At 69.6% G+C, this 54,841-nt stretch carries 54 protein-coding genes and 1 tRNA gene (2 of these 55 only partly in view); 34 read left to right on the plus strand and 21 right to left on the minus strand.

Translation table 11 applies throughout. The annotated features are described in order from the left end of the window. Both G5B46_RS13925 and recO read left to right on the plus strand, forming a co-directional pair. On the plus strand, positions 1–356 hold the 3' portion of the coding sequence (locus G5B46_RS13925; RefSeq protein ID WP_165259509.1) for an arylamine N-acetyltransferase. It extends 523 nt beyond the left edge of the window; the window shows 356 of its 879 coding nt (coding positions 524–879); its start codon lies beyond the left edge, outside the window; it ends in the stop codon at positions 354–356. 16 nt (positions 357–372) lie between these two features. Then, entirely contained in the window at positions 373–1,104 is a 732-nt protein-coding gene (recO, locus tag G5B46_RS13930; protein ID WP_165259511.1) for a DNA repair protein RecO, read from the plus strand. Between the two features lie 18 nt (positions 1,105–1,122). Here the strand turns inward: recO and G5B46_RS13935 are convergent, their stop codons facing one another. Then, positions 1,123–3,957: a TonB-dependent receptor gene (locus G5B46_RS13935; RefSeq protein WP_165259513.1), complete on the minus strand. Its 2,835-nt coding sequence runs from the start codon at positions 3,955–3,957 to the stop codon at positions 1,123–1,125. A 122-nt stretch (positions 3,958–4,079) separates the two neighbouring features. Here G5B46_RS13935 and G5B46_RS13940 point away from each other — a divergent pair, with 122 nt between their 5' ends. The 9 genes from G5B46_RS13940 to G5B46_RS13980 all read left to right on the plus strand — a co-directional run bounded on the left by G5B46_RS13940 (position 4,080) and on the right by G5B46_RS13980 (position 12,617). Beyond that, on the plus strand, positions 4,080–4,745 hold the full coding sequence (locus G5B46_RS13940) for a response regulator transcription factor (protein ID WP_058350497.1): 666 nt from the start codon (positions 4,080–4,082) through the stop codon (positions 4,743–4,745). Next, a complete protein-coding gene (locus tag G5B46_RS13945) occupies positions 4,742–6,166 on the plus strand; it encodes a HAMP domain-containing sensor histidine kinase (protein ID WP_165259515.1) in 1,425 nt (474 codons plus the stop codon). The genes G5B46_RS13940 and G5B46_RS13945 overlap by 4 nt, the downstream gene beginning before the upstream one ends. A gap of 88 nt (positions 6,167–6,254) precedes the next feature. Further along, the gene (locus G5B46_RS13950) at positions 6,255–6,467 is read left to right on the plus strand and encodes a hypothetical protein (protein WP_165259517.1); all 213 of its coding nucleotides are present in this window, start codon (positions 6,255–6,257) and stop codon (positions 6,465–6,467) included. A gap of 77 nt (positions 6,468–6,544) precedes the next feature. Then, entirely contained in the window at positions 6,545–8,824 is a 2,280-nt protein-coding gene (gene parC, locus G5B46_RS13955; RefSeq protein ID WP_165259519.1) for a DNA topoisomerase IV subunit A, read from the plus strand. 69 nt (positions 8,825–8,893) lie between these two features. Then, entirely contained in the window at positions 8,894–10,309 is a 1,416-nt protein-coding gene (locus G5B46_RS13960; protein ID WP_165259521.1) for a serine hydrolase domain-containing protein, read from the plus strand. Between the two features lie 95 nt (positions 10,310–10,404). Then, entirely contained in the window at positions 10,405–10,659 is a 255-nt protein-coding gene (locus G5B46_RS13965) for a DUF3297 family protein (protein WP_165259523.1), read from the plus strand. 31 nt (positions 10,660–10,690) lie between these two features. After that, positions 10,691–10,930: a hypothetical protein gene (locus tag G5B46_RS13970; protein ID WP_058350580.1), complete on the plus strand. Its 240-nt coding sequence runs from the start codon at positions 10,691–10,693 to the stop codon at positions 10,928–10,930. Positions 10,931–11,012: 82 nt separating this feature from the next. Then, a complete protein-coding gene (locus G5B46_RS13975; protein WP_165259525.1) occupies positions 11,013–11,876 on the plus strand; it encodes a hypothetical protein in 864 nt (287 codons plus the stop codon). 213 nt (positions 11,877–12,089) lie between these two features. Beyond that, positions 12,090–12,617 carry a MarR family winged helix-turn-helix transcriptional regulator gene (locus G5B46_RS13980; RefSeq protein WP_165259527.1) on the plus strand — a complete coding sequence of 176 codons (528 nt, stop codon included), beginning with the start codon at positions 12,090–12,092 and terminating at the stop codon, positions 12,615–12,617. Here the strand turns inward: G5B46_RS13980 and G5B46_RS13985 are convergent. From G5B46_RS13985 to G5B46_RS14015, 7 genes are all read right to left on the minus strand, one after another. Beyond that, a complete protein-coding gene (locus G5B46_RS13985) occupies positions 12,569–13,618 on the minus strand; it encodes a P1 family peptidase (RefSeq protein ID WP_165259529.1) in 1,050 nt (349 codons plus the stop codon). The genes G5B46_RS13980 and G5B46_RS13985 overlap by 49 nt on opposite strands. 102 nt (positions 13,619–13,720) lie before the next feature. Next, positions 13,721–14,701, minus strand: coding sequence for a DUF4118 domain-containing protein (locus G5B46_RS13990; protein ID WP_165259531.1), 981 nt, complete (start codon positions 14,699–14,701; stop codon positions 13,721–13,723). 170 nt (positions 14,702–14,871) lie between these two features. Then, on the minus strand, positions 14,872–18,162 hold the full coding sequence (locus G5B46_RS13995) for a TonB-dependent receptor (RefSeq protein WP_165259533.1): 3,291 nt from the start codon (positions 18,160–18,162) through the stop codon (positions 14,872–14,874). A gap of 860 nt (positions 18,163–19,022) precedes the next feature. Next, on the minus strand, positions 19,023–20,027 hold the full coding sequence (locus G5B46_RS14000) for a FecR domain-containing protein (protein WP_165259535.1): 1,005 nt from the start codon (positions 20,025–20,027) through the stop codon (positions 19,023–19,025). After that, positions 19,991–20,584 (minus strand): RNA polymerase sigma factor, encoded by a 594-nt coding sequence (locus G5B46_RS14005; protein WP_165259537.1) that lies wholly within the window; start codon positions 20,582–20,584, stop codon positions 19,991–19,993. The genes G5B46_RS14000 and G5B46_RS14005 overlap by 37 nt, the downstream gene beginning before the upstream one ends. Positions 20,585–20,793: 209 nt before the next feature. After that, positions 20,794–22,239, minus strand: a complete 1,446-nt coding sequence (locus G5B46_RS14010) for a UdgX family uracil-DNA binding protein (protein ID WP_165259539.1) — start codon at positions 22,237–22,239, stop codon at positions 20,794–20,796. Then, positions 22,239–23,459, minus strand: coding sequence for a putative DNA modification/repair radical SAM protein (locus G5B46_RS14015; RefSeq protein WP_165259541.1), 1,221 nt, complete (start codon positions 23,457–23,459; stop codon positions 22,239–22,241). The genes G5B46_RS14010 and G5B46_RS14015 overlap by 1 nt, the downstream gene beginning before the upstream one ends. 112 nt (positions 23,460–23,571) lie before the next feature. Between G5B46_RS14015 and G5B46_RS14020 the strand changes: the two genes are divergently transcribed. Beyond that, positions 23,572–23,862, plus strand: coding sequence for a hypothetical protein (locus G5B46_RS14020; RefSeq protein ID WP_205691680.1), 291 nt, complete (start codon positions 23,572–23,574; stop codon positions 23,860–23,862). On the opposite strand, the gene G5B46_RS14025 is transcribed toward G5B46_RS14020, so the two are convergent. Beyond that, entirely contained in the window at positions 23,859–24,761 is a 903-nt protein-coding gene (locus G5B46_RS14025) for a LysR family transcriptional regulator (protein WP_240903487.1), read from the minus strand. The two genes, G5B46_RS14020 and G5B46_RS14025, sit on opposite strands and share 4 nt — an antisense overlap. A gap of 111 nt (positions 24,762–24,872) precedes the next feature. On the opposite strand from G5B46_RS14025, the gene G5B46_RS14030 reads away from it, so the two are divergent. The 7 genes from G5B46_RS14030 (at position 24,873) to G5B46_RS14055 (ending at position 31,709) form a co-directional block, all read left to right on the plus strand. Continuing rightward, positions 24,873–25,217, plus strand: coding sequence for an antibiotic biosynthesis monooxygenase (locus G5B46_RS14030; protein ID WP_165259543.1), 345 nt, complete (start codon positions 24,873–24,875; stop codon positions 25,215–25,217). Positions 25,218–25,228: 11 nt separating this feature from the next. After that, positions 25,229–26,389 (plus strand): MFS transporter, encoded by a 1,161-nt coding sequence (locus G5B46_RS14035; protein ID WP_165259545.1) that lies wholly within the window; start codon positions 25,229–25,231, stop codon positions 26,387–26,389. A gap of 116 nt (positions 26,390–26,505) precedes the next feature. Next, entirely contained in the window at positions 26,506–27,444 is a 939-nt protein-coding gene (locus G5B46_RS14040) for a DUF808 domain-containing protein (RefSeq protein WP_165259547.1), read from the plus strand. 10 nt (positions 27,445–27,454) lie between these two features. Then, complete coding sequence (locus G5B46_RS14045) at positions 27,455–28,834, plus strand: DUF6880 family protein (RefSeq protein ID WP_165259549.1); 1,380 nt, start codon at positions 27,455–27,457, stop codon at positions 28,832–28,834. Positions 28,835–28,928: 94 nt separating this feature from the next. Then, positions 28,929–30,890: an EAL domain-containing protein gene (locus G5B46_RS14050; protein WP_165259551.1), complete on the plus strand. Its 1,962-nt coding sequence runs from the start codon at positions 28,929–28,931 to the stop codon at positions 30,888–30,890. Positions 30,891–31,084: 194 nt separating this feature from the next. Then, the gene (locus tag G5B46_RS24715) at positions 31,085–31,216 is read left to right on the plus strand and encodes a hypothetical protein (RefSeq protein WP_276611577.1); all 132 of its coding nucleotides are present in this window, start codon (positions 31,085–31,087) and stop codon (positions 31,214–31,216) included. A gap of 136 nt (positions 31,217–31,352) precedes the next feature. After that, on the plus strand, positions 31,353–31,709 hold the full coding sequence (locus G5B46_RS14055) for a hypothetical protein (protein WP_165259553.1): 357 nt from the start codon (positions 31,353–31,355) through the stop codon (positions 31,707–31,709). Positions 31,710–31,737: 28 nt separating this feature from the next. Here G5B46_RS14055 and G5B46_RS14060 read toward each other — a convergent pair. Then, positions 31,738–31,822, minus strand: a tRNA-Leu gene (locus G5B46_RS14060). Between the two features lie 217 nt (positions 31,823–32,039). Next, on the minus strand, positions 32,040–32,948 hold the full coding sequence (locus G5B46_RS14065; RefSeq protein ID WP_165259555.1) for a LysR family transcriptional regulator: 909 nt from the start codon (positions 32,946–32,948) through the stop codon (positions 32,040–32,042). 125 nt (positions 32,949–33,073) lie between these two features. Here G5B46_RS14065 and G5B46_RS14070 point away from each other — a divergent pair, with 125 nt between their 5' ends. The 6 genes from G5B46_RS14070 (at position 33,074) to G5B46_RS14095 (ending at position 37,145) form a co-directional block, all read left to right on the plus strand. After that, the gene (locus G5B46_RS14070) at positions 33,074–33,772 is read left to right on the plus strand and encodes a pirin family protein (RefSeq protein ID WP_165259557.1); all 699 of its coding nucleotides are present in this window, start codon (positions 33,074–33,076) and stop codon (positions 33,770–33,772) included. A gap of 91 nt (positions 33,773–33,863) precedes the next feature. Further along, positions 33,864–34,463 carry an NAD(P)H:quinone oxidoreductase gene (gene wrbA / locus G5B46_RS14075; protein ID WP_109100216.1) on the plus strand — a complete coding sequence of 200 codons (600 nt, stop codon included), beginning with the start codon at positions 33,864–33,866 and terminating at the stop codon, positions 34,461–34,463. Between the two features lie 486 nt (positions 34,464–34,949). Then, a complete protein-coding gene (upp, locus tag G5B46_RS14080) occupies positions 34,950–35,594 on the plus strand; it encodes a uracil phosphoribosyltransferase (RefSeq protein ID WP_165259559.1) in 645 nt (214 codons plus the stop codon). An 87-nt stretch (positions 35,595–35,681) separates the two neighbouring features. Further along, positions 35,682–36,065: a response regulator gene (locus tag G5B46_RS14085; RefSeq protein WP_165259561.1), complete on the plus strand. Its 384-nt coding sequence runs from the start codon at positions 35,682–35,684 to the stop codon at positions 36,063–36,065. Between the two features lie 63 nt (positions 36,066–36,128). After that, on the plus strand, positions 36,129–36,398 hold the full coding sequence (locus G5B46_RS14090) for a hypothetical protein (RefSeq protein ID WP_165259563.1): 270 nt from the start codon (positions 36,129–36,131) through the stop codon (positions 36,396–36,398). Between the two features lie 81 nt (positions 36,399–36,479). Continuing rightward, positions 36,480–37,145 (plus strand): hypothetical protein, encoded by a 666-nt coding sequence (locus G5B46_RS14095; protein ID WP_165259565.1) that lies wholly within the window; start codon positions 36,480–36,482, stop codon positions 37,143–37,145. 68 nt (positions 37,146–37,213) lie between these two features. On the opposite strand, the gene G5B46_RS14100 is transcribed toward G5B46_RS14095, so the two are convergent. Both G5B46_RS14100 and G5B46_RS14105 read right to left on the minus strand, forming a co-directional pair. Then, entirely contained in the window at positions 37,214–38,710 is a 1,497-nt protein-coding gene (locus G5B46_RS14100; protein WP_165259567.1) for a phosphomannomutase/phosphoglucomutase, read from the minus strand. Between the two features lie 123 nt (positions 38,711–38,833). Beyond that, complete coding sequence (locus G5B46_RS14105; protein ID WP_165259569.1) at positions 38,834–39,079, minus strand: hypothetical protein; 246 nt, start codon at positions 39,077–39,079, stop codon at positions 38,834–38,836. Positions 39,080–39,178: 99 nt separating this feature from the next. On the opposite strand from G5B46_RS14105, the gene gpmA reads away from it, so the two are divergent. From gpmA to G5B46_RS14120, 3 genes are all read left to right on the plus strand, one after another. Next, positions 39,179–39,892, plus strand: a complete 714-nt coding sequence (gene gpmA / locus G5B46_RS14110) for a 2,3-diphosphoglycerate-dependent phosphoglycerate mutase (RefSeq protein ID WP_165259571.1) — start codon at positions 39,179–39,181, stop codon at positions 39,890–39,892. 154 nt (positions 39,893–40,046) lie between these two features. Further along, positions 40,047–41,306 carry a pentapeptide repeat-containing protein gene (locus tag G5B46_RS14115; RefSeq protein ID WP_165259573.1) on the plus strand — a complete coding sequence of 420 codons (1,260 nt, stop codon included), beginning with the start codon at positions 40,047–40,049 and terminating at the stop codon, positions 41,304–41,306. Between the two features lie 106 nt (positions 41,307–41,412). Further along, on the plus strand, positions 41,413–42,672 hold the full coding sequence (locus tag G5B46_RS14120) for a pentapeptide repeat-containing protein (RefSeq protein ID WP_165259575.1): 1,260 nt from the start codon (positions 41,413–41,415) through the stop codon (positions 42,670–42,672). 131 nt (positions 42,673–42,803) lie between these two features. Here the strand turns inward: G5B46_RS14120 and G5B46_RS14125 are convergent, their stop codons facing one another. From G5B46_RS14125 to G5B46_RS14145, 5 genes are all read right to left on the minus strand, one after another. After that, positions 42,804–44,318, minus strand: a complete 1,515-nt coding sequence (locus G5B46_RS14125) for a hypothetical protein (protein ID WP_165259577.1) — start codon at positions 44,316–44,318, stop codon at positions 42,804–42,806. A gap of 73 nt (positions 44,319–44,391) precedes the next feature. Continuing rightward, positions 44,392–44,592 (minus strand): hypothetical protein, encoded by a 201-nt coding sequence (locus tag G5B46_RS14130; protein WP_165259579.1) that lies wholly within the window; start codon positions 44,590–44,592, stop codon positions 44,392–44,394. A gap of 92 nt (positions 44,593–44,684) precedes the next feature. Then, the gene (locus G5B46_RS14135; protein ID WP_346764927.1) at positions 44,685–46,277 is read right to left on the minus strand and encodes a HAMP domain-containing sensor histidine kinase; all 1,593 of its coding nucleotides are present in this window, start codon (positions 46,275–46,277) and stop codon (positions 44,685–44,687) included. Next, the gene (locus G5B46_RS14140; RefSeq protein ID WP_165259581.1) at positions 46,274–46,990 is read right to left on the minus strand and encodes a response regulator transcription factor; all 717 of its coding nucleotides are present in this window, start codon (positions 46,988–46,990) and stop codon (positions 46,274–46,276) included. Before G5B46_RS14140 ends, G5B46_RS14135 begins: the two co-directional genes overlap by 4 nt. Before the next feature lie 173 nt (positions 46,991–47,163). After that, a complete protein-coding gene (locus G5B46_RS14145) occupies positions 47,164–47,622 on the minus strand; it encodes an Hsp20 family protein (RefSeq protein ID WP_165259583.1) in 459 nt (152 codons plus the stop codon). Between the two features lie 287 nt (positions 47,623–47,909). Here G5B46_RS14145 and G5B46_RS14150 point away from each other — a divergent pair, with 287 nt between their 5' ends. The 5 genes from G5B46_RS14150 to G5B46_RS14170 all read left to right on the plus strand — a co-directional run bounded on the left by G5B46_RS14150 (position 47,910) and on the right by G5B46_RS14170 (position 51,745). Next, positions 47,910–48,752 (plus strand): class I SAM-dependent methyltransferase, encoded by an 843-nt coding sequence (locus tag G5B46_RS14150; RefSeq protein ID WP_165259585.1) that lies wholly within the window; start codon positions 47,910–47,912, stop codon positions 48,750–48,752. Between the two features lie 64 nt (positions 48,753–48,816). After that, positions 48,817–49,713: a class I SAM-dependent methyltransferase gene (locus G5B46_RS14155; protein ID WP_165259587.1), complete on the plus strand. Its 897-nt coding sequence runs from the start codon at positions 48,817–48,819 to the stop codon at positions 49,711–49,713. Further along, the gene (locus tag G5B46_RS14160; protein ID WP_165259590.1) at positions 49,710–50,378 is read left to right on the plus strand and encodes a DUF2987 domain-containing protein; all 669 of its coding nucleotides are present in this window, start codon (positions 49,710–49,712) and stop codon (positions 50,376–50,378) included. Before G5B46_RS14155 ends, G5B46_RS14160 begins: the two co-directional genes overlap by 4 nt. Before the next feature lie 110 nt (positions 50,379–50,488). Beyond that, on the plus strand, positions 50,489–50,797 hold the full coding sequence (locus G5B46_RS14165) for an SCP2 sterol-binding domain-containing protein (RefSeq protein WP_058347624.1): 309 nt from the start codon (positions 50,489–50,491) through the stop codon (positions 50,795–50,797). A gap of 3 nt (positions 50,798–50,800) precedes the next feature. Next, the gene (locus G5B46_RS14170) at positions 50,801–51,745 is read left to right on the plus strand and encodes an alpha/beta hydrolase (protein WP_165259592.1); all 945 of its coding nucleotides are present in this window, start codon (positions 50,801–50,803) and stop codon (positions 51,743–51,745) included. A gap of 142 nt (positions 51,746–51,887) precedes the next feature. Here G5B46_RS14170 and hisN read toward each other — a convergent pair whose 3' ends face one another. Together hisN and G5B46_RS14180 are read right to left on the minus strand one after the other, a co-directional pair. Continuing rightward, positions 51,888–52,727: a histidinol-phosphatase gene (hisN, locus tag G5B46_RS14175; RefSeq protein ID WP_165259594.1), complete on the minus strand. Its 840-nt coding sequence runs from the start codon at positions 52,725–52,727 to the stop codon at positions 51,888–51,890. A 53-nt stretch (positions 52,728–52,780) separates the two neighbouring features. Then, positions 52,781–53,173: a helix-turn-helix transcriptional regulator gene (locus tag G5B46_RS14180; protein ID WP_058347627.1), complete on the minus strand. Its 393-nt coding sequence runs from the start codon at positions 53,171–53,173 to the stop codon at positions 52,781–52,783. A 163-nt stretch (positions 53,174–53,336) separates the two neighbouring features. Here G5B46_RS14180 and G5B46_RS14185 point away from each other — a divergent pair, with 163 nt between their 5' ends. Next, positions 53,337–54,269: a lysophospholipid acyltransferase family protein gene (locus G5B46_RS14185; protein WP_165259596.1), complete on the plus strand. Its 933-nt coding sequence runs from the start codon at positions 53,337–53,339 to the stop codon at positions 54,267–54,269. Positions 54,270–54,446: 177 nt separating this feature from the next. Here the strand turns inward: G5B46_RS14185 and G5B46_RS14190 are convergent, their stop codons facing one another. After that, a protein-coding gene (locus G5B46_RS14190) for a response regulator (RefSeq protein WP_165259598.1) crosses the window boundary here: on the minus strand, positions 54,447–54,841 show its 3' portion. The gene runs 112 nt beyond the window's last position; 395 of the gene's 507 nt are visible here — the last part of the coding sequence; the start codon falls outside the window, past its right edge; it ends in the stop codon at positions 54,447–54,449.

Genomic DNA, 54,841 nt, shown 5'->3' on the forward strand with positions numbered 1-54,841 from the left:
GGGTTGTCGAACGGCAGGTGCAGGCCGACCTGTCCGGCCGCTGGGCGCCGCTCTACCAGGTGGCCAAGGGCGCCTGGGCGGCGGTCGACTACGAGCAGGCCAACTTCTTCACCTACACCCATCCCAGTTCGCACTTCACCTGGAGCATGACGGTGGGGCGCACGACGCCGACCGACCGTTTCGCGCTGAAGAACAACCGCCTGACCCATCGCGACGCCACCGGCGCGCTGATCGAACAGCGCGACCTGTCGGTCGACGAACTGGAGGCGATCCTGCGCGACGTGATCGGCCTGCCGGTCGAGCCCGAGTGGCGGCCGGTGCTGGAGAAGGTCGTGGCCTGGGGGACCCCCGCCTAGTGGAGCGCTCCCGGTGATGGAATGGGAAGACGACGCCTTCGTGCTGTCGGCGCGGGCGCACGGCGAGACCGGCGCCATCGTCGAACTGCTGACCCAAGACCGCGGCAAGTTCGTCGCCCACGTGGCCGGCGCGGCCTCGCGGCGCATGAAGCCGTTCCTGCAGGCGGGCGCACGGGTGATCGCCCGCTATCGCGCCCGGGTCGCCGACCAGTTGGGCTCGGCCCAGTTGGAGCCGATGGGCGAGGGGCCCTCGTCGCTGTTCGATGATCGCCTGGCGCTGGCTGGCCTGCAGTCGGCCGCCGCCGTCGCCGCCGGCGCCTTGCCCGAGCGCGAGCCGCATCCCGGCGCGTTCCTGGCCCTGGAGACCCTGATCCGGGTGCTGGAGATCCCCGACATCTGGCCGGCGGTCTATGTGCGCTACGAGGCGGGGCTGCTGCAGGACCTGGGCTTTGGCCTGGATCTCTCGAAGTGCGCGGCCACCGGGGATGTCGACGATCTGGTCTATGTCAGCCCGCGCACCGGGCGGGCGGTCAGCCGCAAGGCCGGCGCGCCCTATCACGACAAGCTGCTGCCGCTGCCGCCGTTCCTGCTGTCGTCGCAAGGCGGGCTGTCCGAGGGCGACGTGAAGGCCGGGCTCGACATCACCGGCCACTTCCTGGAGCAGTTCGTGTTCGGCCCGCTGAACCGCCCGCTGCCGCCGGCCCGCATGTGGCTGCTGGACCGGCTGGGCGAGGCGGGGCGGCTGTAGCAGCCGCCCCGGCCAGTCCTAGAAGAACACCTTGCGCACGCTCAGCTTCACGCTGCGGCCGAGCGGATCGAGGTAGTCCTCCTGGTAGGTGATCGGCGTGCCGCCGGCGGCGTTGCGCACCTGCTGCTTCTCGTCGAACAGGTTGGTGACGCCGAAGGTCACCCGCGTGCCGCGCAGCACCGGATACTTGGCCACCAGCTCGCGGCGGGCGCCCAGGTTGGCGAAAAGGCGCAGGTTCACCGTCGTCAGGTCCGAGAACTTCAGCGTGCCGGTCGTGCTGCCCGTCGTGCCGCCGGTCACCTCGGTGGCGCTGCGCCAGTTGGCCGTCAGGCGCATGCCCATGCCGTTCTTGGTCAGGCCCGCCTGGGCCTCGACCTCGTGGCGGGGCGAGCCGCCGCTGTTGCCCAGCGCGTCGCCGTCCAGCAGGTCGAGCGGGGTTCCGCCGTCGGTGATGTAGATTCGGTCGCGCAGGCGAACGGTGTGGAAGAGGCCCAGTTGCAGGCGCGCCGCGCCGAAGCCGGGAGGCGGACCGCCGAAGCCGCCGCCGGGACCACGGCCGCCGAAGCCGCCAGGACCGCCCGGACCACCGAAACCGCCGCCGGGACCGCCCTGGTCGCCGCCCGGACGCGGGCCATCGGACGGCGGCTGAGCGTTGTCGCCCCCGCCGCGCTGCTCGCCGCCCTGGCGCATGGCGCCTTGCAGCAGCTCCATGCCGGGAGGCTGGGCGCCTTCGGCCGTCTGGGTTTGCTGGCCCTGCGTCGCCTGGCCCTGGGGTGTCTGGCCTTGAGCCTGCTGACCGCCGGCCGCCTGGCCGTCCTGGCCGCGGCGACCTTCGCCCCGGCCTTCACCCTGGCCCTGGCGATCACGCCAGCGCTGCATTTCCTCGGGCGTGGGGGTCGGACGCGGCGGCGTCTTGCCGATCTGGCGGTTGAAGTTGAGGCCCCAGCGGATCTGGTCGCTTTCGCGCTTGGCGAAATTCACCGGTCGCGCGTCGATGCGGATCAGGCGGCCGATCGGGTCATCGACCGTCGGGTCCTCGCGGAAGAAGCGGTCGGGGAAGGCCGCCTCGGTGGCCGCCGTGGCGCTGGGGAACGAGGAGATCGGATTGTCGGTGCGCGAGTGGGTGTAGTTGGCGTTGATCGACAGCCCCTCGACGACCGGCGGCTTCAGCGTAACGCCCACCCGCAGGACCTTCTTCTCCTCGGCCTTCAGGTCGGGGTTGCCGCCGCTGAGCCGGACGATCTGGACGCTTTCGCCGCGCACGTAGTCGAACACCTGCACGTCGGGCGTGGTGACCTGCGCGCCGCCCAGCTGCGACATGCTGGGCGCGTTTTCCTGGTTGTTCATCGAGACGATGAAGCTGACCGGCTTGATCGGCGACCAGTTGAGGCCGTAGCCGATCGAGGTCAGCGTCCCGAAGTCCGACAGCTGGTTCACCGACAGGTTCAGGTTGGCCGACAGGTCGCCGGCCTGGGCCAGGAAGTTGTTCTTCCGGCTGGTGATCGGCACGTCGAAACTGACCTGGGCGTTGGCCGTGCCGCGCGACAGGTCGACGCTGCTCTCGGTGGCGCCCGTGGCGGTGTTGCGGCGGGACCAGGAGTCCACCCAGGCGCCTTCGGCTCCCAGCTTGACGGTGGAGGAAATGTCGCCCGCCGGCAGGCGCTTGAGGGCGCCGTTCATCACCAGCTGGGTATTGAGCGTGTCGCTGGTCGAGCTGGCGCGGTCCTTCAGGAAGTCGCCGGTCGGGAGGCCGGCGCGCGGATCGAAGGTGGGATCCAGGTCGTCCAGCCGGTCCTGCAGCTCGTCGACCCGGGGGGCGCGGTCGGTGCTGGTGCGGCTTTCGTCGTGGTCGTAGTTGCCGGTCAGGTTCCAGCGCCAGGACTTCATCGAGCCGTCCAGCGTGAAGCCGCCATGAGCGTTCCAGGACCGGTTCCACTGCTCCATCGCGCCCAGATCCGTCAGGTAGCGATAGACGGCCTCTTCGTCGCCTGACAGCGAGAACGGGCTGGCGGCCGGCACGTCGAATTGTGCGCGAGCCAGGCCCGACAGCGACTGGCTCTGGTCGTAGGACAGGCTGCCGTTGACCGTGGCCGAGATCCCGTTCTCGAGCACGCGGTTGTAGACGGTGTTGAACGACAGGCTGTCGGTGCGCGGACGCAGGGTGCGGAAGGGCGTGACGTCGCCGACATAGTCGCTGCTGGCCGAGCGCGAGGTGATGTCGCGGTCGCTTTCGAGCAGCTTGTCGCTGTGGGCGTATTTGAAGGCGGTGTTCAGGCGGCCCTGGCGGTTGAGGCGCAGGGTGCTGGAATCGAATTGCTCGGTGGTCTGGCCGCCGTCGGTGGGCGCCGCCAGGCTGATCTCGCCGGTGCGGGCGCGGAAGCGCTGGCGCAGCACGACGTTGACCACCTTCTGGTCGGCCGAATAGCCGTACTTCAGCGCCACTTCCTCGGGCAGGACCTCAACGCGCTGGATGGCTTCGGTGGGGATGTCGCGGATCTCGCCCATGCCCGAGATGCGCCGGCCGTTCAGCAGCGTGACGGGGGCCGCGCCGCTGGCGCTGGTCGTCTGCGCCGCGAGCTCCGACAGCAGTTCGGTGACCGAGCTGACGCCGAGCGAGCGCACGTCGGCGGCGCTGAAGGTGGTTTCCGGCTGGATGTCGCCGATGACCGAGCCGTACTGGCGCTGGCCCGTGACGACGATGCCCTCGACCTCGGTGTCGATATCGGCGTCGGACGGGACCTGCTGGGCGGACGGGCGCTGGGTCTGGGCCGGTTGGGCCGTTTCCTGAGCGTACAGCATCGTCGGCGTGACGCAGCCCAGCAGGCCCGCCAGCAGGGCCATCTTCCTCGTCATTTCCTCATCCCCACGGCTCGAACCGAATCCCTCGATTGCAGCCTCTCTAACGCACCCAACCTCGACGTAGCCTGAACGAACTGGTTCAGGTTCGGTTTGGGTTCATCGGCTAAGGATTGCGGATGCGCATCCTGTTGGTCGAAGACGACGCGCCGCTGGCCGAAAGCATCGCCCAGGCCCTGCGCGAAGAGCAGTTCGCGGTGGATATCGCCGCCGACGGAGAGACGGGCGCGCACCTTGGCGCCACCGAGACCTACGCCGCCGCCGTGCTGGACCTGGGCCTGCCCAAGCAGGACGGCCTGTCGGTGCTGCGCGGCTGGCGAGCCCAGAACCGGCCGCTGCCGGTGCTGATCCTGACCGCCCGCTACGGCTGGACCGAGAAAGTCGAGGGCTTCAAGGCCGGCGCCGACGACTATCTGACCAAGCCCTTCCGGGTGGAGGAACTGGTCATGCGCCTGCGGGCGCTGGTGCGCCGCTCCGCCGGGCATCACGGTCCGCGCATCGTCTGCGGCCGCCTGACCTTCGACGCCCAGATGGGCGGGTTCGAGTTCGACGGCATGCCGCTGAAGCTGACCAGCTTCGAGTGGCGGGTGCTGTCGTGCCTGATCCTGCGCAAGGAGGTGGTGGTCGAGCGGATGGACATCCTGGAGCAGGCCTATGAGGGCGACGCAGGCGGGGATTCCAACTCGCTGGAGGTCATCGTCGGCCGGCTGCGGCGCAAGATCGGCCATGAGATGATCGAGACCGTGCGTGGCCGCGGCTATCGCCTGACGGCGGGAGCGGCATGAGCGGTCCTCTGAACTCCATCCGCGCGCGACTGCTGATCAGCGGCGTGCTGTTCACCATCGTGGCCGTGGTGCTGGCGGCCCTGAGCATCCGCCCGACGCTGGACCAGTTCGTTCGCCGCAACGTCGACGCCAGCCTGGAATCGCAGATCTCGGTGCTGGCCCGGGCGGTGAAGTCCGACGGTTCGCTCGACCAGGACCGCATCCAGTCGGTCGGCCCGTTCGTCCGGCGCGGCGCGGGCTGGGCCTGGGTGGTCAAGGGACCGGCGGGCGTGCTGCGCTCGCAGACCGTGGCCGCGGTCGAGCCCCGGCAGGGGGAGGGGCCGCCGCCCTGGCCCCGTCCGGAGCGCGACCGCGACCGTGATCGCATGCCTCAGCGCGAGATGCGTCCCGATAAGCCGCCGACCGCGCCGCTCAAGGAATCCCGTCGTTGGCGCTCGCGCAGCGGCTGGAACGAAAGCTTCTATTTCCGCACCCTGACGATCAGCACCAGCCGCGGGCCGGTCACCGTCACCGCCGGCGCGCCGCGATACATCCGCGACCGCATGCGCGACGAGGGCCTGCGGCCGCTGCTGCTGTCGCTGGGCGTGCTGGGCGTTGGTCTGCTGGCGGCGATGATCGGCCAGCTGGAGCTGGGCCTGCGGCCGCTGCGCAAGCTCGGCGCCTCGCTGGCGGCCGTGCGGGCGGGCGAGCAGCGCCGCATCGAGGGCAAGCAGCCTCGCGAACTCGACCCGGTGGTGGCCGAGCTCAACGCCTTGCTGGACCACAACGAGCAGGCGCTGGCGAAGGCGCGCAGCCATGTCTCGAATCTGGCCCATGGCCTGAAGACGCCGCTGGCCACGCTGGCCGTGCGGCTGGCCGAGCCGGGGCGCGATCCCGACGGCAGCCTGGCCAGCCTGATCGCCCAGATCGACGGGGCCATCGGCCATCACCTGGGCCGCGCCCGCGCCGCCTCGCCGGGGGCGCCGGGGCGTCCGGCCCTGCCGGTCCGCTCGCGCCTGGACGACCTGGTGGCGGCCCTGTCGCGCATCCACGCCGCCGCCGGCGTGCGGGCCGAACTCGACGTGGCCGAAGATCTCTATGTCGCCTGCGATCCGCAGGACTTCGACGAGATGACCGGCAACCTGCTCGACAACGCCTGGAAGTTCGCCGAGCGCACGGTGCGGGTCACCGGCCGCCGCGAGGGCGCGCGGGTGGTGCTCGACATCGACGACGACGGCCCGGGCCTGACCGACGAGGCCGCCGCCGCGGCCCTGGTGCCGGGCAGCCGCCTGGACGAGCGCGGTCAGGGGCACGGCTTTGGCCTGCCGATCGCCCTGGAACTGGCCGAACTGCACGACGGTGCGCTGACGCTGGGGCGGGCCCCGATCGGCGGTTTGCGCGTGACCCTGGCCCTGCCGGCCCGCAGCGCGGCCGAAGCCTGAGCAAACACGGCCGTTCCCAATGCCGTGATCTGTCGGGCAGGCGACCAACGGCGCCGCTCGGCGTGATAGGGTCGCGGCGAGGGCTGTGATGAAAACCTACACGTTCGTCTGCTTGGCCGGTAACCAGGTCGCCACCGCAGTCGATATCCAGGACCTGGCCGACAACGCCTACCGGCGTCATGCCTTGTCGCTGCTGCGTGATCACGCCAGCGCCGAGACGATCGAGGTGTGGCGCGACGAGGCGGTGATCGACCTCGTGGAGCGGGCAGGGGCCGTTCTGGGGGCGCCCGCGGCCGGATAAGCCGCAAAAACCCCGCCGCCGCCTCGAATCGAGCGCCGCATATCTGCTAGGCTGGCGGGCCGAAACGAATCTGACTGATGAACAAGCCCGTCCTTCCTCCCCCCGGCGGTCCCGGCGACGGCGACCGCATCCTCGAAGAGCCGCTGACCGAAGCGCTGTCCAAGCGCTATCTGGCCTATGCGCTGTCGACCATCGGCTCGCGGGCGCTGCCCGACGTCCGCGACGGCATGAAGCCGGTGCACCGTCGCGTGCTCTACGCCATGAGCAACATGCGCCTGAACCCCGAGGCCGCCGCGCGCAAGTGCGCCAAGGTGGTCGGCGAGGTGATGGGTAACTTCCACCCGCACGGCGACCAGTCGATCTACGACGCCCTGGTGCGCCTGGCCCAGGACTTCTCTCAGCGCATCCCGCTGGTCGAGGGGCAGGGCAACTTCGGCAACATCGACGGCGATAACGCCGCGGCCATGCGTTACACCGAATGCAAGATGACGGAGGCGGCGACGCTTCTGCTCGACGGCATCGACGAGGACGCGGTCGATTTCCGGCCCACCTATGACGGCCAGGACGAGGAGCCGGTGGTCCTGCCGTCGGGCTTCCCGAACCTGCTGGCCAACGGTTCGGCCGGCATCGCCGTGGGCATGGCGACCTCGATCCCGCCGCACAACCCGGCCGAACTGATCGACGCCTGCCTGCTGCTGCTGTCCAACCCCGAGGCGACGACCGCCGATATCCTCGAACGCGTGCCGGGGCCGGACTTCCCGACCGGCGGCGTCATCGTCGAGCCGGCCGCCTCCCTGCTGGAAACCTACGAGACCGGCCGCGGCGGCATCCGCACCCGCGCCAAGTGGGAGCGCGAGGAGACCGGCCGCGGCACCTATCAGATCGTCGTCACCGAGATCCCGTATCAGGTGAAGAAGTCGGATCTGGTCGAGCAGCTGGCCGACCTGATCGAGAGCAAGAAGGCCGCCCTGCTGGGCGACGTCCGTGACGAGAGCGCCGAGGACATCCGCCTGGTGCTCGAGCCGAAGTCCAAGAACGTCGAGCCTGAAGTGCTTATGGAGAGCCTGTTCAAGCTCTCGGCGCTGGAGAGCCGCTTCTCGGTCAACATCAACGTGCTGGACGCGCGCGGCACCCCCGGGGTGATGGGCATCAAGTCGGCGCTGATGGCGTTCCTGGCCCACCGCCGCGAGGTGCTGACCCGTCGGGCTCGCCACCGCCTGGCCAAGATCGAAGCCCGCCTGCACATCCTGGACGGCCTGCTGATCGCCTACCTCAATCTGGACGAGGTGATCCGCATCGTCCGCTACGAGGACAAGCCGAAGGAAAAGCTGATGGCGGCCTTCGCCCTCAGCGACATCCAGGCCGACGCCATCCTCAACACCCGCCTGCGCCAGCTGGCCAAGCTGGAGGAGATGGAGATCCGTCGCGAGCACGCCGAACTGGTGGAAGAGCGCGACGGCATCCTGGCCATGCTGGCCAGCGACAAGAAGCAGTGGGACCTGGTGGGCACTGGCCTGCGCCAGGTGCGCGCCAGCTTGATCAAGATCAAGCATCCGCTGGACAAGCCGCGTCCCACGGGCGTGACCGGCCGCTCGGTCTTCGACGTGGCTCCGGTGGTCGACGCCGACGCCGCCATCGAGGCGATGATCGTGCGCGAGCCGATCACCATCATCCTGTCCGAGCGCGGCTGGATCCGCGCGGCCAAGGGCAAGATCGACGATCCGTCCGAGCTGAAGTTCAAGGAAGGCGACAAGCTGGGCTTCCTGGTCCCGGCCGAGACCACCGACAAGCTCCTGCTGTTCACCTCGGACGGCCGGTTCTTCACGCTGGGCTGCGCCAACCTGCCGTCGGCGCGCGGTCACGGCGAGCCGGTGCGGATGATGATCGAGCTCGACGACAAGGTGAAGATCATCGATGTCTTCCCGTTCAAGGCGGGCCGCAAGCGAATCCTGGCCTCCAAGCAGGGCTACGGCTTCCTGCTGCCGGAGGAGGAGGCCCTGGCCAACCGCAAGGCGGGCAAGCAGGTGCTGACCGTCGACGCCGCCGGCGCGGCCTTCTGCCTGGAAGCCGTCGGCGACCAGCTGGCCGTCGTGGGCGACAACGGCAAGATCCTGATCTTCCCGCTGGAAGAGCTGCCGGAGATGCCGCGCGGCAAGGGCGTGAAACTGCAGGCCTATCGCGAGGGCGGCCTGCGCGACGGCCTGTCGTTCAACGCCGAGACCGGCGCCTACTGGATCGACACGGCGCTGCGTCGCCGCGAATGGACCGACTGGCAGACCTTCGTGGGTCGCCGGGCCGGCGCCGGCAAGCTGGCGCCCAAGGGCTTCCCGACCCAGAAGCGCTTCCGTCCCAAGTGATGTGATATGGCGGGAGCCGGCGTCTTCGGCGCCATGCTCTCGCCAACCCTCTGAGAGATAAGTCGACTTATGAGCTTGTGGCGCAAGTCCGTCGGGGCCCTGGCCGGGTTCCTGGGCCTGACCGCCGCCCATCCGGGCGTGGCGAGCGCCTTGCCGCGCGTCAAGCCCGAGGCGGTGGGGTTCTCGTCCGAGAAGCTCAAGCGGGTCGACGAGACCATGCAGCGCCTGGTCGACCAGGGCCAGATCGCCGGCGGCGTCACGCTGCTGGCCCGTCACGGCAAGGTCGTCAGCCAGACCACCTACGGCAAGCGCGCCCTCGATCAGCCCGAGGCGATGCCGGCCGACGCGATCTTCCGCATCCGTTCTGAGACCAAGCCGGTCACGGGCGTGGCCATGCTGATCCTCTATGACGAGGGTCGCTGGAAGCTCGACGATCCGATCACCAAGTTCATTCCCGAGTTCGAGAACCTGCGCGTCGCCAATGGCGTCGACGCCTCGGGCCGTCCGATCCTGTCGCCGATCAGCCGCCCGCCGACCATGCGCGAGCTGATGACCCATACGGCGGGCTTCGCCTATGGCATCGCCGACGATCCGGGCAGCCAGGCCGACCAGGCCTATTACCGGGCGGGCGTGCTGCAGTCGGAATCGCTGTTCTCGATGGTGCAGAAGATCGCCGGCCTGCCGATGTATTCCGAGCCCGGCAAGCTGTGGCGCTACAGCGTGGCGGCCGACATCCAGGGCCTGATCATCGAGCGCCTGTCGGGCCAGGCCCTGCCGGTGTTCATGCAGCAGCGGATCTTCAAGCCGCTGAAGATGAAGGACACCGCCTTCTGGGTTCCGGCCGACAAGGCCGCGCGCCTGGCGGCGATCTACGACGCCGATCCGGTCACCGGAAAGCTCATGCCCGCCGTCGAGGGCGGCTGGCGCGACGTCACCCGGCCGCCCCCGGCGCCGTCCGGCGGCGGCGGCCTTTTGTCGACCGCCGGGGACTTCGCCCGCTTCGCCCAGATGATCCTCAACGGCGGCGACCTCGACGGGGTGCGCATCCTCGAGCCGGAGACGGTGGCGATGATGCGGCTCAACCACCTGCCGCCCAGCTTCCAGGTCACCACCGACGGCACGTCCGGCGTGCTCAAGCCCGGTCAGCAGAAGGCGTTCCCCTTCGCGCTGGGCATGGGCTACGGCATCGACGTGGCGGTGGCCGTCGACCCGGCGGCCTCGGGCGCGCCGGTCGGCCCCGGCACGATCAGCTGGGGCGGCAGCGCCGGCACCTGGTTCTGGATCGATCCGGCCAACGACCTCTTCTTCGTCGGCATGATCCAGCGCCTGGGCGGGGTGGGCCCCGGTCTCGACGCCGAGACCCGCAAGTGGGTCTATCAGGCCCTCGAAAGGCCGCCCGTCCGCCAGGCCGCCAACACGCCTCCGCATGGCGCGCCCGCGCCCGCCAAGGGCGGTTCCAGCGGCCGCGCGCCCTCCATCCGCTGAGGCTTTCGGCCCAAGCGCTTGGATTTTCCGTCTTTCCTCGCTATCACGCCCGCCTCGGCGGGCCGTCCCGCCCCAAGATCTCGAAAGCCGACCCGATGAGCGATACGCCTCCCGACCGCCTGTCCGCCAATCCCGACAGCCCGTACTACAACGCCGAGGCGCTCGAGCGCGGCGTCGGCATCCGCTTCAAGGGCGTCGAGAAGACCAATGTCGACGAGTACTGCGTCAGCGAAGGCTGGGTGCGCGTGACCGCCGGCAAGACCGTCGACCGCAAGGGCAACGCCATGACCATCAAGCTGCAAGGCGAGGTCGTGCCGTACTTCCGCGACGCCGAAACCTCGGCCGAGTAGTCCGCGCGTGAGCGATCCCGACCTGCAGGCCATGGCCGACGACGAACTGTCGCGCGCCATGACCCTGTCCTGGCGCGAACTGTCGAAGGTGATTCCCTGGGGAGACACCTTCGACGGCATCTCGCCCGCCGGCCGCAACGTCGAGGTCGAGCGCAACTACCTGTGGGCCGCCCAGGAAGGCGGCGACATCCTGTGCGAGGTCGCCGTCTATGGCGGCGAGAGCCGCTACGACCAGGGCGCCCGCGCCCGCGGGGTGATTTCCCGCCGCTGATCTCAACCTTGGCCGTGCAAGCGTCGCGCGCATGCGTTAACCATAACGTTGCTCGTCGAACGGCGCATGCGGGAGGGGTGGGGTGTATCAATCCGAGTTTCCGGTCGAGACGCCGGTGCCGATCTTCGATCCGACCCTGCTGGCCGGCATCGCGCTGATCACCCTGGCCGTCGCGGCCCTGGCCTTCTGCGCGGGACGCTTCACCGGCCGCAAGGGCAGAGACGAGCGCTGGCGCGACGTGCCCAAGACCATCCACAAGGCCATCCTGGCCCGCTGCGTGGCCGCCACCAGCGCGCCGACGGGCGAACTGCTGCGCCGCGCCGAGGAGCTGGTGGCCGAGGTCGAGGCCCGGGTCGGGGCGCTGATCGAATTCGCCGCCTGCGGCAAGGCGCTCAAGAGCCTGGAGAAGGCCTGCCTGGGCCAGTTCCCCAAGCCCGAGGCCAAGCCGGAGCCGCAGGCCTCCAAGCCCTGCACCTGCGGCCATGGCGCCAAGGAGGAGGGCAAGCACGGTCACGAGGCCGAGCCCGCGCCTTCGCCTGCCTGCAAGGCGCCCGCGCCCTGCCAGTGCGTGATCTGCTGCGTGCCGGTCAGCGTGGGCGGCCTGGCTCTAGCCTCGCCGCAGGTGAAGATCAGCAGCAAGCAGACCGTCATCGTCAACGCCAACTGTGCGCCGGCCGCCGCGCCGGCGTCTAAGACCCACGCCTGCACCTGCGGCGCGAAGCCCCAGGACAAGGGCTGCGAGGACAAGGCCGACGACAAGGCCGATCCGCCGCTGGAGTGGACCGAGCACATGCGCCGCCTGCGTCTGGCGGTGGTCGAGTTCGCCGACGTCTGGAACAGCCCCGACAACCTGCGCCTGCTGGAGCGCTGCCAGAGGCAGCTGACCCACACCGAGCCGGCCCCGAAGTCGGGTCACGACCACGGCGAGGCGCACGGCGGCCACTAAAGGCGCCGCTTGGTTGGGCGCGGTTAGGTGCGTATGCTCATGCGACGGGCGAAACGCCCGCTTTCCGCCACGGTCCGGGGCGGGTGATTGAGAGCGTTTCCATCGCGGCGCCAGATCGAAGGGCGCTCACGGTGGGTTGCCAGGGCGTGATTCGGCGTAGAGACGGCTCCGTCTTCGCGGGCCGCGGGCCGGAGCAGGAGGAAAGGAACAGGCATGGCCGCGACGGTCTCATCTCTGACGCCGGGTTCACCGGACGCCGCCAGTGAACAGCTGTCGCTTTCGGATTACGTGCCCTATCGCCTGGCGACGGCCTCCAGCGCCGTCAGCCGCCTGATCGCCCGGGCCTATGAAGACCGCTTCGGCCTGTCGATCCCGCAGTGGCGCCTGATGTCGATCCTGATCGAGGGGCCGCTGACCCAGCACCAGGCCGTGGCGCGCACCGCCATGGACAAGGTGCGCGTCAGTCGCGCCGCCCAGGACCTGGTCGAGCGCCGGCTGGTGGCGCGGATCACCAACCGCACCGACCGCCGCTCGCACACGCTGGAGCTCACCGCCGCCGGCCGCCGGCTGTTCGCCGAGATCCGGCCGCTGGCCCTGGCCTACGAGGCCGCGTTGCTGGCGGGCCTGGCGCCCGGCGAGGTGGCGACCCTCAAGCGCCTGATGGGCCGCCTGGAAGCCGCCGCCGTCCAGCTCTACGGGGCCGACGCCCCGCCGGAAGTGGCCCCGGTCTCCGAGGACTGATCTCCCGAAAGCCGGGCCTCATACGCCCCGCGGGCGATGGCCCGCGCCAGGGTGTCGGCCGCGGCCGAGCCCAGTCTCGCCAGGGCGATGGCGCGCCCCGGACCCTCGCCCAGGGTCTGCGCGCCGGAGGCCAGGGCGAACACCACGTCGCCGTCGAAGGGCGTGTGCACCGGCCGTATGGCCCGCGCCAGGCCGTCCTGGGCCATCATCGCAAGGCGGGCGCACTCGGCCGTCGTCAGGTCGGCGGTGACCGCCACCACGGCCAGGGTGGTGTTGGCGCCGGCCTGCAGGCGCCCCAGCGCCGCCAGCTTGGAATCCTCGGGGATCGGCTCGACCTCGACCGGCGCGTCGGGGGCGGGGCGCAGGCCGCCGAACTCGCCGTCGATCTCCCAGGGCCAGGCCCAGAAGGTCTCGCCGTCGGCCATCCGCACCGAGCCCACCGGATTGACCGCCGCCAGCGCGCCGACCACCAGGCCGTCGCCCAGGTCGAGGGAGGCGCTGCCGACCCCGCCCTTGGCCAGGCCCGCCATGGCGCCCAGCCCCGCGCCGAATGCGCCGAGGGCGAAGTCCTTGTCGGCCGCGGCGGCGGCTTCGATGCCCAGCCAGCGATAGGGCGGGTCCAGGCCCCAGTCCTTGTCGCCGCCGTTGCCCAGGTCGTGCAGCACCGCGGCCGGCACGATCGGGATGGCCGGCGAGGTCGGCGCCAGGCGGATGCCGCGCCCCGCGGCCGACAGGGCCGCCACCACGCCGTCGGCCGCGCCCAGCCCGAACACCGAGCCGCCCGACAGGCAGATGGCGTGAGCCTTGCTGAAGTTGTTCTCGGGCCGCAGCACGTCGATCTCGCGCGTGCCCGGACCGCCGCCGCGCACGTCGACCCCGGCCGTCCAGGCGTCGGGGCAGAGCAGGGCGGTGACGCCCGAGGCCACGGCCTCGTCCTGGGCGTGGCCGACCAGCAGGCCCTCGACGTCGGTGATCAGGTTGCGGGGGCCGGGACGGGGCATGGCGGGGCTCCGATGAAAGCGCCCCCGTGTTTGAGACGAAAACCTCGTCCTTCGACAAGCTCGGGATGAGGTTTTTTCAGCGCTCTGGACCGAAAGGCGCCCCTAGACCGCCCGCGCGTAGCTCAGCCGGCACACCGTCCAGCCGTCGACCCGGGCCATGGTGAAGGCGCCGCCCAGCTGGCGGGCCATGGCGTGGACGATGCGCAGGCCAAGGCTGGGCGAGGCGGCCGGTTCGAACCCGGCCGGCGGGCCCGCGCCGTTGTCGCGGATGGTCAGCACGTGGCTGTCGCCTTCCTGCGCCAGGGCCACGACGATGCGGCCGTCGGTCCCGCTGGTGAAGGCGTGCTCCAGGGCGTTGTTGAAGCACTCGAGCATGACCAGGGTCACGGGCGTGGCCTGCTCGGGATGCAGCGGGTCGTCGCCGCCCTCGACGCGGACGGCGTGGCGGACGCCGAAGGCCTGGCCCGCGTCGTCCAGAAGGGCCTCGGCGAAGGCCCGGAACGAGGTCGGCTCGCCGGTCTGGTCGTGCAGCTGGCGCTGGATCTTGGCGATGGTCTCGATGCGGCCGCCGGCCTCGACCAGGGCGTGGCGGGCGTCCTCGTCCTTCATGCCCGACGACTGCAGGCGCAGCAGCGCGCCGACCATCTGCAGGTTGTTGCTCACCCGGTGGTGCATTTCGCGATAGAGCAGGTCGCGGCTGCGGGCCAGTTCCGCCTGGGCCTCGCGCTCCTGGGCCAGGTTGCGCATGGCCTTGCGCATGCCGTCGATGAAGAAGATGTCGACCGCCGCCACGAAGACGTAGAACGTGATCGCCACCGTCGTGGCGAAGTCGACGTGGAAGCTGTTGTACGGCGGGATGAAGAAGTACCAGGCGCACAGGCCCGACAGCGCCGCGCACAGGATGCCCGGTCCGCGCCCCGCGAAATAGGCGGTCAGCACGATGGCCGGGAAGAAGGTCAGGTACGGAAAGCCCGGCGGGAACCAGCTGTTGAGCGCCAGGCGCACGCCGAAGGCCCCGCCCGCGGCGGCGGCCGCCAGGGCGTAGCCCCACGCGGCAGGAAGAGGCGTGCTCGCCCGCGACATGATCTTCGAAGAGCCCCGACTCGTCCGGCGTCGAACGCTCCGCCGCCGAGGGGAGAATATTTCCTAAAAAGACTTTCGGGTCACGGCAAATCCCCGTGTTCGCTCCGGATACGGAAAAGCCCGCCCGTCACGCGACAGGCGGGCTTCCCAAGTCATCCTCGGGTGGAGGATCAGAACCGCTTGGAGATGTTCATGTACCAGTAGCGGCCGGTCGAGCTGTGCAGGGAACCCGAGTAGCCGAAGTTGCTCGAGGTGACCGGCGGATCCTTGTCGGCGATGTTGCGAACGCCGACCCGCAGGGTCGAGCCGTCGAACTGGCCGCTGCTGAACGCGTACTGGCCGTACAGGCTGACCGTGGTCCAGTCCGAGATCGGGAAGTACTGGCCGTCCACCTGGGCGGGACCGGTGTCGTAGGTCTCGCCCACATAGTTGACGAACGCGCCCGCGCCCCAGCCGTCCTTGCGCCAGGTGAAGCTGGCGGAGCCGCGGAATTCCGGGAAGCCGTCCATCTTGATCTGGCTGCCGGCCGACGAGACCGTCAGGCCCGCAAGCGCGCCGCTTTCGATGGCCTGTTGCAGGATCTGCTCGATCGGGCTGGCCGACTGGTCGTACTTGGTCAGCTTGGCCACGTTCAGGTTGAAGCCGAAGTCGCCCCAGGGGGTGTCGTCCAGGTCGTAGGCCAGCGAGAAGTCGACGCCCTGAACCACGCGCGGCTGCAGGTTCATGTAGGTGTCGCTGATGTAGGCGATGGCGCCGACGGTGTTGGTGCCGACCGGGTCGTCACGCACGACGTTGGGGTTGTAGCTCCCCTGCTGACGCAGCAGCAGGTCGTAGGCGATCTGGTTGTAGCCGCCCAGGATGCCGATGACGTTCTTTTCCCGGATCGACCAGAAGTCGGTCGTCAGGGTCAGGCGGCCGTATTCCACCGGGATGAACTTGGGCTGGTAGACGAAGCCGATCGAGGCGTTGTCGGCGTCTTCCGGTTTCAGGTCCTTGTTGCCCTGGCGCACTTCCAGCGTCGAGGTGCTGGCGCAGGTCGTGGCCGTCGGGGTGTTGATCCGGCAGAAGGCGTAGTCGGGACGGCCGTTCGAGACGGTCGAGCCCTCGCTGTAGAACTGCGGCAGGTTCGGCGCGCGGAAGCTCTGCGACACCGAGGTGCGGAACGACAGGCCCTGGCCGACCTTCCAGAGCAGGGCGCCCTTCGGCTTCAGCACGTTGCCGAAGTCCGAATAGTACTCGTCGCGGGCGGCCAGCTGCAGGGTGACTTCCTCGACGAACGGGATGTTCATCTCGGGCGAGATGATCGGCACGGCCAGTTCGGCGAAGGCCGAGCTGATGACGCGGTCGCCCTTGATGTCCGGCGAGCCGGAAGCCCCCAGGACGTCGCTGCCGTAGGTCACGCCGGTGACGCTGTTGGTGTAGGTGGTCGTGCCGTCCAGGCGGTCGTCACGATCGTCCTTGTAGGTCTCGCGGCGCACTTCGACGCCCGAGGCGAAGCCGACGTCGCCGCCCGGCAGGGTGAAGAGGTCCTTCTTGGAGACCTTGAAGTCCCACATCGCCAGCGAGGTCTCGCTGATGCGGTAGACGTCGATCAGGAACGAGTTGATCGTCGCCTGGCTGTTGCCGGTGGCGTCGTCGCCCGACCAGTTGGTCAGCGAGCCGCCGTTGAACGGGTTGTAGGCGCTGGAGTCCGTGCGGTTCAGAGCCTGCTGGAAGAGCGTGTTGCTGATGGCGTTGTGGGTCTTGTCCTTCGTCCGGGCGAACGAATAGAGACCCGCCGACTCCCACTTCCAGCCTTCGCCGAACGTGCCCTTCAGGCCGCCCAGCAGGCGATAGCTGTCGTCGGTGACGGTGTAGGTGCGCGGACCCGCATCGACCGGACGGTAGGTGGTGATGTTCATCGCCACGCCCGAGGCGCCCACGCCGGTCAGGCCCGACAGGCGGTTGGGGTTGGCGCTGCCATCGGCCAGGGTGGTGGCGCCGAAGGGGTTCCAGTAGGCGTTGGCCGCGATGCTGATCGGGGCCGACGAGATCGGGGCCGACTGCTCGCGCTGGCCGGTGAACAGGGCGTGGTAGTAGCCGGCTTCACCGAAGAAGGTCATGCCGTTGTCGAGGTCGCGCTCGACGGTGCTGAACAGGTTGGTGCGCTCCAGGCCGCCCTTGAGGGTGCGCTGGGGGTTCTCGTCATAGCGCAGGTCGCGGTCGGCGGCGCCGGTGATGGTGCCCGACTTGATGCAGAGGCTGCCGGCCAGGACGGCGCTGCTGCAGCCGGCGGCCGTGTTGGCGGTCGGCTCGATGTGGAACACGCCCGAGGTCGTCAGGGCCACGCCGTTCTGGCGGGGCGCGGTCGACGACGGGATCAGCGTGAACGAACCCCAGGGGCTGGAGGTCGAGCGGTTGTCGAAGCTGGTGCTGCCGGCCCAGGGGGTGTCGGCGATCTGGCTGCGGTGATCTTCGCTGGCGGCGTAGTCGCGCTCGGTCGCCATCATGCGGCTGTGGGCGGTGTACGAACCGAAGAAGGTCAGGCGCGTGCCGTCTTCCAGGCGCGTGCCGGCCTTCAGGTTGACGGTGCCTTCGCGATAGCCGGTGCCTTCCGAGCCGCCGACCTGGGCTTCGACGCGCAGGCCCTGGAACTTGGTGTCGAGCACGGTGTTGACCACGCCGGCCACGGCGTCCGAGCCGTAGAGCGCGCCGGCGCCGTCGCGCAGCACTTCGACGCGTTTGACGCCGGCCACGGGCAGGGCGTTGGTGTTGACGGTCTGCACCGGCACCAGGTTCTCGGTCTGGGTGCCCGGGTGCAGCACGGCGCGGCGGCCGTTCAGCAGGGCCAGGGTGTTGCCGGTGCCGAGGCTGCGCAGGTTCAGCGACGAGACGTCGCCGCGGGCGTCGTTCAGGTTGCCGGTGGTGCGGGCTTCCTGGAACTGCACGTCGCCGGCCTGCGGGATCGAGCGGAACAGCTCGTCACCCGAGACGGCGCCGGTGGCGATGATGTCCTTCTCGGTCACGACCGAGACGGGGAGGGCTTCGGTGGTGCGGGCGCCTTCGATCTGGCTGCCGACCACGATGATGGCTTCGACTTCGGCGACTTGTTCGGAAGCCGCTTCAGTCGCGGCGGCTTCCGACTGGGGGCGGGCGGCCGGCGCGGCGCGCAGGGTGATGGTCTTGCCGTCGTCGGAGGCGACGACCAGGCCGGCGGCGTCGGCCAGGCGCTTCAGCGCCTCGGCGTCCGACAGGTCGCCGGTGACGGCCGGGGTCTTGCGGCCGGTGGCGGCCTCGTACGGGAACAGCACCTGCTTGCCGGTCTGCTTGGCGTAGGTCTGCAGCGCCGACACCGCGTCCTGCGGCGGGATGTTGAAGGTGTGGCGCGCGCCCTGGGCGGCGGCCTGGCCCGCGATCGTCAGGACGGCGGCGGACGCCAGCAGCAAGCCGCGGACGGCCCGGCGACGTTGGTTCGTACGCATGGACAAGTTCGAAAGACCCCTTTGTCCGTCGCGCCCCCTCGACGCGACGTTCTTATGGCCTTCGACGGGGGACCGTGGGGAAACCTCCAGTCGCCGACCGAAATTTTGTGGCGGCGGTGTGACGAGTGTGGCGTTGGCGCCACTAGGGGAGGGCTGATGCTCCCCCAGAGGGGGAGGATCTTGGCTGGCGCCTTGCGTCCTTCGAGGCCCGCTGCGCGGGCGCCTCAGGATGAGGAAGTCATAGCTCTAAGCTCCTCATCCTGAGGTGCGAGCCGAAGGCGAGCCTCGAAGGACGCATGGCTTTTCAGCCTCTCGTGGAAACCACGGAAGTTGATGGAGAGGGCGCGGGGCGTCCGGGCCTCGCCCGGATGTGTTTGTTTCAAGTACCGTTTCGACGAAGCTTAAACGCCCCGCGCGATCGTTATTCCTCAGGCCGGGACGCGCAGGCCTCTTCCGCCTTTTGCCCCTTCCCCATGCAGTGCGCCCCGTTTCTTGGCGGCCAGGCGTGCATGGCGGCGCGGACCCTTGGACGGGCGGAGGTTCATGACAGGCGAACCAACCGATAGGCGGGTTTACGTCCCCCGCCCTCTAAACCCGCTCGATCGCATCCACGTCGCCGCTTCGGGCCGGATCCTTGCGCCCTCTCCCTGCGACGGGACCCGTTGATTATGCCGCCGGTTTCAGCGCGTCTGATCGGCGAGCGTGAGAAAGTTGCAAGTGGTTGAGTTGGTTCAAGAGTTTTCGATGTCCGCAGAGGATGGACGGACGTCTATCCCCGTCCGAGCCACTTTTCCCTTCCCGTCGGCGGATAGGGGAAGGGCTTTGAGCGGCGAAAACGTCCCCCCTCCGGCCTTCGGCCGCTACCCCTTGCGCGCCAGGCGGATCACGCCGTCTTCGCCTTCGCTGACGCGCACCGGGAAGGTGTGGGTGACGGCGGTGACGAAGGCCATGGGTTCGGTGCTCTGGAAGTAGCCGGCCAGACGCAGGTCGGCGATCGATGGGTCGGCGATGCGCACCTTGCGGCGGTTGTAGCGGTTGAACTCGGCCACGGCCTGGCTCAGCGACTGGCCGTTCAGCGCGATGGCGCCCTGGCGCCAGGCCAGGGCCCGGTCGATCTCGGCGTCCGACAGCGGCTGGGCGTGGCTGCCGCCCGGGCCGTAGACCATGGCCGTTCCGGCCGCGACCTTGGTCTCCCTGGCGGGGCCGTCGCCGTCGGGCTCGACCTGAGCGGCGCCGCGGCGCACGGTGACGGCGGCGTTCTCGGCGCCCAGGCGGACGGAAAGCTCGCCGCCGGTGGTGGCGATGCGGGCGTCGCGGGCCTTGACCACGAAGGGGCGCGCGTCGGCGGCGGCCTCGAACAGGGCCTCGCCCTTGACCAGCTTCACCTCGCGCACGCCGCCGCGATAACGCACCACGACCTTGCTGTCGGTGTTGAGCTCGATGCGGCTGTTGTCGGCCAGCACCACGACGCGGCGCTCGCCGATGTCGGTGGCGTAGGCGGTCGAGGCGGTGGCGGTCATCACGCCGGTCCCGACCACGCCGGCGACGGCGGCCAGCGCGGCCATCATCGTCCAGGGCGAGCGGCGGTCGAAGGCGCGGCGGGGCGCGTCTTCCGGCGCGAGGAGGTCGGCGTCGGGCTTGGCGCCCGAGGCCAGGCCGCCGGGCTTGAAGGCGCGCAGGCGCTCGGTCCGCTCCCAGGCGGCGTGCTCGCGCTCGAACGCGGCCTCGTGCTCGAAGCTTTCGGCGCGCCAGGCCTCGAAGGCCGCGCGCACGTCAGACGCGCAGGCGGGATCGGACAGCCGCACCGCCCATTCGGCGGCGGCCGCTCTTACCGCTTCGCGTCGCGATCCCGCTTCCCGGCCCATGAACGCCCTTCGTCGATACGCACTGGTTGGGTCGCGCCCGCGCGGCCCAGCTTTTCGGAACAATAGCGAAGCCCCTTGATCAGGTGCTTCTCGACTGTTGAGACGGACAAGCCCATGCGGACCGCTATCTCGCCCGGTGAAAGGCTATAGACTTTCCTCAGGGTGAATACACGCCGACATTGTGTCGGCAGTTCCGATATCGCCTCGCGAAGCTGGCGAAGTTCGTCGCGCGAGACCAGCGTGGCCTCGGGGCCGGGGGTCTCGTCCATGCCGCCGATCAGCTCGAAGTCGGCGACGGCGGTGATGGTCAGCACCTTGCGGCGGCGCAGGCCGTCGAAGGCCACGTTGCGCAGGGTGCGAGAGGCGAAGGCGGCCGGGTTGGTGATCTCGCGCCAGGTCTTGCAGGCGATCACGCGGGTGAAGGCGTCGTGGACCAGATCCTCCGGATCGGCCTCGCCGTCGCGGCAGAACTTGCGCGCATAGGCCAGAAGCCTGGGCTCCAGGGGCAGGATCTCCCTCCGGAACCAGGCGCGCCGCTCTTCGTCGTCTGCTGTCATCGCCCTCTTCCCCGGCCGGGAACCAACCCTGGCAGCGCCGTCGTGGCAAGAGGCGAACGGCGCCCCGGGCGGCGGGGAGGGCTTATGCGCCCGGTTCCGGCCGCAAGTATTACGAGGCGGGGCAAGGGATTGCGCCGCAGAGAGCGACGCCGAAAGTTTGAGCAGATTTTTTGCGCGCGGCGCTCGCCAGGCGGGCGGCTTTGCTCGCTTCAGTCGATCAGTTTTGCGAGCTCGCCCGCAAGGCGCAGGTCGCCGACGAATTCGGCGCGGGCCCGTTCGCGTGCGTCGGCGTCGGGCAGGCGCAGCAGGAACGAGGGGTGATAGGTGACGACCAGTTGGGCCTGGCCGCCGCCTTGATCCGGCAGTTGCAGCGGCCGGCCGCGGCTTTCGCCCACCGGCGCAGCCTTGCCCGTCACCGCCAGGGCCGCCGTCGCGCCCAGGGCGACGATCACGCGGGGGCGCACCAGCCGCCGCTCGGCGTCGAGCCACCAGCGGCAGGCCGTGACCTCGCCGCGATCGGGGGTCTTGTGGATCCGCCGCTTGCCGCGCGGCTCGTGCTTGAAGTGCTTGACCGCGTTGGTGACGAAGGTGCGATCGCGCGGCACGCCGGCCTCTTTCAGCGCCGCCTCGAACACCTGGCCGGCGGGGCCGACGAAGGGCAGGCCGGCCAGGTCTTCCTGGTCGCCTGGCTGTTCGCCGACGAACATCAGCGGAGCATGGGCCGCGCCTTGCCCGGGCACGGCCTGGGTGGCGTCGCGCCACAGCGCGCACCGGCGGCAGACCTGGGCGGCGGCGGCGACCTCGTCGAGGCTGGTCGGCAGGTCGCCGTTGTAGGCCCCGTCGCGCGCGTGGCGCAGGGCGGCCTTCAGCACCCGGTCGGGCGGCGGGGAGGGCGTAGCGGCGACCATGGCGGCTGCGCGCGCCTGGGCGGTCTCGACCAGTTCCGGAATAAGCCGCGCCTCGGGCAGGTTGCGCCAGTACCGCTTGGGCATCTCCTGGCGCATCATCCGCTCGTTCAGCCGCGCGGGGTTGAAGATCGAGGCGTAGTAGGTGCGCCAGAGCTCTTCCTGGGCGTCTTCGGACGGCGCGTCGGCTGGATCGGCGCCTTCGGAGACCTTCAGCGTCTGGCCGTCCCAGGCCACGCAGGCGTCGGGCGTCAGGATCGTCCAGGTCATGTTGGTGAAGCGGCGGGCGAAGAACGGCGCGGCGGCTTCGGTGACGCGATGGGCCGGCTCGAACCAGGCGGCGTAGGTCTCGGGCTCGGTCTCGACGAGGCGAAAGCGCACGAAGGCGTGCATCTTGTGGATCGCGCGGGCCACGGCCTTCTGCATGTCGCGCGCCCGGGCCATGTCGGGATCGGCGGGGTTCTCGATCAGCCGCGGCTCGCGCTCCAGCCGCCACAGCAGCCGATAGAGCAGGGAAAAGCGCTCGCCGGAACGGTGCAGGACCACCGACCGGGCGAGGTCGACGAAGGCCGGCGGGACGGTGAAGGCCCCGGCGGCGGGGGAGGGCGTCTCGACCGGTGCGGCTTCGAAAAGGTCGGCCTCGACCGTCCAGAGCACCGCATCGGGCGCGACGCCCTCGGCGCGCAGCCGCCGCGCGGCCGTCCGCCAGCCGTCGAAGTCGATCTCGGAAGAAAGCCGCACCACCCGCATCAGAACAGGCTCAGTTGGGCCGGTTCGACCAAGCGGGCCTTCAGGTGCTGGCCGTCGGTCGCCGCGCCCGGCGTCCAGCCCTCGGCGACGACGAAGGCCTGGGCCCGCTTGACCACGGCGCCCACGCGCCTCAGGTCGTCCATCGTCAACCGCGCCTGCCTGCGGGCCGCGAGGATGCGGTCGACGGCCTTGGCGCCCAGGCCCGGCACGCGCAGCAGGGTCTCGCGGTCGGCGGTGTTGACGTCGACGGGGAACCTGTCGCGGTTTCGCAGGGCCCAGGCGGTCTTGGGATCGACCGACAGGTCCAGATCCTCGCCTTCGCCGATGATCTCGGGCTGGGCGAAGCCGTAGAACCGCATCAGCCAGTCGGCCTGGTAGAGGCGGTGTTCGCGCAGCAGCGGCGGCCGGCTGGAGGGCAGGCGGCGGCTGGCGTCCGGGATCGGGCTGAAGGCCGAGTAGTAGACGCGGCTGAGGCGATAGGCGCCGTACAGCGAGGCGCTGCGGGCCAGGATGTCGCCGTCGCTGGCCGCGTCGGCGCCGACGATCAGCTGGGTCGACTGGCTGCGGGCGAAGGTCTTGCGCGGCGCCTTGCGGGCCGGCTCGGCGCGCTCGTCGATGGCCAGGCGCATGCGGCCCATGGCCCGCTTGATGTCGCCGACGTCCTTCTCAGGGGCCAGGGACTTCAGGCTGTCGTCGCGGGGCAGCTCGATGTTGATCGACACCCGGTCGGCGTAGAGCCCGGCCTCGGCGGCCAGTTCCGGCGAGGCCTCTGGGATGAGTTTCAGGTGGATGTAGCCCCGGAAGTCGTGGTCCAGCCGCAGGCTTTTGGCGATGCGGACCATCTCTTCCATCGTGTAGTCGCCGCTCTGGATCACGCCCGACGACAGGAACAAGCCCTCGATGTAGTTGCGCTTGTAGAAGTTGAGGGTGAGGTCGACGACCTCCTTCACCGAGAACCGCGCGCGCGGCGTGTTCGACGACACCCGGTTGATGCAGTAGGCGCAGTCGTAGATGCAGAAGTTGGTCAGCAGGATCTTCAAGAGGCTGATGCAGCGTCCATCCGGCGCGTAGGCGTGGCAGATGCCCATGCCCTCGGTGGAGCCGACGCCCTTGCCGCCGACCGAGTCGCGTTTTTCGCCCCCCGAGGAGGCGCAGGAAGCGTCGTACTTGGCGGCGTCGGCGAGAATGGCGAGCTTGCGGCGGATATCGAGAACGGCCATCCGCACAGTCTATAGTTCTCATTTTGTTCCGTCGAGTTGCGCGGTGTCGCACCTTGGCGCGGAACCGGGCGAGGGCCTCGCGCGATCCCCTTGCAGGCAAGGGAGTTCCGCCATGGCGCGCCGCAAGGAAGACTGGCCCTCGACGATGCTGGACGCCTGGGCGCTGGGCATGGAGGCCTCGGCCGTCATCAGCCTGCGGACCCTGGTGCTGGCCGGCGGCGGGGCCAGGGCCCAGGCCGAAGCGGTGCGCATGACCACCGAGAAGGTGGCAGCCGCCGCCGACATCGGCCTGCAGTTCTGGACCGGCGGCCTGCCGCAGGCGCCCGACGCGGCGACCCGCGCGGTGGTGAAGCGCTATCGCGCCAAGGTGCGGGCCAACCGCAAGCGGCTGGGCGGCTTCTAGGCGGCGATCATCAGTTCGGCGGCCAGGAAGTCGACCAGGGCGCGCACCTTGGGCGTCAGCAGTCGGTTGGACGGCCAGACGACGCGGAACATCCCCGTGCTCTTCAGGAACGGCTCGAGCACGCAGACCAGAGCGCCCGACGCCAGCTGCGCGCGCACCGAGAACAGCGGCACGCAGGTGACGCCCTGGCCCTGTTCGGCCAGGTAGATCAGGGGCTCCAGCGTGCTGGCCGTCACGGCCGTGGGCAGACCGTCGCCGACGAAGACATCGTCGCGATAGAGCGGCCAGCGCTCCAGCTTGCCGGTCGAGGGATAGCGGTGCTGCAGGCAGGCGTGGCCCGCCAGGTCCTCGGGCGAGCGGGGCGTTCCGTGACGTTCGAAATAGGCGGGCGAACCCACCACGCGATGTTCGAACGCGCCGAGCGAGCGCGTCATCAGGCGGGAATCGGAGACCTCGCCCGTGCGGACGACGGCGTCGAAGCCCTCCTCGATGACGTCGACGATGCGGTCGGTGAAATCCAGGTCGAGCTCGATCTGCGGATAGGCCCGCATGAACGCCGACAGGGTGGGCATCAGCAGCATGCCGACCAGCGGGAAGCTGACGCGCAGGCGGCCGCGCGGCGCTTCCCGCGAGGCCGAAAGCTCGCCCGTCAGCGCGTCGATCTCGGCGAAGATCCGCCGGCAGCGGTCCAGCAGCAGGCCGCCCTCGGCGGTCAGCGCCACCGACCGCGTGCTGCGATGAAAGAGGCGCGTTCCAAGCTGGGCCTCCAGGCGCGCGATCGCCTTGCCCACCGCCGAGGGCGACACGCCCAGGCGGCTGGCGGCGCCGGTGAAGCTGCGGGTTTCGGTGACCCGAACGAAGACGTTGAGAGCGCCCAGGCTGTCCATGGCGAGATCCATTGCGGACTTTTTTGTCCGAATTGAATGAAGATGTGGCCTGTTTTTCGCTGATTGTCTCGCGGCCACTGTCCGGGGCGCGGCCGATCGGGCCGCCTATCCGGACTTTCGATCATGATCTCGCCCGCCTTCAGCGCCGCGCCTGCGCCGACCGTCTTCATCGTCAACGTCATCCATGCCCGGCCGGGCCTGCAGGACGAGGCCTTCGCCATCATCCAGGACGTGGTTCGCCTGGCCTCGGGCAAGCCGGGCTTCCTGTGGAGCAACCTGGCCAAGAGCACCGACGGCCTGACGGTGGTGAACATCGAGGCCATCGCCGACGAGGGCAATGTCGGCGAATTCTTCTCCGACCCCGTGTTCGTCGAGAAGTTCCGCCGGCTGGACGAGGTCTCGACCAGCGAGTTCCACACCTATCGCGTCACCGACCTGATCCTGCCGCGCGTCGAGCCGGCCGCGTGAGCGAGGCGGTGATGGAAAGGCCTGGGGCGGCATTGCCGCTCTGGAGCCTTTCGGCCCTGGCCACGGCCGGGTTCCTGACCATCCTGACCGAGGCCTTGCCCGCGGGACTGCTGCCCGCCATCGGCGCGGATCTCATGGTGTCGCAGGCCATGGCCGGCCAGTTGGTGACGGCCTATGCGCTGGGCTCGCTGGTCGCGGCCATTCCGCTGACGGCGGCCACGCGGGCCTGGCGGCGACGCCCGCTGCTGATGCTGGCGGTCGGCGGATTCCTGGTCACCAACGCGGTGACGGCCCTGTCGCACGGCTATGCCCTGACGCTGGCGGCGCGCTTCGGTTCGGGCGTGTTCGCAGGATTAGTCTGGGCGCTGCTGGCCGGATACGCCGGGCGCATGGCGCCGGAGCACCTGCGCGGCCGGGCCATTGCGGTGGCCATGGTCGGTACGCCCCTGGCCCTGGCGATCGGCATTCCCGCGGGAACCCTGCTGGGCTCGGTGATCGGCTGGCGCGGGGTGTTCATGATCATGAGCGGGCTCAGCCTGCTGCTGGTCGGCTGGATGGCCCCGGGCGTTCCCGATTTTCCGGGGCAGGCGGACGCGCGCCGGCGGACCTTGAGGGACGTCGTCGCCCTGCCGGGGCTCAAGACCATCCTGGCCGTGACCCTGGCGTTCGTGCTGGCCCACAACGTGCTCTACACCTATGTCGCGCCGCTGCTGCAGGCGGCGGGCCTGGGCGCGCGGGTCGACGCGACCCTGCTGCTGTTCGGCGTCGTGGGGCTGGGCGGCATCTGGGTGGTCGGGGCGCGGGTCGATCGCCGCCTGCGGACCCTGACCCTGGCCAGCATCACGCTGTTCGCGGCGGCGGCGCTGGTTCTGGGCGTGTTCGGCGGGCGGCCCTGGCCGGTGCTGGCGGCGATCGCCGTCTGGGGCGCGGCGTTCGGCGGCGCGGCCACCCTGTTCCAGACGGCCTCGGCGCGCATCGCCGGGGATGCGACCGATGTCGCCCAGTCGATGATCGTCACCGTCTGGAACCTGGCGATCGCGGGCGGCGGGGTGATCGGCGGCCTGATCTTGCGCGAGCAGGGGCCGGGCGGGCTGGCGTGGAGCGTCGCGGCCTTGCTGGCGGGAGCCTGGATCCTGGTGAGGTTCGACCAGCGCGCGGGCTTTCGGGACTAGGCGCGGGCCTTCCTCCCCCGATCGCCGTTCGCGCTCTTTACCCGCAGGCGGCGAGCCCTTACGCAGGGCGCTCTTCCCGGCCGCGTGGGGCGGCCGAATCCACGCAAGGTCGTTCCATGCCCTCGGGTCTCGTCGCGCTTCTGGATGACGTCGCCGGCATCGCCAAGATCGCCGCCGCCTCGGTCGACGACATCGGCGCCGCCGCCGGCAAGGCGGGCACCAAGGCCGTGGGCGTGGTCGTCGACGACGCCGCGGTGACCCCCGGCTACGCCATGGGCTTCACGCCCGACCGCGAACTGCCGATCGTGGCCAAGATCGCCGTCGGCTCGCTGCGCAACAAGCTGCTGTTCCTGCTGCCCGGCGCGCTGCTGCTCAGCGCGTTTGCGCCGTGGGCGGTGACGCCGATCCTGATGCTGGGCGGCGCCTACCTGGCCTTCGAGGCGACCGAGAAGATCATCGAGATGTTCGTCCCGCACGGCGACGAGGTCGAGACCGAGGACCTGGCGCTCAGCGGTCCCGAACTGGAAAAGCAGAAGGTCGCCGGCGCCATCCGCACCGACCTGATCCTGTCGGCCGAGATCATGGCCATCGCCTTGGCCGACGTCAGCGACATGTCGCTGCCGATCCAGGCCGCCGCCCTGGCCCTGGTCGGGGTGGTGATCACCATCCTGGTCTATGGCGTCGTCGCGCTGATCGTGAAGATGGACGACATCGGCCTGCACATGGCCAAGAGCCCGCGCGCCCCGACCCAGAAGTTCGGCCGCGGCCTGGTCAAGGCCATGCCGGTGGCGATGAGCAGCCTGGCCTATATCGGCACCGCGGCCATGCTGTGGGTCGGCGGCGGCATCATCGTGCACGGCCTGCACCACTTCCACCTGACGCCGATCCCGGCCTGGGTGGAGGGCGCCTCGCACGTGGCCGCCCAGGTTCCGGGCATCGGCGCCGTCACCGGCTGGCTGGCCACTGCGATCGGTTCGGCCATCGTCGGCCTGATCGTCGGCGGCGTGATCGCCGGCGTTCTGCACTTCATTCCGCGCAAGAAGGCGGCGCACTAGGAGAGGGCGGTTGGCCGAACCCAAGCCGAAAGCCGTCAAGAAGGCCGCGCCGCGCAAGTCGGTCAACGCGGCCAATCTCGCGCACCTGGGGCCTGAGGCCTTAGCGGCGCTGCTGATCGAGGTCGCCGACGGCCATGCCTCGATCAAGCGTCGCCTGAAGCTGGCCCTGCTGGGCGAGGTGGGCGCGGCCGACCTGGCGGCCGAGATCGACAAGCGCATCGACGCCATCGCCGGCAGCGGCGCGCGCATCAACTGGCGCAAGTTCAAGGACTTCGTCCGCGACCTGGACGCCCACCGGGCCGCTGCCGGCGGCAGGCTGGGCGAACTGGACCCCAATATCGCCGTGCCGGTGCTGGTGCGGCTGGTGCGGGTGTCCGAAGACCTGGAAGGCCGGATCAAGGATCCGAAGGGCGAGCTGCAGGCCGTGTTCGACCAGGCCGTGGCCGACGTCGCCCGCCTGTCGCCCAAGGCCCTGACGCTGGACAGCCGCTACCTGGCCGATGCGCTGCTGGCCTTCGTCAGCGAGGCCTCGACCAAGCTGTCGGTCGACCTGCTGCGGGCGGCGGCCCCCGCCCTGGCCGACGACGCCGTGGCCGTGCTGCGGGGCAAGGTGCGCGAGCGCCTGGCGGCCCAGCGGCGTCCCGATCCTCGCCTGCGGGCGGCCGCCCAGGTGCTGGCCGACCTGGAGGGCGACGTCGAGGGCTTCGCGGCCCTGTTCACCGCCTCCCAGCAGGTGCTGCCGCCGATCGGGGCCCAGATCGCCCGCCGCTATCTGGCCGTGGGGCGGGTGGCCGAGGCCCTGGCCGCCCTCGACCGCGCCGCGCCCGGGCCCAGCCTGGCCGAGCAGGCCGATCCCGGCGCCGTCACCTGGAACGAGGCCCGCATCGCCGCCCTCGAAGCCGCCGGCGAGACGCTGGAGGCCCAGGCCGTGCGCTGGGCCAGCTTCAAGGCGACCCTGTCGGTCGAGGCCCTGCGCGCCTTCCTCAAGGGCCTGCCCGATTTCGAGGATGTCGAGGCCGAGGAGCAGGCGCTGGCCTACGCCCAGACCTATCCCGACCCCTACAAGGCCCTGGCCTTCCTGACCGCCTGGCCCTCGGCGGTCGAGGCGGCCCGGCTGGTGATGGAGCGCGGCCCGGCGTTGCACGGCGACCGGCCCGAGGTGCTGGAGCCGGCCGCGCGCCTGCTGGAGCATCGCTATCCGCTGGCGGCCACCGTGCTGCTGCGGGCCATGGTCGACGACGTGGTGCGCTTCGGCCGCGCCGAGCGCTACGCCGACGCCAACCGCTGGCTGCTGGAGGCCGAGTCTCTGGTTCCCACCCTGCCGGACGATGCGGCGATCGACGATCACGCCGTCTGGGCGAGGCGGGTGGCGGGCTACCGGCGGCTGTAGCCGCGACATCGCGCCACACCGGGCGCAAGTGGCTGATCATCAAGCCTTAAAGATGCGGGGCGCACGACGGAGCGACAATAAACGCGACCGTTCGATGATCCGATTCCCCTGGCCCAGACCCGTCCCGTCGACCCCCGAGCTGCTGAGGGCCCAGGTGCGCGCCTTCTCGCGCCAGGTGCCGATGATGTACGCGCTGGTGCTGGTCAACACGATCGCCCTGTCGGCCACCCACCTGCACAACTCGCCGCCAGTGCTGACCCTGGGCTTTCCGGGCCTGCTGGCGGTGGTCAGCGTGGCGCGGCTGGTGATCTGGTGGCGGGCGCGGCGGACGGCCATCGAGACGGCGGGCGCCGAGCGGCTGCTGCGCCAGACCATGGTGTTCGCCGGCGCGCTGGGGGCGGGGTTCACGCTGTGGGCGTTCAGCCTGTTCCCCTATGGCGACGCCTTCGCCCAGTCGCACGTCGTGTTCTACATGGCCATCACGGCGATCGGCTGCGTGTTCTGCCTGATGCACATGCGGGCGGCGGCCTTCCTGCTGACCGGCATCGTCGTCGGCCCGATCACCGTCTTCCTGATCGCCAGCGGCAAGCCGGTGCTGGCCGCGATCGGCTTCAACATGGCCCTGGTGGCGGTGACCATGCTGGTCATCCTGCTGATCGCCTATCGCGACTTCTCGCGGCTGGTGGAATCCCGGCGGGGGCTGGAGGAGCGCCAGGCCGAGATCCAGAGCCTCAGCGACGACTATCTGCGCCTGGCCAACCTGGACGTCCTGACGGGCCTGCCCAATCGTCGCCAGTTCTTCGCCCGTCTGCAGCGGGTGACCGACGAGGCCGCGGCCTCGGGCGCGCGGTTCGCCGTCGGGGTCATCGACCTGGACGGCTTCAAGCCGGTCAACGACGCCTATGGCCACGCGGTCGGCGACAAGGTGCTGATCGAGGCCGGCGACCGGCTGAGCCGCGACCATGGCCAGCCGCTGTTCGTGGCCCGGCTGGGCGGCGACGAGTACGGCCTGATCATCGAGGCCGACCTCGACGCCGAAGCCCTTCAGAGCCTGGGCGCGGACCTGTGCGCGGCCCTGCGCGAACCCTACTGCATGCCCGGCGTCACGGCCCAGGTCTCGGGCTCGGTGGGCTTTGCGGTCTATCCGCAGGCGGCCGCTGCGCCCGAACTGCTCTACGAGCGCGCCGACTACGCCCTCTATCACGCCAAGCAGAACGTGCGCGGCGCGGCGGTGGTGTTCTCGGCCGACCATGAGACGGCGATCCGGGCCTCGGGCCTGATCGAGCAGGCCCTGCGCCACGCCGACATGGAGGCCGAGTTCCACCTGGCCTTCCAGCCCCTGGTCGACATCAGGAGCGAGCGCACCGTCGGCTTCGAGGCCCTGGCCCGCTGGACCAGCCCGACCCTGGGCGTGGTCTCGCCCGGCGACTTCGTGCCGGTGGCCGAGCGTTCGGGCCTGATCGCGGCCATGTCGCCGGTGCTGCTGTCCTGGGCGCTGAAGACGGCCGCGACCTGGCCGGACGACGTGCGGCTGGCGTTCAACCTGTCGGTCCGCGACATCGCCTCGCCCGAGCAGATCGCCCGCATCGTGGCGATCATCCAGGAGAGCGGCGTCGCGCCCGAGCGGATCGACCTGGAGATCACCGAGACGGCGGTGATGCGCGACTTCGACCAGGCCGCCCGCTCGCTGGCCAGCCTGAAGGCGCTGGGCGTGCGCATCGCGCTGGACGACTTCGGGGCCGGCTATTCCAGCCTCAGCTACGTGCACCGCCTGCCGATCGACAAGCTGAAGATCGACGGCAGCTTCATGCGCGGCCTGCAGGCTGCCGACAAGCGCCGGGCCATCGTCAAGACCATCCTGGACCTGTGCCGCAACCTGGGCCTCGACTGCGTGGTCGAGGGCGTCGAGGCGCCCGAACAGCTGGTGCTGCTGCAGCCGCTGGGCTGCCGCGTGGTGCAGGGCTTCCTGTTCGCCCGGCCGATGCCGGCCGAGGCCGTGACCGACTACCTGGCCGCCGAACGCGGCGAAGGCGTCGCGCTGCGGTCGGCGGGGTAGGGGCTGTCGCGAAGCGACTGAGGGGGTGTTGGCGCGGCGCTTCCCCTTCCGGCCCTCCGGGCCGCCTCCCCCAGAGGGAGAGGATCTGATGCCTAACGTTGATCTGCGAAATCGTACTCATTTTCCCAAACTGAGTAGCGCCGCCCGCGAACCTGTGATTGCATCGTCAAAAAACAGGGTGGAAACAAATGCAGATGGCTCAATGGCCGGCGCTTATCGTACTGGCGCTCAGCGTCATCGTGTGGGGCGGCATCATTCTCTATCGTGGAAGACGGGACGGCCCGCAGACGGCCGACGAGGATCTCGACCCGATTTCGGGCGACTGAGACGCCTGTCGCTTCCGGCGAACTGATCGAAGTTTCAGCCAGCGCGAGCCTGCCTGGGGCGGGCTCGCGTCTTGGCGCGTGGCGGCGTCTTGCGCGAATCCTGGCGTCGGCCGGCGGCCTCGCCTAGCTTGCGGCCATGACCACGACGCCGCTTTCCGCTCTCAAGCCCATCATCCTGACCAACGAGGCCGGGGCCGCCTTCCTGCAGCGGCATCCGGCGACTCGCGAGGCGGCGACCACGCCGTCGGAGGCTGGGCTGTTGCGGGTGGAGCTGCATTTCGTCGACGCCATCGAGCCGCCGCCGGCCGATGACTGGGTGATGCCCAACGCCGACGTGCCGCAGGACCGCGAGCACGACCTGAGCTTCGAGAACGACGGCCACGCGCCGCCCTACGGCTTCTGGATCACCCATCCGGACGTCCTGGCCTGGACCACCGAACTGACCGAGGACGATCGTCCCGACTGGTGGGTCAAGGTCTGGCTGAAGGCCTAGCGCCGGCCTTCCTGATATTTGAAAGAGTTGGTGCGGGCGGTCGGGGTCGAACCGACACTCCTTTCGGAACCGGATTTTGAGTCCGGCGCGTCTACCAGTTTCACCACGCCCGCGCCTCGCCGGGTCGAGGCCCGAAGCGAAGAGGCGACTACCTAGCAGTGGTCGCCGGGAAGTTCCAGAGGCGGTTTCCCCCAAATCTTGTCATCCGGGCCGAAGGCGCATGGCGCCGTAGAGCCGGGATCTCCCACGGTTCCGGCGCGGCGAGGTGCGAGATCCCGGCGCTTCGCTGCGCTACGGCCGGGATGACAATAGGAGAGCCGAGCCGATAGCTCATCCCAGCCACGGCGCCTTGGCCAGCCGTTCGGCCAGGAACTCCATCAGCACGCGCACGCGGGCGGGGCGGATCGGGTTGGGCGGGGTGACCAGGTGCATGGCGATGGCCGGCGGGGTCCAGTCGGCCAGCACCTGCTCCAGGCGGCCGGCGGCGACGTCGTGCCAGGCCATGAAGTCGGGCTGCATCGCGAGCGCCTGGCCGTCGAGCAGCAGGGCGCGGAAGACGTCGGCGTTGTTGGCCCGCAGGGGCGCGGGCACGCTGATGGCGTACTGGCCGTGGGTCTTGTGCTCGAACCGCCAGGCGTCGCGCGAGCGGCCGCCGGTGTAGAAGAGGGCGCGGTGGCGGGCCAGGTCCTTGGGATGCTCGGGCCGGCCATGCTTGTCGAAATAGGCCGGCGAGCCGACCAGCATCACCCGCACCGGGCACAGCCGCCGGGCCAGCAGGCTGGAATCCTCCAGCGCCGAGATCCGCAGGGCCAGGTCGAAGCCGTCCTCGACGATGTCGATCAGCTGGTCCGACAGCGAAAGCTCGACCGACACCTCCGGATAGAGCGCGAAGAAGTCCGACAGGGCCGGGCCCAGGTGGGCGATCCCGAACGACATCGGCGCGGCCATGCGCACCAGGCCCTTGGGCGTCACCGACTGGGCCGAGGCCTCCAGTTCCAGGCTCTCGCCGTCGGCCAAGAGCCGGCTGGCGGCCTCCAGCGAGCTCTGGCCGCTGTCGGTCAGCGACAGCCGGCGCGAGGTGCGGTGGAAGAGGGTGGCGCCCAGCCGCTGCTCCAGCCGGGAGACGGCTTTCGACACCGTGGCGTTCGACAGGCCCAGGTCCTTGGCGGCCCGGGCGAACGAGCCGGTCTCGGCCACCTTGGCGAACACGGCCCAGGCTTCGAAGTCGGGAAGTTTCATGATGTCATTTTTGGAAATGGTTCCTTTCGACCATTTCTATTTCGGATCAAGCGATCTGTCTCCATCTTCCTCGTCAACGGAGAGGCCAACACGGCCAGCCACACAAGACACTCCAGGAGATCGACATGATCGAAGTTCGCAAGTTCGACAGCCTGGGCGGCGCCAATCACGGTTGGCTCGACGCCAAGCACCACTTCTCGTTCGCCGGCTACCATGATCCCAAGCGCGTCCACTGGGGCGCCCTGCGGGTGTGGAACGACGACACCATCGCCGCCGGCACCGGCTTCCCGCCGCACCCGCACAACGACATGGAGATCATCACCTATGTCCGCGAGGGGGCGATCACCCACCAGGACAGCCTGGGCAACAAGGGCCGCACCGAAGCGGGCGACGTGCAGGTGATGAGCGCCGGCACGGGCATCCGTCACTCGGAGTACAACCTCGAGCCGGGCGTGACCAAGATCTTCCAGATCTGGATCATTCCGGACCGCGGCGGCGAACCGCCCGCCTGGGGCGCCAAGCCTTTCCCGAAGGGCGACCGCTCCGGCAAGTTCGTGGCCCTGGCCAGCGGCTTTTCGGATGACAACGACGCCCTGCCGATCCGCACCGACGCCCGCGTCCTGGGCGCCACGCTGAAGGCCGGCGAGGAAACCGAGTACACGCTGGGCGCCGGTCGCCACGCCTACCTGGTGCCCTCGACGGGGTCGATCGAAGTCAACGGCGTCAAGGTCGACACCCGCGACGGCGCGGCGATCGCCAACGAGAACACCATTCGCGTCAAGGCCCTGGCCGACGCCGAACTGGTCCTGGTCGACGCGGCGTAAACAAAGCGTCGCTGAATTCCTTCAAGACGCGGCTCACGCAGCCGCGTCTTTTCCTCCCCAACCTCAAAGAAGACTTCTCTAGGAGACTCTCATGGCCAAGGTTCTGGTCCTTTACTACTCGTCGTACGGCCACATCGAGACGATGGCCAAGGCCGTCGCCGAAGGCGCTCGCAGCGCCGGCGCCACCGTCGACATCAAGCGCGTTCCGGAAACCGTGCCGGAAGAGATCGCCAAGGGCGCTCACTTCAAGCTGGACCAGGAAGCCCCGATCGCCACCGTCGCCGAACTGGCCGACTACGACGCGATCATCGTCGGCACCGGCACGCGTTTTGGCCGCATGAGCTCGCAGATGGCCGCGTTCCTCGACCAGGCCGGCGGCCTGTGGGCCCGCGGCGCGCTGAACGGCAAGGTCGGCGGCGCGTTCGTCTCGACCGCCACCCAGCACGGCGGCCAGGAAACCACGCTGTTCTCGATCATCACCAACCTGCTGCACTTCGGCATGACGATCATCGGCCTGCCCTATAGCCACCAGGGCCAGATGAGCAACGACGAGATCGTCGGCGGCGCGCCCTACGGCGCCACCACCGTCGCCGGCGGCGACGGCAGCCGTCAGCCGACCCAGATCGACCTGGACGGCGCCCGCCACCAGGGCGAGCTGATCGCCGCCGCGGCCATCAAGCTGCACGGCTAAGACTGGTGCGTGGTCCTTATCCTTCGACAAGCTCAGGATGAGGACCATTCCACCGGCCCTGCATTCGAGATCCTCACCCTGAGCCCGTCGAAGGGCGAGGGTCTCGCACAAGACCCCCGGCCGGATTTCCTCCCCCAACGGTCTGGCCGGCCTAGCCGCGTCGCGCTTCATCCTCCCCCAGGAAGCGCGGCGCGGCTTTTCTTTTGGAAAACGCACGCTTAACCGCGTTTGTGAGCGTCGTGTTCAGCCTGATGCGTGAAGATGCCCGTACGCAGGGGACAGCGAGGCGGGCGTGGCGAAGAAGGACAAGGTCGCGAAACGGAGGTCGGGAATGGCCGACTTCATGACGCTCCTGGTCTGCGTCGGCTGCACCGTCTGGGCCTTCAGGACGATCGTCGGCCTGGCCGGCTGATTAGCGCTTGGCCTGAAGGCCGGAAGGCGGCACTTGAACGGGAAAGCCGTTTCAAGATCAGGATGCCGCCGCCCATGACGACCCAATCCCTTTCGGGCGTGACCATCGTCGACCACCCGCTGGTGCAGCACAAGCTGACCCTGATGCGGGACAAGGAAACCTCGACCAAGACCTTCCGCGCCCTGATGCGCGAGACCGCGACCCTGATCTGCTACGAGGTCACGCGACAGCTTTCGATGGACGAGGTCGAGATCCAGACCCCGGTCGCGCCGACCAGGGCCAAGGTCATCGCCGGCAAGAAGCTGGTGTTCGCGCCGATCCTGCGCGCGGGGCTTGGCATGGCCGAGGGCATGCTGGACCTGGTGCCCGCCGCCCGCGTCGCCCACATCGGCCTCTATCGCGATCCCGAGACGCTGGAAGCGGTCGAGTACTACTTCAAGACCCCCGAAGACATCGCCGACCGCCTGGTCATCGTCGTCGATCCGATGCTGGCCACCGGCCACACGGCGGTGGCCGCGATCGACCTCCTGAAGAAGCGCGGCGTGCGCGATTTGCGCTTCGTCTGCCTGCTGGCTTCGGTTCCGGGCGTCGAGACCCTGCGCGCGGCCCACCCCGACGTCGAGATCTGGACGGCGGCGGTCGATCCGCAGCTGAACGACCACGGCTACATCGTTCCGGGCCTCGGCGACGCCGGCGATCGCACTTTCGGTACGCGCTGACCCCGGATCGGGGCCGAGTGTGCGCTTGAGCACTTGCGCGACTCCACCGGCGCGGTAAGCAGCGGCGTTAACCTTTGTAGAGTCCGCATGCTGGTTACGCCGCCTCAGATCTATGTCGCCGACGACGACGCCCTGACGCGCGAGCTGGTCGAGATCCAGCTGGGGCAGGGCGGCTACGGCGCGCGCACGTTCGAGACGGTGGAGGAGCTGCTGTCGGCGGTGGCTTCGGCCCCGCCGTCGCTGATCCTGCTGGACGTGCGCATGCCGGGCCTTTCGGGCCTCGACGCCCTGCGCAGCCTGAAGTCGGCCCAGGGCGCCGAGGACATTCCCGTGCTGATGCTGACCGGGGAGGGGCGGCTGGACCGCATCGTCCAGGCCCTGCAGCTGGGCGCGGCCGGCTATGTGATGAAGCCGTTCACGGGCAAGGCCCTGGTCGCCAAGATCGATGAGGTGCTGAACGCCGAAGCCTGAGCATTGTCGCCTCGCGCCGGACACGCCATAGGTGTGTCATTATTTGTTTGCGCGGGGGCGTTGGTGCTTCGAAAACTGTTTGCGGCGACGGGCGTGGCGCTCGTCGTGTTGGCGTCGCAGGGCGCTGTCGCCTGGGCGGCGACGCCGCCGCCGGCCGCCGTGGCCGACGATGATCAGGGCAAGGCCCAGGCGATCCTGGATCGCGCCCAGGTCCTGACCCAACTGTTGGATGAGGTTAGCGGCTCCATCCAGGGCGTTGACCTGACGGCCGTCTCGCGGGCGCCGACGCCCCAGACCGTGGCTTCCGTGGTGGCGCAGTTGGAGCAGGCCTAGGTCGCCGCGTCGCGCGCCGCCGCCCGCCTGCGAGCCCTGCCGGCCTGGACCGGGACCGGCGAGGACGATCGCCTGATCGCCGTGGCGTCGCGCGATGCGGTGGTGTTCGCTGACGACGTGGTCGAGCTGATCGGCGCCATGCGAACCAGCCTGACCCTCGCCGGCAAGGGCGACAAGGCGGCGTTCCAGAAGGCCCAGGACAAGCTGATGAGCGGCGGCGTCAAGATGCTGGTCGGCCAGGCGCTCAGCGCCCGTACGCGCGCGGCGATGATGCCGAAGGAAGCGGCCGACCGTCACATCGTTCTGGCGCAAGCCGAGATCTACGAAGGTTTCGGCTCGGTGTTGAGCTACAGCGGCGGCTTCACCGAGGGGGCGTCGGCCGCCAAGGCTCTGCGGACCTTCGAAGCCAATGTCCGCAAGCAGACGATTGTCGGGCGCGAGCGTGAGCTAGCCCAGGTGAAGAGCGACCGCGCCGAGCTGGCCGATGGGCTGCTGGACCCCGTCGTCCGAGCGGCCTTCGATCGCCAGCACGCCTTGCAACTGGACGTCTTCAAGTCGCTGGAGCGCAGCGCCGACGCCCTGGGCGCGATCGCCGGCAAGCTCGAAGCCAGCGGCGGCAAGCGCCTGCAGCTGCGTCCGGACATGCTGCCGCTTGAGAAGGAAGAGAGCGTCCAGTCCCAGCTGATGCAGGAACAGATGGCCGCGTATCAGCAGATGGTCGATCGGGCCAACGAGCTGGCCAAATAGGCCGCCGAAAACAAGAAAGGCCGGGGATCGCTCCCCGGCCTTTCGTTCTTCACGGGCCGTAAGGCCGATCAGATTTCCTGGTTGTACTTGCCGACGCGGGCGCCCAGGCGGGGCTTCACTTCCTCGCGGAAGAGGGCGCGCATGTCGTCTTCCGACTGGGTGCTTTCCACGACGACCACGACTTCGGGCTTGTTCGACGAGGCGCGGACCAGCACCCACGAGCCGTCTTCCAGGTGCACGCGCACGCCGTTGACGGTGATGACCTCGACGATCTTGCGGCCCAGGATCGAGCCGCCGGCGGCGAACAGGTCCTCGTATTCCTTCACCACCTCGGCGACGACGCCGTACTTCACCTCGTCGGCGCAGTGCGGGCTCATGGTCAGCGAGGTGAAGGCCACCGGCAGGGCCTTGCGCAGGTCCGACAGCTTCTTGTCCGGGTTGCGGTCGAGCATGGCCAGCACGGCGGCCGCGGCGGTCAGGCCGCAGTCGTAGCCGTAGCCCAACTCGCCGTTCATGAAGAAGTGGCCGCTCTTTTCGAAGCCGGCCAGGGCGCCCAGCTCGGCGCTCTTGCGCTTGATGTAGCTGTGGCCGGTCTTCCAGTAGATGACCTTGCAGCCGTGTTCCTTGAGGATCGGGTCGGTGGCGTAGAGGCCGGTCGACTTGACGTCGACGACGAAGGTCGCGCCGGGGTGCAGCGGGGCCAGGTCGCGGGCCAGCATCAGGCCGATCTTGTCGGCGAAGATCTCCTCGCCCTCGTCGTCGACCACGCCGCAGCGGTCGCCGTCGCCGTCGAAGCCGAAGGCCAGGTCGGCTTTGTGCTCACGGACGGCGTGGGCCATCTCGTGCAGCATCTCGGCGTCTTCAGGGTTGGGATTGTACTTGGGGAAGTTGAAGTCGAGGTCGGTGTCCATCGGCACCAGGTCGGCCACGCCCATCTTCTTCAGGGCGTCGACCACGAAGGCGCCGGCCGTGCCGTTGCCGCAGGCGGCGATCACCTTCAGCGGACGGGTGACGCTGGCGCGCTTGGCGACGTCGTCGATGTAGCGCTGGGCCTCGCCCTGCACGCGGATCAGCTTGCCGCCGTCGCGCTCGACGAACTGGGCCCCCAGCACGATCTCCTTCAGGCGGCCCATTTCGTCGGGACCGAAGGTGAGGGGCTTCTGGGCGCCCATCTTCACGCCGGTCCAGCCGTTTTCGTTGTGGCTGGCGGTGACCATGGCCACGCACGGGATGTCGAGGTCGAACTGGGCGAAGTAGGCGGTCGGCGACAAGGCCAGGCCGATGTCGTGCACTTCGCAGCCGGCGCTCAGCAGGCCGATGATCAGCGCGTTCTTGATCGAGGTCGAATAGGAGCGGAAGTCATGGCCGACCACGATCTTGGTCTGGCCCAGTTCCTGGATGTAGGTGCCCAGGCCCAGGCCCAGGGCCTGGACGCCCAGCAAGTTGATCTCGGGGCCGAACAGCCAGCGCGCATCGTATTCGCGGAAGCCCGTCGCCTTGACCAGCGGCTCGTTTTCGTAAGCGGCGGTATTCGGAACCAGATCGGCGCGGGGAGTCGAGAACATCGGAGCTCGCTTCAATGAGTGGTGGAGTGCGTTTAGCTGTCGGAGTGGTTGCTTGCCACCCTCTTCGTATGACGATGATCGATCAATGTGACGATTGACCGATAGAGGCGCGAGAAAAAGCGCCTATTGCCCGGCCTCGGCACTGGCGGCCGCGGCGGCCTCTGCTTCGCGGCGGCGGCGGTCTTCGCTGCGGCGCGCGGCGGTCTTTTCCTTCTCGATCAGCGCCTTCATTTCCGGGGTCTGCTGAATCGGGGTCGAGCCGAACGGACCGGGCGAGCGGTCGCCATAGCCCTGCGGCCAGACCATGGAGAAGGCGATCATCGCCAGGGCGACCAGCGCGCAAAGAGGCATGAAGATGCGATCGGGCATGGTCCGCCTATACCACGCCTCCTGTGGCTGGATAGGGGCGATGCTTGACGCGAGGTCTCGCGAGCCTTAGCCCGCCATGACCAAATCCAAGGAGCTCAGATGCCCGTCCTCGTTCTGCTTCGCCACGGCCAGAGCCAGTGGAACCTCGAGAACCGCTTCACCGGCTGGGTCGACGTCGACCTGACCGCCGAGGGCGAGGCCCAGGCCCGCAAGGGCGGCGAACTGATCAAGGCGGCCGGGCTCGACATCGACGAGGCCTTCACCTCGGTCCAGACCCGCGCCATCCGCACCTGCAACCTGGCGCTCGACGCGGCCGCCCAGAGCTTCGTTCCGGTCACCAAGGACTGGCGCCTGAACGAGCGCCACTACGGCGGCCTCACGGGCCTGAACAAGGCCGAGACGGCCGAGAAGCACGGCGAGGAGCAGGTCACCATCTGGCGCCGCTCGTACGATGTTCCGCCTCCGGAACTGGCCCCGGGCGGCGAGTACGACTTCGCCAGCGACCGCCGCTACAAGGGCGCGAGCCTGCCGACGACCGAAAGCCTGGCCACCACGCTGGTGCGCGTGCTGCCCTACTGGGAAGAGGCGATCGCGCCGAAGCTGAAGGCCGGCGAGAACATCCTGGTGGCCGCCCACGGCAACTCGCTGCGCGCCATCGTCAAGCACTTGTTCGCGGTGCCGGACGACCAGATCGTCAAGGTCGAGATCCCGACCGGCAATCCGCTGGCCATCGAGCTGGACGCCGACCTCAAGCCGGTGGGCGCCCGCTACCTCGACGAGGCCCGCGCCGAAAAGCTGCCGGCGATCGGCTGATCCATGACTTCCGGGGTTCCTTTCGTCCGCGGGCGAAAGGAACCCTAGGTCGTTTCAGGTCGTGTCTGCGCGCAGGAAGTGCCTGGAAACACGACGTTAATGCTGATGGGCGCATCAAGTTGGTCTACCCTTCGGGGAAACGACGCGAGCTTGCATGAACACCCCGGCAGCGGCGGGCCAGGAACACCGGCGCCTGACGCAACAAGAAGTCGACGTGATCTGCGCCAAGCACGACCGCCTGTGGTCGGCTAGGCTCGGCGGCGCGCGCGCGGTCTTCGCTTTCTGCGACCTGTCGGGGCTGGTCCTGGCGGGACGCAATCTGTGCGACGCCGACTTCACCGGCGCGCTGCTGGTCGGAACCGACCTGCGCCGCTGCAAGCTCGACAACGCCAACCTCTACGGCGCCGACATGCAGGGCGCCGACCTCACCGATTCTTCGCTGCGTCGCGCCGACCTGCGCGGCTCCAGCCTGCGCGGCGCCAACCTTACCGGCGCCGACCTGTTCGAGGCCGACCTGCGCGAGGGCCAGATCGCCGCCGCCGACCGCGAGAAGGGCTACCGCATTCTCGAGCCGGTGCAGCGCGAGGCCTATGCGACGGGGGCCAACCTGTCGGGGGCCAACCTCGAGCGCTCGCGGCTGTCGGGCATCGTGGCCACCAAGGCCGACTTCAGCGACGCGATCCTCAAGGACGCCAAGCTGGTCCGCGCCAATCTCAAGCAGGCCAACTTCAACGGCGCCAACATGGCCGGCGCCGACCTGTCGGGGGCCAATCTGGCCGGGGCCGACCTGCGCAACACCGTGCTGGTGGGGGTCAAGACCCTGTCCTGGAACGTCACCGGGGCCAGCATGGAAGGCGCGCTGACCGACAAGGCCTCGGGCGTCGACGTTTCCGACATGCCCTACGAGCAGATGATCTCCGACCATGCGCGCTGGTGCGAGACCGGCGGGGCGGAGGGCAAGCCTTCGGTCTTCGACCGGGCCGACCTGCGCAATCTGAAGAGCATCCGCGGCTTCAACCTGACGGCCCTGTCGGCCAAGAGCGCGGTGTTCTACGGCCTCGACATGGAAGGCGTGCAGATGCAGGGCGCCCAGCTGGAAGGCGCCGACCTTCGGGCCTGCAACCTGCGCCGGGCCGACCTGCGGGGCGCGAGACTGAAGGGCGCCAAGCTTTCCGGCTCGGACCTGCGCGACGCCCAGCTGGGGCCGCTGCTGATCGGCAAGGACCGGCTGCTGCCGGCCGACCTGACCGGGGTGCTGCTGACCAACGCCGACCTGGCCCGGGCCGACCTGCGCGGCGCGTGCCTGGCGGGCGCCGATCTCTCGAGGGCGAACTTCACCAACGCCAACCTCAAGGACGTCGACATCACCGGCACGGTCCGGCTGGGCGCCCGAGGGCTCGAAGACCTCATCTAAGCTACCCAATTTGAGAAGTGTGGGGCGACCTTAACCGTTCGCTCGTCGATTCCTGTTATCCGATGACCTGTAGAAGATCTGAGTATCGCCGGGAGGGGGTCCCGCAATGAACGCCGCACAGAGCCTCGCGGGCCGCCGCAAGCTCAGTCAGGCCGAACTCGACATGATCGTCACGGCCCACGAGAAGTTCGTGACCGGCAAGCAGGGCGGCAAGCGAGCCTCGCTGCGGTTCATGAACCTGTCGGGGCTGGACCTGTCGTTCCGCAACCTGACCGACGCCGATCTTTCCGCCTCGATCCTCGACGGCTGCCGGATGGTGCGCGCCAAGCTGGACCGCGCCAGCCTGTTCGGCTGCGACCTGCGCAAGGCCGACCTGCGCCAGGCCAGCCTTCAGCGCGCCGACCTGCGCGGAGCCTGCCTGCGCGGCGCCAACCTTTCGCAGGCCGACCTGACCCAGGCCGACTTCCGTGAGGGCCAGATCGCCATCCCACACCCCCGCAAGGGCCTGGACACCGTCAAGCACGAGGTCCGCAACGGCGAGGTCGACGAGGTCAACTTCTCGGGCGCCACCCTGGACGGCTCGCAGTTCACCGGCGTCTCGGCGTTCAAGGCCGACTTCTCCGACTGCTCCTTGCGCGGCGCCAAGCTGTCGGGCGCTAACCTCAAGGAAGCCAATCTGGTCGGGGCCATCCTCGACAACGCCGACGTCAAGGGCGCCAACCTGGAGGGGGCCAACCTGCAGGGCGCGGTGATGTCGGGGGTCGACACCTCGACGGCGCGGGTGAGCGGCGCGCACATGACCGGCGCCCTGACGACCTCGACGCCCGAGGCGGTGAACAAGGCCCGCGAGCTCTACGCCCGCTGCCTGGCCAACCAGCAATGGTGCCAGACCGGCGGCAAGGAGGGCGCGGCGGCCCGTCTCGACGGCGAGGACCTGCGCCCGATCGGCGATCGCCTCAAGGGTCTGCGCCTGACGGCCATGAGCGCCCGGGGCGCCTGCTTCGTCGGCATGGACCTGTCCGGCGCCCAGCTGCAGGGCGCCAACCTGCAGAACGCCGACCTGCGCGCGGCCAACCTGCGCGGCGCGGACCTGCGAGGGGCCAAGCTGACCGGCGCCAACCTGACCAAGGCCGACCTGCGCCAGGCCTTCCTGTCGCCCCTGCCGCTGGGGCCCGAGCGCAAGACCGTCGGCAGCCTGGCCGCCGCGCGCCTGCGCTACGCCATGCTGCAGACCGCCGACCTTTCCGAGGCCGTCCTCGACGGCGCCGACCTGCGCGGCGCCGACTTCACCGGCGCCCGTATCGCCAAGGCCAGTTTCCGCGACTGCGACGTCGGCCAGGCCCAGGGGCTGGAGTTCGGGGCGTAACCCCAAAACCCTCCCCCTGAAGGGGGAGGTGGCCCAGAGGGCCGGAGGGGGAAGCGGCTGCTGATGCGCCGCCATCACTTCCCCCTCAGTCGCTCCGCGACAGCTCCCCCTTCAGGGGGAGCGTCTTGTCCTCACACCTTGTCCGGATAGACCGGCGCGATGTCGACGGGGATGTCCTTGAGCGTGGCGATCACGCCGCGGGCGTCGTCGTCCAGGTGGGCGTAGCGGTCGAAGAAGGCGACCATGCCGGCATAGTCGCCGTCGCCCTGCAGCTTGACGATGTCGGCCACCAGGTCGCGCATGCCGGCCTCCATCTTGGCGTTGTCGACACGGAAGCGCTTGAGCGCCGGGTCGTAGACGAAGGCACCCTTGGCCTTGAGGTAGCCGTACTGCAGGGCCGCGCCGCGGCCGTGGGCCTCTTCGTCGCCCCAGCGGGCGGCGCGGAAGATGCCGGCCAGATAGGTGGCGAACAGCTGCGGGCGCTCGGCCGTGGGGATCTCGCCCTTGTCCATCATGAACAGGATGTTCCAGGCGCCCATGACGTCGGCCTTGGCCTCCTCGGCGGTGCCGCCGATGTCCTTCAGCTCGGCCGAGACGGTGGTGGCGCGGCCGTCGACGACGATCGAGCCCGGGCCCAGGCTGTGCGACAGCTCGTGGAACAGGGTCTCCAGCGTCATGTACTTCTGGCTGACCAGGGCGGCCTGGTCGGCGACCAGCACGCGGCTGGCGATCGGCTTGAGGATGCCCTCGTACTTGGCCGCCAGCACGTTGGACAGGATCACCTTCTTGGCGCCCTTGGCCTCGCGCACGCGCTCGTCGTTGGGCAGGTTGAAGGCCACGGTCTGGGGGCCGTGCAGATTGTCGCCGCCGCCGCGGATCTGCTCGGCCACGGCGATGGGCGAGGCCCCGCCGCGCTTGAAGTTCTTGTAGGCGTCGGCCACCGGCAGGTTGGCCTCCATGTCGCGAAGGTAGGCCTTGTACTTGTCCAGGGCGCTGCTTTCGGTCGGGTTCTTCAGGGTGACGAAGGCCTCGAAGGCGGCCTTCTGGCCCATCAGCTCGTCGGTGTAGGTCTCGTACGGGCCGATCGCCACCTCAATGGGGGTGCCCTCCAGGTCCATCCACGCCATTTCCGACTGGAAGTAGTCGTTGCTGCGGAAGGACTGGGCGCGCAGCGTCAGGAAGGTCTTGAGGCTGGCGTTGGTGGTGATGCTGGCGGCCTCGTCGAGCAGGCCGGCGGCCTTGGTCAGCTCGGGCTTGTAGGCGACCGAGTAGGGCACGGCGACCAGCTTGTCGCCCTCGCGGCGGACCACCGTGTAGGTGTCCATCAGCGCTGCCTTCTGGTCGGGATGGGCCGCCAGATAGGCCTCCAGCTGCGCCTTGGTCAGGCCGGCGGGATAGAAGCCGTGGCCGGGGCCGTCGGGGCCGCCCTGGGCGACCATCTGCTTGGCGTAGATGGCCGTCATCTGGTCGGCGGCCTGGATCAGCAGGTTCACCACCTTGCGCTCCTCGGGGCTGAGGAAGGCGGTGTCGGTCTTCATGCGGATCGTCGCGTAGTTCTCCGGCGGCGCGGCCTGGGCGGCGAGGGGAGCGGAGAGGGCGGCGGCCGAGACGCCGAGCGTCAGGGCGAGAGAGAGAAGCGCGCGCATGGAGGAAGTGTGGCCCTTGCGGATGAAGCGATGGCTTCGCTTACACCCGCCTTGGGGCGAAGACGAGGCGCAGCTAGAAGCGCCGCCGCTTCAGCGAGGCGAAGGCGTCGAGCATCACGGCCGCCAGGTGGCTCTGGCTGCGGGCGAAGGCGGGATCGGCGGCCTCGCCCGACAGCCGCATGCCGTCGGGGCGGGTGACGCTCCAGGTGCAGCGGCCGGCGGCGACGTCGAGTTCGACCTGGCAGTCGGAGGCGGGCGGGGCGGCGGTCAGCATGGCAAATCTCCTGGCCGAAGAGGCGTCAGCGGCACCCTACGGACGGCGTGCGGCGCCCTGATGGACCGCATGTGGAGATTTCGTGCAGACGGTCAGGCCGGCGGCAGCGACAGGGTGAAGCGCGCGCCGTCGGCCCCGGCGACATAGGCCACCTCGCCGCCGTGGGCGCGGGCCAGGGAGCGGGCGATCGACAGGCCAAGACCGGTTCCGCCCTCGGCCCGGCGGGTGGTGAAGAACGGCTCGAACAGCCGCGCGGCGTCGGCAGAGGCCACGCCAGGGCCGTCATCGGCGACCACCAGCACGACGGCCTGCCCGCGGTCGTGGCCGCTGATCGCGACCTTGCCGGCGCCGGCCTGGCGGCTGTTCTCGACCAGAACGGTCAGCACCGTCTCGATCATCGCCAGCGGGGCGGCGACCGGCGGCAGGTCGCCGGAAAGATCAGCCGTCACCGCGAAGGCGGGCGTCGACAGGGCGGCCGCCACGGACTTCGCCGCCGCCGCGGAAGCGGCCGCGACCCCTGCCTCGGGGGTCGCCATGTCGGCCCGGGCCAGTTCCAGCAGCCGTCCGACCAGGGCCGACAGGCGGGCGTTGTCGGCGGCGATGTTGGCCAGGAAGCGTTCGCGCTCGGCCTGGCTCATGGTGGGGTAGTGGTCCTGCAGGAGCTCGATGGCCCCGCGCACCCCGGCCAGCGGGGTCTTGAACTCGTGGCTGAGGGCGGCGGCGAAGTCGCGCAGATAGCGCGAGCGCTTGTCGATCGCCCCGGCCATGGCCCGGAAGTCGTCGTACAGCGCCTGGATCTCGACGGCCGCGGTGCGGGGCGTTTCGGGCGCATCGCCCTGGCCGGTGGCCATGGCGCGGGTGGCGGCGCTGAGCTGCTCGATCGGCCGGGTGACCCCGCGCGACACCAGGCCCGCCAGGCTGAACAGCACCAGCAGGATGACGCCGGCGCCCAGCAGCAGCTTGCCGCGGTCCTCGTGCAGGCCCTTGAACAGGCCGCGCGGCGAGCGCGACAGCAGCAGCACGCCCACCGTCCTGCCGTCGACCACCACCGGGCGGACGTGGTGCAGGCGCACGGCCGAGGCTCGGCTCAGCCATTCCCAGATGTAGCGCGGACGGTACTGGCCGATCCGGCGAAGCACGGTCTCGGACCGTCCCGACAGGGCGTGGCGCACCTCGGGCAGGGTCGACAGGTCGCCGCCGGCGCCCAGGCCCCGCACCACGCGGCCATGGGCGTCGGTCAGCACGACGGCGGCCAGGGTGCTGCGGGTGGTGTCGGCGAAGATGCGGTCCAGTCGGGCGGCGGCCGCGACGGCGTCGGGATCCGGCGTCCCGGCGGCCGGGGCGGGCGTAGGACGTTCGGGCAGGATCACCGCGGCCGACAGATCGATGCTGGGCTTTTCGGGGCGATAGTAGGCGGGGTCTTCCGGATCCGGTTCGGGCAGGGCGGAGGCGGGCGGCGCGCCGGGCCACAGGGCCGCCGCCGCGGCCGCCAGGGCCGCGCCCTGGGCGTTCAGCTCGGCCTCGGTCTGGCGCACCAGGGTGTTTTCGTAGCTGCGCAGGAAGATCCCGCCCAGCGCCGGCATGGCGGCGGCGAACATCAGCACCGCCAGCAGGATCGAGCGCAGGCGCAGCGCCGGCCAGCGGCGCTTGATCGCGTCCTTGAAGGCCGACAGCGCGGCGATCACGCCTGGGCGTCCTGGCCCTGGCAGGCGCCCAGGCGATAGCCGACCCCGGGACGGGTCTCGACCACGTCGGTTCCGCCCAGCCTGGCGAACTTGGCGCGCAGGTTGCGCACGTGGCTGTCGATGGTGCGGTCGGTGAGGGCGAAGCCGGGGCCGCGCAGCTTGTCGATGATGGCGTCGCGGGTGAAGACGCGGCGCGGGGCGCTGGCCAGGGTCCACAGGATGCCGAACTCGGTGACGGTCAGGGACGTCTCGGTCTCGCCCCAGGCCGCCCGCCAGGCGTCGGCCTCCAGGCTGAGGCGGCCATGGCTGACCAGCTTGGCTTCTTCGGCCGCCGGCGCCGGGGCCGCGGCGCTGGCGCGGCGCAGGATGGCGCTGACCCGGGCCGTCACCTCGCGCGGGCTGAACGGCTTGACCACGTAGTCGTCGGCGCCCAGTTCGATGCCCAACACCCGGTCGATCTCGTCGTCGCGCGACGACAGCAGCAGCACCGGCAGCTGGCCCTCGGCGCGGATGCGGCGGCAGACGTCCAGGCCGTTGAGGCGCGGCATGTTGATGTCGAGCACCACCAGGGCCGGCCGGTGAGCCGCGATCGCCTCCAGCGCCGCCTCGCCGTCGGCGGCCTCGACCGTGGCGTAGCCGGCCTTGCCCAGGGCGAAAGCCAGCAGTTCGCGGATGTGCGGCTCGTCGTCGACGATCAGGATCGGCTGAGTCATGGCGCAGATGTTCCGCTTGCGACGTCCGGGGTCAACGGCGGGCATAGGCGCGGGGCGTGCAGGATCTGCGGCCAGGGCCGTGCAGATCCGGTGCAGACGTAAAAAAGGGCGGCGCGAGATCGCGCCGCCCGAAAGTCGGAGGGGGAATTCAGAGACAGAGAAAGCGGTCGCCCTTAGGCGGCCTTTTCGCCTTCGATCACGGCGGTGTCGGCGCCGGTGCTGATCGGGATGCTGCGGGGCTTGAGGGCTTCCGGCAGTTCGCGCTTGAGCGCGATGGTCAGCAGGCCGTCGGCCAGGGCCGCGTCGGTCACCACCACGTAGTCGGCCAGCTGGAAGCGGCGGTCGAAATTGCGCTCGGCGAGACCGCGATGCAGGTAGCGCTTGGTCTCGTCGTTGGCCGCCTTGCGGCCCGAGACGGTCAGCAGGCCTTCCTTGGCCTCGATCGACAGTTCTTCCGGCTTGAAGCCGGCGACGGCGATCTCGATGCGGTAGGAATTCTCGTCGGTGCGCTCGATGTTGTAGGGCGGATAGCCGGAGGCGGCTTCGGTCTTGGCGGCGGCGTCGAGTTGCGCGGCCAGGCGGTCGAAGCCGACGAGCGAGCGGTACAGGGGCGAAAGGTCGATCGTACGCATAAGTGTAGAACCTTCTTCTCAAGCAAGGTTGCAGTCAGTATTCGAACCTTCGACGACCCGTCATCGGCCTCGTCTGCGATCCGGAAGGCCCGGCTGTCCAGCGCCTTCGGTTGAATAGTTGGGAGGTCGTTTTTCGACTTCAAGGGGTGCGGCGTTTTTGAATGTAGTCGTCGCTGGGGCATGGCCCGGGCAGGTCGTACAGGTCCCCGGCGGGGAGGGCCGGAATCGCTTGATCGAGCGCCACCCAAGGTTAAGGTCCGTCACCTCGACGACGACGGAGACAGACCATGCCCGCCCGCCGCCACCTGCTGATCCTGGCCGCCGCCGCGGCCCTCGTTCCAGCCACCAGCGCCCTGGCCGCTGACGCCGCCCTCAAGGCCGCCGTCGCCTCGCCCGACCGCACGCCCGCCAGCGTCGCCCGCGACGGCGCCCGCCACCCGTACGAGAGCCTGGCGTTCTGGGGGCTCAAGCCCGGCCAGACCGTGATCGAGGTCTCGCCCGGCGGCGGCTATTGGACCGAGATCCTCGCGCCCTACGCCAAGGCCACGAAGGGGACCTACGTCGCCGGCGTCGCCGACCTGGCCAATCCCAAGCTTTCGGAAGGCGCCCGCAAGGGTCGCGCGGCCTTCGAGGCCCGCTTCGCCGACGAGGCCAAGTACGGCAAGGTCAAGTTCGTCGACTTCGGCCCCGTGGCCGCGCCGCTGGGCGCGCCGGGCTCGGCCGACTTGGTGCTGACCGCCCGCAACGTCCACAACTGGACCGGCCGTCCGGGCGAGGTCGACAAGATCTTCGCCGACTTCTTCGCCGTGCTGAAGCCGGGCGGCGTGCTGGCCATCGAGGAGCACCGCGCCGAGCCGGCCGACGAGAAGAGCCCCGGCGCGGGCGGCTACATGGCCACCTCGACCGTCGTCGCCATCGCCGAGAAGGCCGGCTTCAAGCTCGACGCCAAGTCCGAGGTCAACGCCAACCCCAAGGACACCAAGGACCACCCCTTCGGCGTCTGGACTCTGCCGCCCACCCGCCAGTCGGCGCCGTCGGGCCAGCCGGCCGATCCGAACTTCGACCGCGCCAAGTACGACGCCATCGGCGAGAGCGACCGCATGACCCTGCGCTTCAAGAAGCCGGCGTGATCGGGCGTCGCCATTTGGCCAAGGTCGCGGTCTAAGGCTGGGATCCATGCGTAACGGGGGATCGATGGACCCAGTCTCTTCCTGGTCGCGTCGCGGCCTGCTCGTCGCCGCCGGTGCGGCCGGCCTGGTCGGTTGCGGCCGCAAGAAGGACGAACCGACCGCCAAGGCCGAGCCGCCCAAGCCCGCCAAGGGCGGCGCCGCCACCCTGCAGGGAGCGGTGGCCGGCGACTGGCGCTCCAGCGCCGACAAGGCCCGCGACGCCTGGCGCCATCCGGTGCAGAGCCTGGAGTTCTGGGAGATCCGGCCCGGCCAGACGGTGGTCGAGTTCTGGCCCGGCGCGGGCTGGTACACCGAGATCCTGGCGCCGTTCCTGGCCTCGACCGGCGGCAAGCTCTACGAGGCGGTGCTGGAGGCCGATCCCGCCGACCCGGCCGCCGCCGAGATCGTCGCCGCCTATCGCCGCAAGCTGGAGGCCAAGCCCAGGCTCTACGGCAAGGTCGACATCACCACCTTCGGCCGCAACAGCGGTCCGGTGGCCCCGGCAGGCAGCGTCGACCGGGTGCTGTTCCTGCGCAACCTGCACAACTGGATGGCCGGCGGCATCGCCGAGAAGGCCTTCAAGGACGCCCTGGCGGCGCTGAAGCCCGGCGGCATCCTCGGCGTCGAGGAGCATCGCGGCGAGCCCGGACGGGTGCAGGACGTGCTGGCCGCCGACGGCTATGTCCAGCAGGCCTATGTCGAGCAGTTGGCCAAGGAGGCCGGCTTCGTCCTGGCCGGCGCCAGCGAGATCAACGCCAATCCCAAGGACACCAAGGACCATCCGTTCGGCGTCTGGACCCTGCCGCCGACCCGCCTGTCGGCGCCGCGCGGCGACCCGGCCGAGCCCGATTTCGACCACGCCAAGTACGACGCCATAGGGGAGAGCGACCGCATGACCCTCAAGTTCGTGAAGCCGAAGTGAGCGGCCGCATCGCACGGCGCGCGCTGGTCGCCGCGGCCCTGGCGCTGGTCGCCGGTTCGGCGGCGCTGGCGCAGGGCAACAAGACCGCGCCGGCCGACAAGGTGTTCGCCTATCTGGAAAATTTCCTGAAGGTGCCGGCCCAAGAGCGGGCGCGTACCCGGGTGGCCTACGCCCTGACCCGCGACGGCAAGCCCGCCGCCGGCCTGAAGGCGACCCTGATCGAGACCAGCGGCGTGCGTACGCCGATGCCGATCGGCGCCGACGGGCGGTTCGAGCGCCTGCCGACGCTGGCCCAGCTGCAGGGCGGGGCCAAGATCGAGTTCGAGGCCTCGGCCGACGGCAAGTTCGGCTCGACCCTGATCATCGAGCCGGTCCTGAAGCCAGCGGCCGAGTACGAGGTGGCCGAACTGAAGGCCGTGCTCGACTCGACCAACGGCGTCATCGGCAAGGCCGCCGGCCCCATGGCCATGCTGGCCCCGAAGATGACCGGCTTCGGCTTCCCCGGGGCGACCGGCGGCGTCGTGGTCGGGGCCGACGGCAAGTTGCAGGCCCTGCCGCTGTCGGGCAAGACGCCGATCCTGCGGCTGGCCGATTTCAAGGGCGCGGCCCGTGTCCGGCTGTCGGCGACGCCTTCGCGGGTGGGTTTCATCCAGAGCAAAAAATAGCGTGGAGAGCGTCTGAACGGTGTTTACTTGCGGCCCGGCTCCGGCCAGGGTGCCCACCAAGTTTTCACGCGCAGAACGCTCAAGCGCAGAAAAGAGGGAGACAGCGTTTCATGGCCACGTTGCAGGAAATCACCGACAAGATCAAAACCGCCGTGGGCGACGACAGCGGCCTGGGCAAGAGCCTGAAGTTCGACCTGAAGGGCGAAGGCGTCATCCTCATCGACGGCGGTTCGGTCACCAACGAGGACGGCCCGGCCGACCTGACCATGACCCTGTCGAAGGAAGACTTCCTGGCCATCGGCGCCGGCTCGCTCGACCCGACCATGGCCGTCATGACCGGCAAGCTGAAGCTGTCGGACATGGGCGCGGCGATGGCGCTGCAGTCCAAGATGGCGGCGCTGTTCTCGAAGCTCCGCTAAGCCATGGGGGAACCTGCGCCGCTGGTCTCGATTCCCGAGGCGCCGGTTCCCGACCACGGCAAGGCCGAATGGTTTTCCGGCGCGGATGGGGCGACCCTCCGCGCCGCTCTATTTTCGCCCCAGGGCGATCCGCGCGGTTCGGTGGTGGTCAGCCCCGGCCGCAGCGAACCGATCGAGAAGTACTACGAGGTCGTCGACGACCTTCTGGCCCGGGGCTTCGTCGTCCTGGTGCACGACTGGCGAGGGCAGGGGCTTTCCCACCGCGCCTTGCCCGATCGTCTGAAGGGCCACGCGGCCGGCTTTCACGACTTCGTCGGCGACTATCAGGCCCTTCTGGCGGCCTTCGAGACGCGCCTGCCCAAGCCCTGGATCGCCCTGGGACACTCGATGGGCGGCTGCCTGACCAGCCTGGTCCTGGCCCACGGCGAAACCCGTTTCTCGGCCTGCGTGCTGTCGGCCCCGATGCTGGGGCTGAACACCGGCGGCAAGCCGGCCGGCATGGCCCGCGCCCTGGCCTGGCTGGCGGCCCGCACGCCGCTGCGCGGCGGCTATGTGCTGGGCGACGTCGGCGATCCCTTCAAGCACGTCTTCCCGCAGGACGCCCTGACCCACGACGCGGCGCGCTACGCCCGCCACCAGGCCCAGATCCGCGCCTGCCCCGACATCGCGCTCGGCGGCATCACCTGGGGCTGGACCGACTTTGCATTCGAGGCCTGCGCCTGGCTGGCGCGCAGCAAGGGCGTCGAGGCCATCGCCATCCCGGTGACCATCGTCGGGGCGGGGGTCGACACCCGCGTCCTGACCTCGGCTCAGAAGGCGATCGCCGCGCGCATCCCCAAGGGCCGCTACATCGAGATCGAGGACGCCTTCCACGAGATCCTGATCGAGACCGACGACCGCCGGGCGCGGTTCTGGACGGCGTTCGACGAGACGGTGGCGACCCTCTAGATCCTCCCCCTGAAGGGGGAGGTGGCCCGGAGGGCCGGAGGGGGGACGTTTTCAGCTATCGAGGTGGTGGCGGGCTCATCAGCTACACCCCCCTCCGTCGCCTTTGGCGACACCTCCCCCAGAGGGGGAGGATCTTTGATCCTTATTTCGCCGAGCGTTTCAGGGCCACCAGGGCCTCGTCCAGCACGCGCTGGTCGCCGGCGATGGCCATCTGGCCGCCGTGCTGGCCGATCGGCGCGCCGCGCCAGTCGGTGACGACGCCGCCGGCGCCTTCGATCAGGGGGATGGCGGCCTCGACGTCCCAGCTCTTGAGGCCGGCCTCGATGACCATGTCCATCGTGCCGGCCGCGACCATGGCGTAGGCGTAGGCGTCGCAGCCCAGGCGGGCCAGCTTGGCGGCGGCGCGCACCTGGCGCCAGGCGCCCAGCTCGGCGCCGTCGAAGCAGGCCTCGGGATCGGTGGTGGCGATGATGGCGTCGGTCAGCACGGCGCAGGGACGCACGTGCAGGGCTTTCTCACCGCCGCGGGCGATCAGGCGCGAACCGAGGGCGGCCGAGCCGACATAGAGCTCGCCGATATAGGGCTGGCCGATCGAGCCCAGAACGGGACGCCCCTGGTGGCGCAGGCCGATCAGGGTGGTCCACAGCGGCAGGCCCGAGATGAAGGCGCGGGTGCCGTCGACGGGATCCAGCACCCAGACGAACTCGGCGTCGGGGCGGTCCTCGCCATATTCCTCGCCAATCACGCCGTGCTCGGGAAAGCGCTCGGAGATCAGCTTGCGGATGGCCGCTTCGGCGCCGCGGTCGGCCTCGGTGACGGGATCGAACGCCGCGTGGGTGTCGCGCGGCAGGTTCTTGCCGGCCGCCTTGTCCTCCAGCCCGTGGTCGGACCGGAAAAGCGGCAGGATGGCGCCTGCGGAAGCACTGTTGAGCTCGACGATGAAGGCGTCGAGGGCGGCGAGGCGATCGGCGGAGAGCGTCATGGAGGCAGGCTTTAGCCCGCCTTGGCCCAGGACGCTACTCCACTGAAGCAGGCTCAGGCTTCGAGCTGCTCGACGCCGTTCAGCGACTTGGCCAGGTCCAGCAGCCGGCGGCGCGGACGCTCGCCCAGCAGGTAGTAGGCCCGGATCAGGTCGATGGTCTCCTTGCGGGCGAACATCTCGCCGCCTTCGGAGTCGTTGCTGGCCGCCGGGGCGGTGTCGCGGGCGATGGCCGACAGGCCGTCGTAGAAGTAGCCGACCGGCACTTCCAGCGCCTCGGACAGCTGCCACAGGCGAGCGGCCGAGATGCGGTTGGCGCCGCATTCGTACTTCTGGATCTGCTGGAAGCGCACGCCGACGGCGCCGGCCAGTTGCTGCTGGGTCAGGCCGAGCAGCCGGCGACGGCGGCGAAGGCGCTTGCCCAGGTGAGTGTCGATGTCGTTGCCCATGATGTGGACCCTTGACCCCCGATGGCTTTCCCCCGTCCCGAAACGGAACGGTCTGCCCTGACAGCCGCAAGTCGCGCGCCAAGCGAAGCTCGCTCGCCCGACGGGGTCAGGAGGTTCCGGCGCCACAGTTCCGCCGCCGGCCAAGTCGAGCTAGTAAGGGCCGATGTCCAACGACCGTGTTTCCCCCACCCAAGACTTCCTCTGGCGCCTGGAGGCGTTCGGCTACGACCTGTTCATGGGTCTGTTCCGCCTCTTGGGCGTGGACGCGGCCTCGGCGCTGGGCGGCTGGTTCGGGCGCACGTTCGGGCCGCTAAGCGGGGCCCACAAGGTGGCCGACCGCAACCTGCGCCTGGCGTTCCCGGAAAAGGACGCGGCCTGGCGCGCCGACATGCTGCGCAAGCAGTGGGACGGCCTGGGGCGCACGTTCGGCGAGTTCCCACTGATGGACAAGCTGCTCCCCTCGACCGGCCGGGTCGAGGTGGTCAACGCCGAGCGCCTGGCCCAGATCGCCCGCGACAGCGAGCCGGTGGTGTTCGTTTCGGGCCACCTGTCGAACTGGGAAGTGATGCCGGCGGCGATCGTCGATTCCGGCGTCACCTGCCAGATGACCTACCGCGCGGCCAACAACCCCTACATCGACGAGCGCATCAAGAAGAGCCGCTTCCGTTATGGGGTGCGCCTGTTCGCTCCCAAGGGCGGCGACGGCGCGCGCGAGCTGCTGGACGCCATGAAGCGCGGCGAGTCGGTGGCGCTGATGAACGACCAGAAGTTCAACGGCGGGGTCGCCGCGCCGTTCTTCGGCCACGACTCGCGCACCGCGCCGGGCCCCACGCGCCTGGCGATCCGCTTTGGCACGGTGCTGCAGCCGATGTCGGTGCAGCGCACCAAGGGCGCGCATTTCCGCGCCGTGGTTCACGATCCGATCGTCCCGCCCGACACCGGCGACCGCACGGCCGACATCGAGGCCGGCGTGCGGATGATCAACGCCTTCATGGAAGACCGCATCCGCGAGCGCCCGGAAGAGTGGTTCTGGGTCCACCGCCGCTGGCCCAACGAGGTCTATGCGGCGCTGCTGGCGGGGGATGCGGCGGAGTAGGCTCTGCACGGGCAACGACGGGAGCGGCCCTTTTCCTGCGTCCTTCGAGGCCCGCTGCGCGGGCGCCTCAGGATGAGGAAGTCAGCGCAATGATATCCTCTTCCTGAGGTGCGAGCCGTAGGCGAGCCTCGAAGGACGCACGGAAGGTGCGGGCGTCCAGTCGCTTCCACTTGCGCCTTAAAGCTCGATCGCGCCCTTGTCGGTGGCGCGACGGAACGGGCCGCCGTAGTGCGGGTCCTGGCGGCGGCGGCGGCAGGGGCCGAAATAGTCGCCGCTGCGGATGAACGGCCGCGGCTTGAAGATCACCATGTCGATGCGGTCGAGCAGCGAGCGGGCCGTGACCGGCTTGACGACGATCTCGGTGACGCCGGCGTCGCGCGCCTCGAACACCCTGTGCCGCTCGGCGAAGCCGGTAAGCATGATGATCGGCAGGAACGGGTCGGTGCTGTCGGGCGAATTGCGGACCAGCTGGGTGAACTGCACCCCGTCCAGCGGCGACATCTTGAAGTCGACGATAGCGATGTCGATCTGGCGATCCTTCAGGATCTGCAGGCCTTCTGCGCCGTCGATGG

Origin of the sequence: Caulobacter sp. 602-2 (genome assembly GCF_011043625.1) — a bacterium.
Lineage (GTDB): Bacteria > Pseudomonadota > Alphaproteobacteria > Caulobacterales > Caulobacteraceae > Caulobacter.

What these genes read in the sequence shown, in the direction of transcription:
- recO (WP_165259511.1), top strand. Translation starts at nt 373, where the DNA reads ATGGAATGGGAAGACGACGCCTTCGTGCTGTCGGCGCGGGCGCACGGC.
- G5B46_RS13935 (WP_165259513.1), bottom strand. Translation starts at nt 3,957, where the DNA reads ATGACGAGGAAGATGGCCCTGCTGGCGGGCCTGCTGGGCTGCGTCACG.
- G5B46_RS13940 (WP_058350497.1), top strand. Translation starts at nt 4,080, where the DNA reads ATGCGCATCCTGTTGGTCGAAGACGACGCGCCGCTGGCCGAAAGCATC.
- G5B46_RS13945 (WP_165259515.1), top strand. Translation starts at nt 4,742, where the DNA reads ATGAGCGGTCCTCTGAACTCCATCCGCGCGCGACTGCTGATCAGCGGC.
- G5B46_RS13950 (WP_165259517.1), top strand. Translation starts at nt 6,255, where the DNA reads ATGAAAACCTACACGTTCGTCTGCTTGGCCGGTAACCAGGTCGCCACC.
- parC (WP_165259519.1), top strand. Translation starts at nt 6,545, where the DNA reads ATGAACAAGCCCGTCCTTCCTCCCCCCGGCGGTCCCGGCGACGGCGAC.
- G5B46_RS13960 (WP_165259521.1), top strand. Translation starts at nt 8,894, where the DNA reads ATGAGCTTGTGGCGCAAGTCCGTCGGGGCCCTGGCCGGGTTCCTGGGC.
- G5B46_RS13965 (WP_165259523.1), top strand. Translation starts at nt 10,405, where the DNA reads ATGAGCGATACGCCTCCCGACCGCCTGTCCGCCAATCCCGACAGCCCG.
- G5B46_RS13970 (WP_058350580.1), top strand. Translation starts at nt 10,691, where the DNA reads ATGGCCGACGACGAACTGTCGCGCGCCATGACCCTGTCCTGGCGCGAA.
- G5B46_RS13980 (WP_165259527.1), top strand. Translation starts at nt 12,090, where the DNA reads ATGGCCGCGACGGTCTCATCTCTGACGCCGGGTTCACCGGACGCCGCC.
- G5B46_RS13985 (WP_165259529.1), bottom strand. Translation starts at nt 13,618, where the DNA reads ATGCCCCGTCCCGGCCCCCGCAACCTGATCACCGACGTCGAGGGCCTG.
- G5B46_RS13990 (WP_165259531.1), bottom strand. Translation starts at nt 14,701, where the DNA reads ATGTCGCGGGCGAGCACGCCTCTTCCTGCCGCGTGGGGCTACGCCCTG.
- G5B46_RS13995 (WP_165259533.1), bottom strand. Translation starts at nt 18,162, where the DNA reads ATGCGTACGAACCAACGTCGCCGGGCCGTCCGCGGCTTGCTGCTGGCG.
- G5B46_RS14000 (WP_165259535.1), bottom strand. Translation starts at nt 20,027, where the DNA reads ATGGGCCGGGAAGCGGGATCGCGACGCGAAGCGGTAAGAGCGGCCGCC.
- G5B46_RS14005 (WP_165259537.1), bottom strand. Translation starts at nt 20,584, where the DNA reads ATGACAGCAGACGACGAAGAGCGGCGCGCCTGGTTCCGGAGGGAGATC.
- G5B46_RS14010 (WP_165259539.1), bottom strand. Translation starts at nt 22,239, where the DNA reads ATGCGGGTGGTGCGGCTTTCTTCCGAGATCGACTTCGACGGCTGGCGG.
- G5B46_RS14015 (WP_165259541.1), bottom strand. Translation starts at nt 23,459, where the DNA reads ATGGCCGTTCTCGATATCCGCCGCAAGCTCGCCATTCTCGCCGACGCC.
- G5B46_RS14020 (WP_205691680.1), top strand. Translation starts at nt 23,572, where the DNA reads ATGGCGCGCCGCAAGGAAGACTGGCCCTCGACGATGCTGGACGCCTGG.
- G5B46_RS14025 (WP_240903487.1), bottom strand. Translation starts at nt 24,761, where the DNA reads ATGGATCTCGCCATGGACAGCCTGGGCGCTCTCAACGTCTTCGTTCGG.
- G5B46_RS14030 (WP_165259543.1), top strand. Translation starts at nt 24,873, where the DNA reads ATGATCTCGCCCGCCTTCAGCGCCGCGCCTGCGCCGACCGTCTTCATC.
- G5B46_RS14035 (WP_165259545.1), top strand. Translation starts at nt 25,229, where the DNA reads ATGGAAAGGCCTGGGGCGGCATTGCCGCTCTGGAGCCTTTCGGCCCTG.
- G5B46_RS14040 (WP_165259547.1), top strand. Translation starts at nt 26,506, where the DNA reads ATGCCCTCGGGTCTCGTCGCGCTTCTGGATGACGTCGCCGGCATCGCC.
- G5B46_RS14050 (WP_165259551.1), top strand. Translation starts at nt 28,929, where the DNA reads ATGATCCGATTCCCCTGGCCCAGACCCGTCCCGTCGACCCCCGAGCTG.
- G5B46_RS24715 (WP_276611577.1), top strand. Translation starts at nt 31,085, where the DNA reads ATGGCTCAATGGCCGGCGCTTATCGTACTGGCGCTCAGCGTCATCGTG.
- G5B46_RS14055 (WP_165259553.1), top strand. Translation starts at nt 31,353, where the DNA reads ATGACCACGACGCCGCTTTCCGCTCTCAAGCCCATCATCCTGACCAAC.
- G5B46_RS14065 (WP_165259555.1), bottom strand. Translation starts at nt 32,948, where the DNA reads ATGAAACTTCCCGACTTCGAAGCCTGGGCCGTGTTCGCCAAGGTGGCC.
- G5B46_RS14070 (WP_165259557.1), top strand. Translation starts at nt 33,074, where the DNA reads ATGATCGAAGTTCGCAAGTTCGACAGCCTGGGCGGCGCCAATCACGGT.
- wrbA (WP_109100216.1), top strand. Translation starts at nt 33,864, where the DNA reads ATGGCCAAGGTTCTGGTCCTTTACTACTCGTCGTACGGCCACATCGAG.
- upp (WP_165259559.1), top strand. Translation starts at nt 34,950, where the DNA reads ATGACGACCCAATCCCTTTCGGGCGTGACCATCGTCGACCACCCGCTG.
- G5B46_RS14085 (WP_165259561.1), top strand. Translation starts at nt 35,682, where the DNA reads ATGCTGGTTACGCCGCCTCAGATCTATGTCGCCGACGACGACGCCCTG.
- G5B46_RS14100 (WP_165259567.1), bottom strand. Translation starts at nt 38,710, where the DNA reads ATGTTCTCGACTCCCCGCGCCGATCTGGTTCCGAATACCGCCGCTTAC.
- G5B46_RS14105 (WP_165259569.1), bottom strand. Translation starts at nt 39,079, where the DNA reads ATGCCCGATCGCATCTTCATGCCTCTTTGCGCGCTGGTCGCCCTGGCG.
- gpmA (WP_165259571.1), top strand. Translation starts at nt 39,179, where the DNA reads ATGCCCGTCCTCGTTCTGCTTCGCCACGGCCAGAGCCAGTGGAACCTC.
- G5B46_RS14115 (WP_165259573.1), top strand. Translation starts at nt 40,047, where the DNA reads ATGAACACCCCGGCAGCGGCGGGCCAGGAACACCGGCGCCTGACGCAA.
- G5B46_RS14120 (WP_165259575.1), top strand. Translation starts at nt 41,413, where the DNA reads ATGAACGCCGCACAGAGCCTCGCGGGCCGCCGCAAGCTCAGTCAGGCC.
- G5B46_RS14125 (WP_165259577.1), bottom strand. Translation starts at nt 44,318, where the DNA reads ATGCGCGCGCTTCTCTCTCTCGCCCTGACGCTCGGCGTCTCGGCCGCC.
- G5B46_RS14130 (WP_165259579.1), bottom strand. Translation starts at nt 44,592, where the DNA reads ATGCTGACCGCCGCCCCGCCCGCCTCCGACTGCCAGGTCGAACTCGAC.
- G5B46_RS14140 (WP_165259581.1), bottom strand. Translation starts at nt 46,990, where the DNA reads ATGACTCAGCCGATCCTGATCGTCGACGACGAGCCGCACATCCGCGAA.
- G5B46_RS14145 (WP_165259583.1), bottom strand. Translation starts at nt 47,622, where the DNA reads ATGCGTACGATCGACCTTTCGCCCCTGTACCGCTCGCTCGTCGGCTTC.
- G5B46_RS14150 (WP_165259585.1), top strand. Translation starts at nt 47,910, where the DNA reads ATGCCCGCCCGCCGCCACCTGCTGATCCTGGCCGCCGCCGCGGCCCTC.
- G5B46_RS14155 (WP_165259587.1), top strand. Translation starts at nt 48,817, where the DNA reads ATGGACCCAGTCTCTTCCTGGTCGCGTCGCGGCCTGCTCGTCGCCGCC.
- G5B46_RS14165 (WP_058347624.1), top strand. Translation starts at nt 50,489, where the DNA reads ATGGCCACGTTGCAGGAAATCACCGACAAGATCAAAACCGCCGTGGGC.
- G5B46_RS14170 (WP_165259592.1), top strand. Translation starts at nt 50,801, where the DNA reads ATGGGGGAACCTGCGCCGCTGGTCTCGATTCCCGAGGCGCCGGTTCCC.
- hisN (WP_165259594.1), bottom strand. Translation starts at nt 52,727, where the DNA reads ATGACGCTCTCCGCCGATCGCCTCGCCGCCCTCGACGCCTTCATCGTC.
- G5B46_RS14180 (WP_058347627.1), bottom strand. Translation starts at nt 53,173, where the DNA reads ATGGGCAACGACATCGACACTCACCTGGGCAAGCGCCTTCGCCGCCGT.
- G5B46_RS14185 (WP_165259596.1), top strand. Translation starts at nt 53,337, where the DNA reads ATGTCCAACGACCGTGTTTCCCCCACCCAAGACTTCCTCTGGCGCCTG.